The following is a 57,671-nucleotide window of genomic DNA, read 5'->3' as shown; positions in this document are numbered from 1 at the left end:
CGCAAGTAAGCAAAATGTTTGAAGAAAGTCAGAATCGCCTTTATTCTATGGCTCTGATTCACGAAAAACTGTACCGTTCGACTAACCTAGCGCAAATTAATTTTGGCGAATATCTCGAAGATTTGGTAAGTAACTTGTTTCACTCTTACAATATTAGCAACAACCAAATTCAGTTGCAGGTATTAGCTGAGCCAATTTCCCTAAATCTTGAAACTGCTACTCCCTGCGGTTTAATTGCCAATGAATTGGTTTCAAATACCCTGAAACACGCTTTTCCTGATGGCATAACTGGTACAGTTAGTGTAGAATGCTATCAAACGGGCGATCGAGAAATCAACCTCTTAGTTAAGGACAACGGCATTGGCTTTCCTCAAAATTTAGATTTTCGGAAAACTCACTCAATGGGGTTTCAAGTTGTCTGCACTTTAACCGAGCAGTTAGAAGGAACCATCGAAATCTCCAGAGAATTTGGTACATCCTTTCACTTAAAATTTAACGAGTTAAACTACTTTCAAAGATTGTAACAATATGAGCTTGGTCGTAAAACCAATTAATATTTTGATTGTCGAAGACGAACTGTTAATTGCTAAAAATTTATCCCCTAAATTAGAAAAGTTGGGATATCAAATCGCCGATATCGTTTCTTCAGGAGCGGATGCCATCCAGCGCGCCCGCGAACTAAAACCCGATTTAATTTTAATGGACATAGTTATCAAAGGCGACATTGACGGCATAGAAACAGCAGCAATAATTAATCAAGAATTAGATATACCAATTATCTATACAACTGCCTATGCTGACGACGAAACTTTGCAGCGAGCCGAAAATACTGGTTCTTACGGCTACCTGCTCAAACCTTTTAAAGAAAGAGAAATGCACGCCACTATCAAGATAGCACTTAGTAAACATCAAGAAGCAGTTAGTCTGAAAAAATTAATGGCATTAGCAGCAGAAAAAAGCGAAAACAGATCGCGCTTTATTTCAATGGCTTACCACGATTTAAACACTCCTTTAACTACTATACAGCTATCGGCTGAAATGCTAGAAGATAGCGACTTGCAGAGACACCCCGGAACTACCCATAAAAATGTTGACCGCATTAAAAAAGCCGTCAGTAATATGAGTGGGTTGCTGGAAGATATTTTAATGCTTAGCAAAGCTGAAGCCGGCAAAATCTCCTTAAATTTAAATCAGATTAATGCGACGGATTTATGCAATTCTATTTTAGAAGAACTGCAACCTATCGTCACCGACAAACACCTAGTACATTTCCGCAGTCACACAAATCCGCTGCACGCCAATCTTGATGCAAAACTACTGCACCACGTTCTGACTAATTTGCTTTCAAACGCCATTAAATATTCTCCAAACGGCGGCAAGGTAAGTTTAGACTTAAGCTGCGAAAACCAACAAATAATTTTGTGCGTTCGAGATGAGGGAATTGGGATGACACCGGAATATCAAGGAAAATTATTTCAGCAGTTTGAACGGGGTGCTAATGTAGGCAAAATTAAAGGATCGGGTTTGGGACTCTGCATTGTCAAACACATAGTTGACCTGCACGGCGGTACAATAAGTGTGGAAAGTGAACTAGGTAAAGGTACTACATTTATGGTCGCGCTGCCTTTTTTAGTTAGTAGTCATTAGTCCGTAGTCAGTCGTCAGTAGTCATTAGTCATGTCCGGTAAAATAAGCACAATACTTGTAGGGGCGGGTTTCACCAACAATCTATCATCCAGACTAACAATCTACATAAACCCGCCCCCACCACGCGACAGAATTTCATCGCGGACAATTCAACGGAGAGGAGATAAAAGTATCGGGGGGGCGGGTTTATGAGATTGTAGATTACAGGCAATTATTGTTAGTGAACCCGCCCCTACAAAATTCATACAAGTCTCAATCAGGCCGGACATGATATCATTTTTAAGCAAATCGATTGGGAGACAAAAGCTCGATCGCCCTATCTTCTTCTCCCGCCGCCGCCTTCGCAAATCGCTCAGCCAAAGCAGGTACAATAGTCAAAGGATTGCTGAGACCCGAAAAAACCTGCAATCCAGGGCGATCGGCAATCGGCCCCACTACAGGCAAATTATCAGCGCTAAATGCCACACTACACTCGTGCCAAGTTGCCGGTAAACCTGCCAAATCAGGCAAAACCTTGCCGATTCCTGCACGAATTGCCGTTTCGCTGGTTTCGCGATCGACTTTAGCATTCAAATCGCTCAAAGTGCGCGACAATTGCCCGATCCGCAAACTGCCATCATTAAATTGAATGGCACCCGAATCTAAAATCGGCGACAGCAACTCTTTACCAGGTTCATCCCAAAGAAAATCCACCTCATTTCTAGTCGATTCAGCTTCCAATTCAAAACGTTTTAATACCGCAGGCATCACCAAAGTCCTGAGTTTCAAATCCACAGGTGCAGTTTCCAAAATCTCGGTGCGAGTAAAATAAACTCCCACAGAAACACCAGCGGCTTTCAGTAAACTCCGACTCCAACCTCCAGCACAAATAACCGTATTTTCGCAGGCATAACTTTCCTGTACCGTCTTAACTCCCGAAATCCGATTTCCCTCTTCTATAAACCCAATTACTTCAGCAAATTCTATAGTTCCTCCCAACCGCAGAAACCCTTGACAATAAGCTTTATTTGTGGCAGTCGGCGAAATGTGACCGTGACGCACAGTCAGAGCTCCGGCGATCGCACTTTTATTCAGCAAAGGTTCCAACTCGCCAGCTTCTGCAACACTCAAAAGCTGGGGAACGATCGCAAAATGCGCGTAATTAGCCGCCGCTTTTTCCGCATCAGTGCCCGCATCAATTGTCAGCAACAAATCCAACTCGCGAAACTCAGTATCAGCAGCTAATTCCGCTGATAAATTGCGGTGGCGTTCGATACCTTCCCGACACAATTGCCGAGTTAAATCAGTCGTTCCCGACCAATAAGCCAAGCCGCCATAACTAAAACGAGTAGCATTTTGCATGGTAGCATCTCGTTCCAAAAGCAGCACAGCAAAACCTTTTTTTGCCAGTTCGTAACTCAGTGCCGCACCAGTAATGCCGCCGCCGACAACAATCCAATCGTAACTTTTCATGGGCAACTCAAAGGGAAGGAAAATATCATGCTTAGATTTTAGCTTAGGTTTTTTTCCGAACCAATCGAAAAACCTCTACCTACAGGAAGAGGCTGCCTGCGATAGCCCTAACTGAAACTTCCACCCGTCGGGAGATGTTTGCGTAGAGATATTTTTCGTTCAATAGTAGGAATTAGAGTCAGCAAAAAATTAGAAATACCAGAGAGGTTTTTATGAGTATCGACAAACCAGGCAAAGATATGGAGCGCACGGTCAATCCGGGCGATCGTATTTCCGACGAACCGCAAACCATCGAAGAAAAAGCCCAGCAACTAGCGGTAGACCACGTACCCGACATCACGGGAGATACAGTTACAGTTCCAACTTATGTGATCGTCGAAGAACCGGATGGGGAAAAGAAAGCTTTGCACCACGTCAAAGACGCCGACGAAATTTCCGACGTAATTCGGCAGGCCCGCGTTGACGAAAATGGCGAACGGATTTGGGATTAAGTTCAATCCAATAAAAACGGATTTGTTGTACAAAATTAATCGCTCGAAATCATGGAAACAAATCAAAGAAATAGTACCCCTTATCCCAATCTTCCGCCGATTTTAGAAAGTGACGACAGAGAGTATCGCGACGCCGGCATTACGAGTACGCTTTCAGTTGCAGGCCATCCCATCCACCCCATCATCGTCATCTTTCCGGTAGCCTTTTTAGTAGGAGCCGCCGGCACTGATGTCGGTTATTGGCTGACAAGCGATCCGTTTTGGGCGAGAGCTTCGGTTTGGCTGATGGGTGTCGGTTTTGCTGCGGGGATTTTGGCAGCAATCACGGGCTTTTTAGATTTTTTCAAAGTTAAAAGAGTGCGCGATCGCAGTGCCGGTTGGTTGCACATGGGCGGCAATGTGGCGGTTATGGTACTTACCCTGATTAACTTGCTGTTGCGACAAGGAAATCCGGCTGAGCCGATCGTATATACAGGTTTAGCAATATCGATCGTCGTGGCAACCTTGCTCGGCATTACAGGCTGGTTCGGCGGCGAACTAAGTTTTCGCCACAAAATCGGCGTCATTGGCCCTAGCAGTCATAATTCCTAGGTGTCTGACCATTTGTAGTAGGGACTTCACTCCCTCTTCATTGGATAATTTAGGACTAAAGTCTTGACTACTAACTTAAAGATTGTCCCAGCCAATTCAGATAAGCATCGCTGCCAGCGATAATAGGAATAGCAATAATTTCGGGAACTTCATAGGAATGGAGTTCCTGAACTTTTGTTTTTAAAGCCTCAAATTTAGCCATATCAGTTTTAATCAGCAACTGCCACTCTGACTCGCAATGAATCTCGCCTTGCCAACTATAAATCGAGCGAATGGGTGACAAACTCACACAAGCAGCCAGCTTGTGTTCAACTAGAGATTTAGCGAGATTCTCCGCCTCCGCCTCCGATGCTGCAGTTACCAGCACCACCCCAAAATTAATTGTCATAGCCATCAGTGAACAGTGAACAGTGAACAGTGAACAGTCAACAGTCATCAGTCAACAATCATCAGTCAACAATCAACCGTTAATCTCATTAACTTCCCAAGAATTGACTCTGCCCGCCCCAGCTAAAGAAAAATAGCGCCTAGTAGATTCCGGCAAAATAGCTCCAGCCAACAAAGCATTATCTAAATTAGCTCCTATTAACGTCGCCTCGCTCAAATCTGCCGCCATCAAATCTGCTTGACACAGCTTTGCCCAATTCAGATTTGCCCCTCTCAAACAACTTCCCCTCAACTTAGCCCCGGTTAAGTTTGCACCCGCCAACTTCACCCCCCGCAACTGAGCCGCGCTGAAATTCGCCCCCGCCAAATTCGAGCCTTCCAAATTAGCTCCCATTAGTTTAGCTTCGCTCACGTTAACGCCGCTTAAATCTGCACCGCAGAGATTCACCCCTGCCAACTGCGCTCGCCGCAAACTGACTCCTGTTAATTGAGCTCCAAAAAGTTTTGCACTATTGAGCCTTGCACCGTAAAGGTTTGCCCACTTAAAATTAGCAGCAGTCAGATTCGCGCCCAGCAAGTTAACTAATTGCAAGTCGGCGCTGCACAAATTCGCATTCCACAACACAGCACCCCGCAGGTTGGCGCCAGTTAAAGTTGCGCCGCTTAACTTTGCTCTCGGCATTTTTGCTTTTACCAAAAAAGCACCGCTGAGATTGGCTTTTGTCAAATCTGCACCTGAGAGTTGGGTTTCACCCATTTTGGCAAAACTCAGATTAGTTCTGTGCAGCAGTGCACCTTTGAGTGTTGCTTTGGTGAGAAACGCTCTACTGAGGTTGGCCCCGGAAAGATTAGCTCGCGAAAGGTTGACTCCGATTAAGATTGCTCCGCTGAGGTCTTTCCCGCTGAGGTCGGCTCCAGTAAAGTCTCTTTCTCCTTTTTCGTAATTGTTGAGCAGTTCGCTAACTTCCATAGGGCGTGATACCTTCTATGATTGGGGGGGTTTCGATCGAGAAATCTCTAATCTTAAGGTTGTTTCAGAAATTAGACTGTTTCAGAAATTAGACTGTTCCAGCGTTTGCCTCAAACGGTATAAATCCCAATAACATCACTTTCTGTTTAAAGGCAATCTCTTAATAAAGATTTTATATCTTCCACGGGGTAGCGATCCCGCTTTCGGTATTTTTGAATTAAAAATTAATGTTTCTTGACATAGATAGTCATTGCTTAACGATCGACCGTTATATCAAATCCGTTAGCATCGGAATAGTAAATTCCAGTTCACTGTTCACTGTTGACTGTTCACTGTCAACAGTGAACCGTCAACCGTCAACATCATTCCGGTGTAACCGGAAATGATATTATTCGCAACTTCAGGCGCAGCGTGCCCTTGAATCCTGCGGGAGGTTGCCAGGAACTCAAGGCCCTCTTGAGATCCTCTACGGCGTCTGTTGCTTGCAGCGTCGAGGTTTTAGTGTCGATAGCCAATCGGGCAACGCGGCCGTCTTGTACCAATAACTTCCATACCGTTTCACCGCTAACCCCCGCCGGGAGATTAACAGATTGCAGGTATTGAGTCAAATCCGCGATCGCCCCTGCATCCAACCCTTCGACGCTAACTACTTGCAGGCGAGAAGCCTTTGGCTGCGATGGTTGCAACTCACCGTAACCTCGCGGCGGCGCCATAGCAGGAGCTGGACTCACCGGTGCCGAGTTGCGATTCGAGGTAACGCTGCGAGTGCCGCCTCTAGTTGGCTCTGCCCCCTCCGACTGGAAAATACCCTCATAGTTGACACCCTGCGGCAATTCTACAGGCACTTGCACTCGACGACGAGTTCCATCTGCTTCGACTCGCACTTCTTCGCTCACAGCCACAAAAGCCGTGTATTCCGACAGCAAGCGATAAGTCAGAGCAGTATTAGTCACAGATTCCACTAGAGATTTAGTCTCGCCACCAAACATTTGATTCATTAAATCTTTAATGCGCGATCGCCCCCAAAGTTGAGCTACCGCAGGATTGCCAAAATCCGTAGCGGTTGCTGCGACTGAAGTAGACTCCCGCTGCCGCCCGCCGGATTGAGCAAAATTAACCGGTAAAACTTGCTCGTAAGCTTTGCCGCCCGCAAGAGTGCCGCGGATGCGAAGTTGGCCGGGGGCTCGATCGGTCTTTTTGCCAAACAAAACCAGTGGCCCACTCGCAAACAAGTCTGGGGGTGCGATCGGATAAATCTCCGGTTTTTCCCCCATTCCTTCCCAACTAATTTGAATATTAGTCAATACCGGACGATTAATTTGACTAAAAAACTTTTCTGCTGCTTCTGCTGACGGTTCATCTTGACGAATTACTTGAGACGTGCCTCTTCCCACTTCCGCCAAACGGTTGAGCAAAAACCGATTCACCGAACCGCCGACACCAAAACTATAAAGTCGATTTCCTGGTTTCAGACTCTGCTGAACCAGAGCCAGCACTTCATTTTCATTACCAATGTAACCATCCGTAATTAATACAATACTCCGCAGCCTTCCCGTAGCCGCCGCCGGAAAATTCATCACTGCTTGAATCCCGTTAAGCAGTTCACTTCCTCCGTTAGCCTGCAACTTTTCGATATAATTAATTGCGCTTTGTCGATTTTCTGCCGTATTCGCTAAAGGAGTAGTTGAAAGCGCTTGCGTAGTGTTGGCAAAATCAATAATAGTAAAAGTATCGTTGGGATTCAGTCCTTGGATGAAGCGGCGCATCAACTCCTTAGATTTTGCTAGTGGTTCGCCCTTTTGAGAACCGGAAGTATCCATCAGAAACACGACATCTTTAGGTACAATTTCATTAGTTTGGTAGTTTAATGCCGGAATCAAATAAGTAGCAAAATGACCGCCCCGCTGGTCGGATTGAGTCAAGACAGTTGAGCGCGTATTTTCGCCCGCCACTCGATAGCGCAAAATTAAATCTTTATTGGGAATTGTGTCAGAATTGGCTAATTGGACTTGCACAATATTTCCCCTGCGGTCAGTTGTAATTTGATGGGAAGTAGAGCGGACATCGCCGATCGCAACTCCGGCATCTATTTCTACCGAAACAGCAATATTGTGACCCGATCGCGTTCCCGGAGGCAAGACAGGCGGGTTAATGCGATCGGCATCGGTATTAACCCCCCCCTGCCCCCCCCTTGCTAAGGGGGGGGATTGAGCATCGCCCCCCCTTAGTAAGGGGGGGTTGGGGGGGGTCGAATTTCTCGAAATATAGCGCGGCCCTACCACCATTGGAAACACAAATTCGTAATCGCCGCCGACAAACTTGAGACTTTCGGTGTAGCGAATCGTAACTTCAATTTTTTCTCCCGGTTTGATATTAGCCAGAGACTGAGTAAAAATATTATCGCGTTCTTGTTCCAACAAACCAGCACTCCGGCCTTGCTTTCTGGCTTGTTCGTACATTTCCACAGCTTCCTCGCGGCGTTTGATATCAGCTTTAATAATTCGATCGCCTATTTTAATTTCCATATCATCCACCGCCGCTTCATCGGGCAAAGGAAATACATAAACAGCTTCTATAGATTCGGGAAAAGGATTTTCAAACTTCTGAACAACTTCGACGCGGGAGATATTGCCAGCTATTTTGGCTTTAACTTCCGTCTGCTTGAGAGGAAAGACTTGTTCTGGGGCCGTATTTGGAGTTTTGACGAACAAACCGCCGACAGGACACCGATTTTGTGGCGATCGTCCGCCATTGCAATTAACATCGTTACTAGCGAGGATTTTCGGCGACACAGACGAATAATTTTCCCCAGGATCTTTTGCCCGCGCTGCATGGGGAGCAAGCCACGCGCCACACTCTATCGCAGCGAGCAATGCGATACCAGCACAAAGCAACCGTTGAGGGGAGAGAACGCAGACAAACTTCATAGCTGTTTTTTTTAGCAGACTTGAGGTGCTTTGTTTACCATGACTTTACCCTTTGCAAAACGTTCCTGAGTTAGCTTTTTGGGAAAAATGAAGAAACGGGCTGCACAAACGAGCAGGTTTGGTCGATCCTCTTCGAGGGCTTCACCAACGGGCGATCGAGCCCAACCTGCAAGATTGTATAATTAAGTTAGACGACAGTTAAATAGCTCTAACCGAAACCCCTGAAACCCTAATAAATTGTAATTACCATGAATTTTATCAACCCCAAAACCGACTTTGCCTTTAAAAAAATATTCGGCTCGGATGACAGTAAAGACATTTTGATTAGTTTCTTAAATGCTCTCCTCTACGAAGCACAGCCCGTTATCGAAGATTTAGAAATTATCGACCCCTATTTAGCTCCAAACATTAAAGGCATCAAAGATACTTACTTGGATGTTAAAGCCAAGATTACTGGTGACAAAACTGTGATTATTGAAATGCAGGTTTTGAATGTAGAATACTTTCAGCAGCGGGTTTTGTATAATGCAACTAAAACTTATTCAATGCAGCTAAGCACAGGAAGTGGCTACAGCAATTTAAACCCTGTGATTGCTCTGACAATTACAGATTTTAAAATGTTTGAGAATATGGACACAGTGATTTCGCACTTCATCTTCAAAGAAAAGACATTTTTAGTAGATTATCTAGCGGATCAATTTGAGCTGGTATTTGTGGAGTTACCAAAATTCAACAAGGGACTAGATGAATTAGAAACCTTGACCGATAAGTGGATATACTTCATGAAAACAGCTCAAGCTTTACAGTCTGTTCCAGAAGAATTGGAAAATGTACAGGAACTGAAACAGGCTTTTAAAATTGCCAATAGAGCGAATCTAAATGCTCAGGAACTAGATGATTTAGAGAAGCGAGAAATCTTCATTCAAGACCAGCGTGGCTCCATTAGTCTAGCTACCAAAATAGCCCTTGCAGAAGGTATCGAGCAAGGTATCGAACAAGGTATCGAGCAAGGTATCAAACAAGGGAATTTGCGATTAATTACTCGCCAGTTGGAACGTAGTGTAGGCGCACTGTCGCCGGAGATCCAAGCCTGTATAAGTCAGTTATCCGTTGAGGAATTAGAGAGTTTAGGAGAGGCTGTATTAGACTTTGCCACCTTGTCAGATTTGACAACTTGGTTGCAAGCACATAACAATCGTCAATGATGGGTCAAATGGGTGTAGGGGCAATCCCCCGTGGTTGCCCTTATGGATTACCTATGTCACATTTGAGTCTGACCTGACATTGAAGCATCTAAAGTCGAAAATCCTATGAGCAAATTTGTGTTTGTGACTGGCGGCGTGGTTTCCAGCATCGGCAAGGGAATTGTCGGTGCTTCCTTGGGCCGCCTATTAAAGTCGCGGGACTATTCTGTCTCGATTTTGAAGCTAGACCCCTATATTAACGTTGACCCCGGCACTCTGAGCCCGTTTCAGCACGGAGAAGTCTTTGTCACGCAAGACGGTGCGGAAACTGACCTGGATTTGGGGCACTACGAGCGTTTTACCGATACTTCCATGTCTCGCCTCAATAGCGTCACCACGGGTTCCATTTATCAAGCGGTGATCAACAAAGAACGCCGCGGTGAGTATCAGGGGAGCACGGTGCAGGTGATTCCGCACATCACTAACGAGATTAAAGAGCGAATTCACCGGGTAGCAAAAAATACTAATCCCGATGTGGTGATTACGGAAATTGGCGGAACGGTGGGAGATATTGAATCTTTGCCGTTTTTGGAGGCAATTCGCCAGTTTCGCAAGGATGTCGGCCGGCAAAATGTTGTGTATATGCACGTCACGCTGATACCTTGGATTCCTTCGGCTGGGGAGATGAAAACTAAACCGACTCAGCATTCGGTGAAGGAATTGCGATCGATCGGCATTCAACCAGATATTTTAGTCTGTCGGTGCGATCGCCCGCTGTCTTTGGGCATGAAACAGAAATTGTCGGAATTCTGCAACGTCCCCGAAGAATGTGTCATCACCGCTCAAGATGCTAAAAGTATCTACGAAGTGCCGCTGATGATGGAACAGGAAGGTTTGGCCCAACAAACCCTCAATTTGCTGCAACTCGAACATCGCCAGCCAGATTTGCATCAGTGGCAAACTTTAGTCAACAGGCTTTACAGTCCCAATCACAAAATTGATATTGCTTTAGTTGGCAAATACGTGCGGTTGAACGATGCTTATCTTTCGGTGGTCGAAGCTTTGCGGCACGCGGCAATTGCGATCGGCTGCGACCTGAATTTACACTGGATTAACTCAGAAGATTTAGAATCGGGAAACCTCGATAATTATCTCAAAGGTATCAACGGCATTGTTGTACCGGGAGGTTTTGGGGTTCGGGGAGTTGACGGCAAAATAGCGGCGATCGAATATGCTAAACACCACAAAATTCCATTTTTGGGATTGTGTTTGGGGATGCAGTGTGCTGTGATTGAATGGGCGCGCAACATCGCCCAACTACAGGATGCCAACAGCGCTGAATTTAACCCAGATACAGCAAATCCGGTAATTAATTTATTGCCAGAACAGCAAGATGTAGTCGATTTGGGCGGTACAATGCGACTGGGTTTGTATCCGTGCCGTGTCAACCCAGACACGCTAGCTTTCAAACTTTATCAGAAAGAAGTGATTTACGAGCGGCACCGCCATCGGTACGAATTTAACAACGCCTACCGCAATCTTTTCTTAGAATCAGGTTATGCAGTCTCCGGTACATCTCCAGACGGCCGATTGGTAGAAATGATCGAATTTCCCAACCATCCCTTTTTCATAGCCTGCCAATTTCACCCCGAATTCCAATCTCGACCTAGCGCCCCCCACCCATTGTTTCAAGGGTTTATCCAGGCCGCTAGCATCCAGGGAAAGCAGGATGTTTTAGAAGATGAGGGTCGCGACTTGGTGGCTGGGAAAGTTGTCGCAAACTGATCTCATATCATGTGCGATCGATTAGTTCTGATATATTAGATGTCTGTAGGGGCGGTTCCGAGTAGACAATATTCAAATCGCCCCGACTATCGACATTACAAAACCCACCCAACAGACCAATAGGATTTGATAGGGGTCGCACTTACCGGACTAGATATCGGGCAGCATTCTCAACGAGTGAAAAACCTCCCCCCCAACCCTATGCTAGGGCTGGGGGGCTAGTACCACAAGGGAGAAGGCAGAAGACAGAAGGTAAAAATGCTGATATATTTTTACTTAACTTTTTACGGATTTCCAGGGTGATACCAGTTTCCCCAAAAAATGCAACTTTAGGCAACTTCCCAACCCAGATAGTCATCAGTCATGCCCAATCTAAAATCTACAATCTAAAATCTAAAATGGTATGAGTTGTCAAATTATCCTAAAATACCAGGAAACACCGGTTTGAGGAGGCTTTGTGGCTTATTGGAGCAAAATTACTTATGAGAAAAGTACATACATAATTGACCTTGACACTATAAGTGCTTTTTCTAGCGAACTGGATAACAAGCGTATCACCTTTTGGCTGCCTAATAGCAGTCAGCCGATTATCCTCAATCCCCAAGGCAATTCTGAGGCTTACAAGCAAGTTCTCGATTACCTAAAAAAAACCATCGATCGCAATTCTAGAGGTTCGTGGATTAAAATTAATTATGACCGCAAAGAATTTGCGATCGATATGAGTCGAATTAGCTCTTTTGCTTGCGAACAGAACGGTCGGCTAAGCTTTTGCCTGCCGGACAGCGCAACTAATATTATTATCCTGCGCCAAAACAACCCGGAAACTTATCAAGAAATTCAGGAATACATTAAAAATACGACTGGACAATCTCTGCCATGAAGCAGTCATTAGTCATTAGTTGTTAGTCATTAGTCATTAGTCGTTAGTTGTTAGTCATTAGTCATTAGTTAGAAGTATGAACAATGAAGGAGGAAGGAAGACTATTTTTAGTAAATCCTAACATTCATTTTAATTTTTTTTGGGGTAAGGTGCTTAGGTTGCACCCTAAGTTTAGATATGAAAAAAGCGCAATAAACTGCGCTGCTTTTTTAAATTTTAACTATTGAACAAGCTGCCAAGCTAATTTGGCCGCGCCTACCATGCCTGCTTGATTGCCCAATTCAGCAACCAATAACTGTAAATCTTCGCGAGAAGTTGGCAACACCCGCCGCTCAATTTCTTCTCTCACCTTCGGCAAGAAAAATTCTGCACCTGCACTAATTCCACCGCCGATAATAATAGCTTCCGGCGTCAAAATATAAATGAGACTTGCCAAACCGATACCCAGATAGCGCCCGTAATTTTGCCAAAATTCTAAAGCTTTGGCATCTCCCGACTTAGCTAGATTTGCTAATTCTAGCGGTTCCAAACCCGTTTCGCGGCGAATTGCTTGCACCGAAACGTACTGTTCTAAAGAACCGCGATTGCCGCTGTTGCACTCCGGGCCGTCGGGATTTATAGTAATCAATCCTAGTTCTCCGGCCGCGCCTTGATGACCTACAAATAGTTTGCCGTCTAGGATAACTGCACCGCCGACTCCTGTACCTAAAGTTATTAAAATTAGGTTTTTAAAGTTCCTTCCTGCGCCCAGCCAAGCTTCTCCCAATCCGGCACAGTTGGCATCATTTGCTAATATTGTCGGCAGTCCGGTTTTAGCTTCCAACCAGTCAGCTAGGGGGACGTTATGCCAGTTTTTGAGGTTAATGGCAACTCTGGCTATGCGGCCGGAGGCGTCTGCGGGGCCTGGAGTGCCGATGCCGATCGCACTTACAGCATTTTCGACCGGATTCAGTTGTAAAATAGCATCGGTCATTGTAGCTACAACGGCTTCTGGCGTTGCGGGTTGAGGGGTTGGGACAGTTAAGGATTGATGACAAATGCCGTCTTCGGTAAATCTGCCGAGTTTAATTGCGGTTCCGCCTAAGTCAATGCCGATTACTTGTGTCATTCGATGTGGGTTGTGGATGCAAGGATTTGGGATTAATCCTCATAGTATAAACATATTTTATGGTGCGGATTGTGCACCTTACCAATTAAGTTTGTAGTGAGGATTTAAATCCTCCACCTCCTCTTTTAGGGTATAATAATTAGCGACGGAAACTGCGCTTAATTCTTAATAGTATCATACCGCTCGCAATACCTAGCAAAAATTAGGGAGACAAGCGAGTTCGCCTATTTAATTTCGCCTAACTTACGTTGCGCTACCTCTCGGTTGTGCAAAGCATCGTGATAGTCTGGTTGGAGAGCAATTGCTTGGGTATAAGATGCGATCGCCTCTTCAAAGTTTCCTAAATTATACTGCTCATTCCCTCTCTCGCACCACGCCTCAGCATCTACATTAACTTCCGATTCTGCCTCCACACCCTCAGCGTCTCTGCGGTTCACTTCCCCAGAAAAACCCAAACCATCCCCAACAAACACCGCCTCAATCACCATCCCCTTTGTCTCCTCCTCCTCAACCTCCGGCAGCGGAAACCGTGTCAATATCTCCCGCCCAATTTGCCTCGCCACCTCTGACAATTCCCCGCTGCCAATTCTACCTAACAATACCAGCCGCTGCGCCAATTCCTGAAGCGATGCCACCGCATCCGTAGGGGCGGTGCCCCCGTGCCCGCCCTGCAGGTTTTCGCCATCTAACAATCGAGTCCCAAACCGTCGCAGCCAAGCAGCCAATTCACCATCTTTAAGGCGTTTTGCGATTAAGAATCCCGCTACATCCCCTCGACTCCAGCCGACATTCACCCCTTCCAGGATTTCCATGAATTTCGACTCGTATTCCGCGTCAGTTAGGGTGGGGCGGGGCGCAGGTGGTGGCGGTGGTGGGGGTGCGGTTCCTAATAGGCGCTGGATTAGTCGTTTCAGGAACTGCCAAATTTTGTTTAGCATTTGTGGGGATGGGTTGGCTTGTTTCTATTTTATACCAATGCGGACAGGTTTGTCGATATCTGCGATGGGAAAGGGGCGGGTGTTTGAGTATCTGGGATCGGTGGGTGCGGGTTGATGAATTATGCTATTTGATGATATAAATTTCGGCTAACCCGCCCTACCAATTTTGCTATTTTAGATGTATTATTTTATTATCAAATACCGTAGGGGCGGGTTCGCCCACAATCTATAATTCCCATCCCAAATATTGATAAACCCGCCCCCACCCAACCAACTAACCCATATTACCAAATACCGTAGATAGAGTGAAGATCGAAGAAACCGGGTTTTTTCCTAATCTGCGGATTATCGCGAATATTTTTCGTAAAAACCCGGTTTCTGGCCACTCGCTTTGTTCCTACTTTAAAAGCGGATAATACAGTTCTCCTGTTGAGTTGATATAACCGGCCCGATCGCCCGCTAAATCCCCCGTTCCCATAAATACGTCAACTCTCCCCGCGCCTTTGATTGCACCGCCCGTATCCTGATCCAAAACGTACCGATTCACGGCATTTTGTTCGAGTTGTCCTGCCGCATTCGGATAAGGGAGTTTTGTACTAATTAATGCTAGTGCACCGGGTGGCATTAAGGCTTTGTCGGTGGCGATCGACCTTTCGGCAGTTACTGGCACTCCAATGCTTCCTGTGGCTGGAACTCCATTACTATCCCGGAAGAATACAAAGCTTTCATTTTTCGGCAAATATTTGTTCATATCTGCGGGAAAGTTAGTGAAATATTCCCTTAGTTTCGGCAAATTTAACTCTTCTAAAGTAAACTTTCCGTCTTTAACTAATTCTCGTCCTACTCCTGTATAACTGTGACTGGTTTTGCCTGCAAAACCGACGGTCATCTCGCTACCATCTGTTAGTTGCAATCTCGCAGAACCTTGGACGTGCACGAGAAATGCTTGGAATCGATCGCGCAACCAAACTAATTCTAATCCTCGCAGCAATCCTTTACTTGCCTGCAAAGCATCTGCGCCTTCTAATTGCAATCTTGTCGGGTGAGGTTTCGGCCAAGATGCCATGTTTGGCGGCATCCGGTACAGGGGATAACGGTATTCGGAATTCGGCGTGCGAGATGCTGCGTAAGTCGGCTCGAAATAACCTGTAAATGCGACTGTTCCTTTGCCGTCTTTGCCCGTAGATTTGTAAAATACAAATTCGCGCTTGACAGATTCCTGAAGTTGTGCTGGGGTTGTGGAACTGACAACTAATTGGCGGAATCGATCGAGGGAACGGCGAACTCGATCGCGCGTAACTCCTGCTACTGGATAGCGGCTGTAAGCAGTGGCGGCGGCCGATGTATTGAGATAGCGGAGGCTGTGGTCGATCGACTTTAACAGCAATTCTTTATCGCCCGGTTTGCCATTTTCGCCCCAGATTTGAGCGTCAAAGGCTATCGACTCCAACTCACTCGCTTGCAATTGATTTATACTAATTGGTTGCAGCGACGGAACTGCAACGGCTGGCACCGAAAAAGCGATCGCCAAAACGCAACAGGCGATCGCTAATAGCTGATAGCGAAAAATCTTGCTCAATTTCCAATCTTCCCTACTCAATTGATTATTTTCCTTATTCATCGTATCGTTCGACGCTAGAAGTAAATATCGGTTCTACGCGAATTGCGAGAACGCTGGTAGGTCGAACTACCATGTATTCGCCTTGAATATTTTTAATCGGGACGTTAAGAAATTCTCTTGAATCTTGTTTCGGCACCAGCGTACTGCTGTACCACTTTTGAAAATCTTGCAGGGTTGCGAAACGCACTTCTTCGCGGTGGCCGCCATCAAGCAGCAGGTGTACGGAATATTCGCTTGGTGTTCTAGGCATAGCAGATGGGGAGAGTTGTTGGAGGACAATCAAAAATCAAAAATCAAAAATTGATGTGGTTGCCTTCAAGCAGCAGGTGCAAGGAATATTCGCACTTGAGTTGTAGGCATATCTGTATTTTAGATTTTTGATTTTAAGCTTTTGGAACGATTCCATATTTTACCCCTTCCTCGGCGCATTCCCTCATCTAGTGGGTTGGATTGAGGGAGAGGGAGAGGGGGGGAGAGGGAGAGGGGAGAGGGGGAGAGTGGGAGAGTGGGAGAAGGGGAGGGTGGGAGAGACCAGAGAGTTGTTGCAGGAAAATCTCAATCTTAAATCTTAAATCTAAAATCGATTGAGTTGCAGGAGGAAAACCCCAATCTAAAATCTAAAATCTAAAATCTAAAATCGATTGACGGCGGCCCCCCTCTGCGGCTACGCTGTGAAAATAAGGCTGCTTTCCTCAAAGAGGAAGCAGCCCACGTCGCTCAAAAATCTAGTTGCACTGCCCAAAGCTGCTACCAACAGCAATGGACAGCTAACCGCCAAACTGAGCTAACCAGTCTGGAGGCTAATGGAGAATTTTAACACTCTCTGTAGCCGCCCTGCTCTGTGTTAACGTGCGGGGCGGCTGGGTTTTTGGGTTTTCCTAGAAAACCAAAAACCAGGAGATCATATTATGTCACAGGAATTCGTGCCTGACGATAACTTGTCCGCGCGTCCAAATGACACCTCAGCATTATCCGAACAGGAAGTCGTGCGGATAACGGTTGTCGGTTCCCGCGCAGCCGTGTTAGAAACCATCCACACCTTGTACCGACTGGGATTTGCCGCCGTCGGGGATTGGAGTCCGCCGCAGCGAGGTGCAAAGCCGGGACAAGTGATAAGCGTACTCATTCGCCGATCGCGCAAAGCCCAAAAATTGGATTAAATACGGTAGGGACACTCCAAGAACCCATTGGTGTCAACAATCGCCTGAAACCATTGATAAATCTCGCTTTTAGCTAAGTCTAGATCCCCCTAAATCCCCCTTAAGAAGGGGGACGAAAGAGAAGACTCTTGTCCCACCCCCTACTCCCCTTCGTAGGGGCGGTGCGACCCCTACTCCCCGTGCCCGCCCTAGGCGCCAGGGGATCTAGATTTAATACTCAAACAACAGTCTGTGATTGGGTTAGACGTTAAGTTGACACGAAGAAGGGTTCTTGGAGTGTCCCTACAATGATTAATCTGGCGGAATACAGGGATTGTGTATTTTAGAACACGATTTGACCGCAACACTTAAAATAGTCTTGATTTACCGATCGACTGCACCCTTTTCTCATCAATATTTCTGGTTAGCTGGGGGTGTCTGTGGGCCGGAGTTGCGAGGTTCTGCTTCCAAAAGGCTGAGAATGGTGCACAATTTCAAATTAACAACAAAACTTGCACTATTTTGAGTAAGCTTTGGGGGGAACAGCTTAGAAAGCCTGTTTCTAAGACTGATGCAAAATATCAAATTAATCCTCCACCTTGTCCAATTACTAATTACGAACCTATGCCCCGTCGTCAAGACTTAAAAAAGATTCTTCTTATTGGTTCCGGCCCAATTGTTATCGGTCAAGCGTGCGAATTTGACTATTCAGGGACACAAGCTTGCAAAGCTTTGCGAGAAGAAGGTTTTGAAGTTGTGTTGGTGAATTCCAACCCGGCAACGATTATGACCGATCCCGAAACTGCCGATCGCATTTACATCGAACCTCTAACGCCAGCCATCCTCGAACAAATCATCGCTAAAGAAAGACCTCAAGCAATTTTACCGACAATGGGCGGTCAAACGGCGCTAAATTTAGCAGTGGCCGTCGCTAAAAATGGCGTTTTAGAAAAATACAACGTCGAGTTGATTGGTGCTAAGTTGCCAGCAATTGAAATGGCAGAAGATCGGCTATTATTTAAGGAAGCGATGGCGCGAATCGGTGTCGCTGTTTGCCCTTCGGGAATCGCCAACACTCTCGACGAAGCCAAAGCAATTGGTCACCAAATCGGCAGTTATCCGTTAATTATTCGTCCTGCTTTTACAATGGGCGGCACGGGAGGCGGCATTTCTTACAATCAAGAAGAGTTTGAAGAAATGGCACAAGGCGGGATAGACGCCAGTCCGGTATCGCAAATTTTGATCGAACAATCTTTGATTGGTTGGAAAGAGTACGAACTGGAAGTGATGCGGGATTTGGCAGATAATGTGGTGATTATTTGTTCGATCGAGAATCTCGACCCGATGGGCGTCCACACCGGCGATTCTATCACCGTTGCCCCGGCGCAAACTCTCACAGACAAAGAATATCAGCGCCTGCGGGATGCTTCGGTGAAAATTATTCGCGAAATTGGAGTTGAAACCGGCGGTTCCAATATTCAATTTGCCGTCAATCCTGTCAACGGAGATTTCATCGTTATTGAAATGAACCCTCGGGTTTCGCGTTCCTCCGCCTTGGCCTCGAAAGCAACTGGTTTCCCTATTGCCAAAATGGCGGCAAAATTAGCGGTAGGTTACAGCCTAGACGAAATTTCCAACGATATCACCAAGAAAACTCCGGCGTCTTTTGAGCCGACAATTGACTACGTGGTGACGAAGATTCCCCGATTTGCCTTTGAAAAGTTCCCCGGTTCCGAACCCACTCTGACAACGCAAATGAAGTCAGTTGGGGAGGTAATGGCGATCGGGCGCAGCTTCAACGAATCCTTCCAAAAAGCCCTGCGGGGATTGGAAACAGGCCGCGCAGGTTTCGGGTGCGACAAACCGGAAAAGTTGCCGAGTTTGGAACAAATTCGCGCCGGATTGCGGACGCCAAATCCCGATCGCATTTTTACAGTTCGCCACGCGATGATGATGGGAATGTCGGTGGAAGATATCTTCGAGTTCACAGCAATCGATCCTTGGTTTTTGGATAAAATGCAGGAATTGCTGGAAACTGAGAAGTTCTTGAAACGAACGCGGTTGGAACAGTTGACAAAAGAGACAATGTTTGAAGTAAAGCAGTTGGGATTTAGCGATCGCCAAATTGCTTACGCCACCAAAACATCGGAAGATCAAGTCCGCGCTTACCGCAAACAGTTAGGCGTAATTCCGATTTACAAAACAGTCGATACCTGTGCCGCTGAATTTGAAGCGTTTACACCGTATTATTATTCCACCTACGAAGCGGGAGCGGCAATTTGGGAATTGGGCGATGAAGAAAAGAAAATTTCGCCTGTAGGCCACAGTCTCGCGCCGGAGTCGGAAGTTTTGCCTTCTACCAAACGAAAAGTGATGATTTTAGGTGGCGGGCCGAACCGGATCGGACAGGGAATTGAGTTTGATTACTGCTGCTGTCACGCTTCCTATTCCCTAGGAGAAGATGGCTTTGAGACAATTATGGTCAACTCGAACCCGGAAACGGTTTCGACGGATTATGATACGAGCGATCGCCTGTATTTTGAACCGCTCACAAAAGAAGATGTTCTCAACATCATCGAAGCCGAAAATCCCGAGGGAATAATTATTCAGTTTGGCGGACAAACCCCGCTGAAATTAGCGCTTCCTTTACAAAAAGCTCTGGAAAATCACCCCGATGTACAAACAAAAATCTGGGGAACTTCGCCGGATTCCATTGATACTGCTGAAGACAGGGAGCGATTTGAAAAGATTCTGCGGGAATTGGATATTCAGCAAGCTGCTAACGGTTTGGCGCGCAGTTTTGAGGATGCTTTAATAGTAGCTCAACGCATCGGTTATCCGGTAGTGGTGCGGCCGAGTTACGTATTAGGCGGGCGAGCGATGGAAATTGTTTATTCCGATACGGAATTGGAACGTTACATGACCTATGCCGTCCTGGTAGAACCCGATCATCCGATTTTAATTGATAAGTTCTTGGAGAATGCGATCGAGGTTGATGTCGATGCGATCGCCGATGTTACTGGCAATGTGACGATCGGCGGTATTATGGAGCACATCGAGGAAGCGGGAATCCACTCCGGCGACTCTGCTTGTTCTATCCCTTACCAAACGCTTCCTGACGCAGCTTTGGTAACAATCCGCCGCTGGACTGTAGAATTAGCAAAATCCCTGAAAGTCATCGGGTTGATGAATATTCAATTTGCTGTTCAAGGGGAAGAAGTTTTCATTTTGGAAGCTAACCCGCGCGCTTCTCGAACAGTGCCTTTTGTCTCCAAGGCGATCGGAGTTCCCTTAGCAAAAATGGCATCGCGAGTCATGTCTGGCAAAACTCTAGAAGCTTTGGGTTTTACTGAAGAGATTATACCCACTCATGTTTCGGTAAAAGAAGCTGTATTGCCCTTTGCTAAGTTTCCGGGAACTGATACTTTGTTAGGGCCAGAAATGCGATCGACCGGCGAAGTCATGGGAATTGACACCGATTTTGGCAAAGCCTTTGCCAAAGCTCAATTAGGTGCTGGACAAATGATGCCGCTGTTGGGAACTGTCCTGGTTTCGATGCGCGATCGGGACAAACTAGCAGTTGTACCCGTTGTCAAGGAATTCTTAGAATTGGGTTTCCGAGTAGTCGCAACTCACGGGACACGCAAAGTTTTGCGAGAGCAAGGTTTAGAGGTAGATTTGGAATTGAAACTGCACGAAGGGCGGCCGAATTTGTTGGATTCGATCAAAAATGAGAAAATTCAACTAATTATCACCACGCCTTCCGGCGAAGAATCCCGCGCCGACGGCATCTTTATCCGCCGCACAGCTTTGACTTACAAAATCCCGATTATTACCACAATAGCCGGTGCCAAAGCGACAGCAGCGGGAATTCGATCGCTCAAATCTCACCCGATGGAAGTAAAAGCAATTCAAGACTATTACCCGCAAACCTAGACTGCGAAACACTCAAAGGTAGGGTGTGCAGCGCGCACTATTAGTGTCAACTGAAGCTTTTAGTCCGCAAGTCCTCCCGCTCACCCGGCAGCCCGCCAGGGAATGAATTCCCTGTCTTATAGCGAAAGTCCTCTCAAAGAGGACTGAAGAACTCATTAGTCCTCATAGCGAGGACTTTCGCTTGGAGGTTCTTGTTGAAACCCCTGCGGAACTGAGGGTTTAACGTTAAGTTGACACCAATGACCGCGCACCTTACCCTAAACATAAGGTGCGCGTCACCAAAACCTAATCTGCATCGGAATCTAAAACTCCGCTAGACAGCATCAACCTCGGCCAAACTAACAAGAAAAAACCCATCCATGCTAATAAAGGAATCGCGACTAAAACCGTTATCCAAATAGTTTTTAACAAAAACCAACTACCGCTAATCAGGCTAGTACCAGTTAAAAGAATCGACCAAGGCTGACACCACCAAGGTTTGTAACTCCAAGGACTCATAGCTTTTTGATTAGAAAGTTTTTTATCAGAAAGAGATTTCATATTTTCAGTAATTTTTTATGGAGAATAGTCTGGCTAGCAGGATGAACCGAAGTCAAACATTCATCACTTCTGCTGCTGTCAGCGTTAATTCGGGAAAAGTTCGCGACACAATTCGTTCACTGCCTTTAAACGCGCTTCTTTGATAGTTACCATCTGCATCCAAAAGGTGAACAAATACAGTTGGAACTTTGGGATTTCCCAGAAATTCCCTGCTGCCAATTGCTAAATAATCGACAATCCAATACTCAGGAATTCCGACGCGCCGATATTCGTCCAATTTGTCTATATAATCGTCCTCCCAATTTGTTGAGGTTACTTCCACTGCCAATTGAATTGGTTCCCGCATTGCAGCATAAGCAGAACGGTTCGATCGCCACAAATCGCGATCGATTACGCTGACATCCGGTCTCCGCCCTTGTTCGATGCCAGCTTTACTTACAGTTCTGATAACGGCTGTAGTGTTGACTACATAATTCAAATTTAGTCGCCGGATTTCATCATTGAAGCCAAATAACATGAAATTAGCAACATCATCATGATTTCTTGTGGCATTCATCTCTACAATTTCTCCATTTACCAGTTCATAACGTCCATCTTCTGGACATTCTACAAGGAATTGGTCAAAGGTTAATTTCTGTGTGACTGTTGCAATCATAAGATTTATCCTTATTTTGCAGTAATACTATTAGTCTATATTACCACAGGCAGGAAGAAATTTGTTTTTTTGACCGCAGACATCCAATTCTCAAATCTAAAATATACAATCAAAAATCAAAAATCGATTCACGTAAATGGTAAAATACGATCGCCAGCGGGCAGATAGAGTTAAATATGTCACCTACTTGCTAGGGTAGAAAGTAATAAACCTAGAAATCGAGCCACTCCCAGGTCAACCCCGAACCATGAGACTAGACGAAGCCGTAGAATTTGCCGAAAACCCAGAGCCGCGCTGTCCTTGCGTCCTCCTGCTGGACACCTCCGGCTCCATGCAAGGCGCACCCATAGATGCCTTGAATGAGGGGCTGGAAATCTTTAGGAATGACCTAATTAAAGACGAACTAGCTAAAAAGCGAGTTGAAGTGGCGATTATTTCATTTGACAATCATATCAAAGTCGTGCAAGACTTCGTGACCGCCGACCAGTTCGAGACGCCACTGCTGACAGCTCAAGGACAAACCCACATGGGCGCTGGCATTCAGCTAGCATTAGATACTATTGCGGCCCGCAAATCCGAATACCGCAACAACGGCATTACCTACTACCGCCCGTGGGTATTTATGATTACCGACGGCGAACCTCAAGGTGAATCCGACGATGTTGTGGAAATAGCAGCACAGCGGATTAAAGAGGAAGAAACTAATAAGCGCGTGGCATTTTTTGCAGTCGGAGTGGAAGGTGCTAATATCACCCGTCTGGCGCAAATTGTCGAGCGCACGCCTGTAAAATTGAGAGGACTAGACTTTAGAGAGATGTTCATCTGGCTGTCGGCTAGTATGCAGAGAGTTTCTCACTCAAAAATTGATGAACAAGTAGCACTGCCGCCACCCGGATGGGGAACTGTTTAGTCATTAGTCATTAGTCATTAGTCATTGGTCATTAGTCATTGGTCATTAGTCATTAGTAAGAGTGCCGTGTCCCTACGGCACTGCCGTGTCCCTACAAGGGCTAGTACCTACGAACCCATAAAAGTGCTGTAATTAGGGATAAATCAACCCGTCCAGACTTTGCATAGTTGTGAATTTACGAAGTTTTGAGTTAAAGAGTTATTAATGCACAATTCATCCTTTAATTGGCAAGTTGTAGCGGCATCGGTGATAGGTACGAGCCACGAAAAAAGATCGCAGCCTTGTCAAGATGCCCACTGCTGGCGTCTCTTGCCAAACGGTGTTTTAGCGGCAGCGGTTGCCGATGGTGCGGGCTCCGCAGCACTCGCAGAAGTTGGGGCAAAAATTGCTGTGGAAGCGGTTGTTGAAACGATTTGCCAGCAACAGGAAAGGCTGCCTCAAAATGACGACGAATGGCAGGTATTCTTGACAGCATCACTGCAAGTGGCGCGGGCCCAGGTGGAAGCAGAAGCGGCTGTGCGGGAAGTGCCTGCGAGAGATTTAGCCTGCACTTTAATTGCGGTTGTTGCTACGCCGGAATTAATCGCAGTTGCTCAAATCGGCGACGGTGCGGCGGTAGCAGGTGACAGTGCAGGAAATGCGATCGCCCTGACTGTACCTCCCTGCGGCGAATACATCAACGAAACTATCTTTTTGATTTCGCCGAATGCGATAGAAACAGCGCAATTTCAGGTACTCCGGGAAAAACTGCGGCACTTGGCGGTGTTTTCCGACGGCTTGCAAATGCTAGCTCTCAAAATCCCAGAAGGCACGCCACACGGGCCATTTTTTGCCCCTTTGTTTCGGTTTTCTGGCGAGTGGAAAGAAGAAGAAGATGCCAAACAGCAGTTAGAGTCATTTTTGCGATCGCCCCGTGTTTCCGAACGCACCGATGATGACTTAACATTATTGTTAGCAACTTTTTCGAGTAATGTCTAGTCTGTTCAACTTGAGATATTGCACCATTCTCAAGAACAGGCTTTCCGGCCTGTTCCACAAAAGATAAATTTTCTTGTGGAACAGGCCGGAAAGCCTGTTCAGAAAAGGCTGATTGAGAATGGTGCAAGATGTGATCTCAACTCCACTTACAAAAAGGGGATAAAAAATTATGACAAGTTCACGAATTAGTGCCACAAACTTGTTGCGAGAAACATTTGATACTATGGGGTCTCTATACGCTCCCCTGTTGACAATCAATTTTCCCAATTTGATATTGTCCGCTATCAATAGTTTGGACAATCTGGGTTCAGCCGGTGTTGCTTTCAATATTATCTACTGGTTCGTGGCAGTTCCTTTATTGTCGGGAGCCATGATTTTCTACACTTACCGAAGTTTGACTCGAAATCAAGTAACTGTGGGTCAATCTTTCAATCAAGCAAACAGAAGATTGCTGCCCCTTATTTTGGTTTATATTATGTCTTCGGGGCTGGCGTTGGCCGGCTTCATTGCACTAATAATTCCCGGTCTTTATGTATCATATCGCTTAATCTTTTCCTTGTACGCTACCGTCATTGATAACTCTTCGGCGCTGGACAGTCTTAGCAGCAGTTGGGAATTAACTAAAGGGCGCTGGTGGTTGGTATTTCGAGCGAGTTTTCTGATCATTTTTGTGGTTTCCGTGCCAATAGTGTTGATGATCCTATTAATCAGTTCGACCGCAAATTTGCTAGCATCTAAGCTTGCAGGTAATCTACTCGGATTTTTAGCCGGGCCGTTGATGAATGTTTATTTGGTTTTATTGTACCAGCGCCTGCGGGAATCGGCAGCAACTATTAAATAGACATCTCCTAAAAATCAAATCAAGGGCTGTCAGGATACCTACCCCATAACAATTGTTGGAAATGTCTAATGAGCGGTGAAAATTTGGCGCAGTTCTATAATAAAATCGAGGTGTCAACAATTCTGCTTTAGTTTGTACAGTAGGTCGTCATTTGCAAGCACAAGAGATTAAGGATAAGCTCAACTCCCTAATTAGCGACGCAGATCTAATAGATCCGAGTTTAGCGAGAAGATTGGATGAAATCAATCGCTGGGTGAAAGATGTTAAACCCGGTTCGCTAACGGCTAAGAAATTTGTGATGGCTTTTTTGCTGCAGCTTATCCGAGATTCTCAAGTTTGGCTGGCAGTTCAATCTCTACCTTCGGAAAGAGAACAGCAAGCCGCTTTTGAGTTAATGACTCCGGGGGAAAGGTATTGGTACAGCTATCTGTTTCCTAAATGGCTGAGCGAAAACGATCGCAAATTTTACATCTGGAAACAAAAACTCAAGGCCGGCAAATTCGATCCGGCTGACGATCTCGTCATTCGTGCGATCGCAGCCCGAATAGTCGATCGCCAAGGCACTGTTTTGTATCGATATGTTGCAGATCTTTCTATGGCAACCGATTCGATCGTTAGCAATCGCCAACAGCAGCCCCTCTGCATTCAAGTCACTACTCTTTCGGATGAATTCTCTGAACAAAAATATCATAATTGGCAACAAACTCTTCAAGATTGGGGGATTGACAGAGGATTATTTTTAAGTTATGATAAAAACGATGCAAATTTCCTGAATCAGTTAGTTAACATTGCATTATATAATAGTGATAATTTGCCCGCAGGTCGTTACCTCAAGTTCCCGTAAATCAAGCATATCTGCTGCTGAGAATAGTTCGACTGCTCCAAACTCGGTGAAAAAAAAATTTGACTAACTCACATATTGCACAATTTTCGACAATGCCAAAAAGCTAACCCCCAGCCTGCTTCTGGAAAAGGGAAAACAGACCAAGATTTTTCCTCCCCTTTTCTGTTTCCGGGAGGGGTTTGCCAGACGGTGGCAACAGGTGCTTGATACGAAGGCTAATTAACGGGAAGATTTACCGCAGCAATCCATAAGAGTGAAATAACTAGCAACTCGGCCTAAATTGAATTGAGATTTAATTTAATTGCGGTGGAATTGTTGGAAATAAAATCAAATTACATCAAAATCAAATACTATGACAGTACAAGGTACACAGACCGTTGAAAATAACTTGCAGAAAGTCTGGGAAGAACTGGAAGCAGCCAGAAAAATGCAGGATGAATGGATGAATTACGGGGTAGATTTTGTAGATTTGTATGTGGAAGATGCGGGCGGTGATTGGTTGGAAAAGTGGGGAAAATGTGAAGAAGAATTAGAGCGAATTAAACATAATGTAGATATTGAAGCAGTCAAAGCAGCGATCGACATTCCCAGCTTTCAGCAGACAAAACTGCTGGAAATTGCCTTAAATTGCCGTTATTCTACCAGCTATTACTCCGATCGCCCGGAGGAGTCTCCCGCTTGGCAAGAGGTTAAGTACAAACGGCTGTCACTCCTAGGGGGAGCGATTTTCGGTGCTGTTGTTAGCGATTACCTCTACCGCGAATATCCAGAACTCGATCCAGATGCTATCTCAACCTTAAAAGCTCGTTTAGCAGATCCGAAAAAACTTGGGGATTTTGCACAAAATTTGAAATTAAACGAAGTTAATGGGCGCGTCGGTAATGGAAAAGAAACAGACAAAAGCGAGTACACTAGAGTTTTTTCGGAGACTTTTGAAGCTTTGTTTGGGGCGATTTACTTGGAGTTGGATCGCGATTTTTGCCGTGGGGGAAACTGGCTGATTCAGCATTTGATTGAACCAAATGTTAGCCAGCATGGGGATCTAACTGGGCGGCGACAAGTTGCGCTAGAAAACGAGGTGAAACGGCGGGAAATCCTGGGTGCGGATATTCTAGATGCGATCGCGATCGACTATTTGTACAACCGCTTTCCCGAACGCAACGCCAGCCAGCTAACTCGCTGGAAAAATATGTTAGTGGCTAAAGAGATTTTCCCCAAAGACTTTAAGGCAAAACTAGGCAGTCATTACCTGGAATTGGAGAGCAATTTCTCGCGTACCCGCGACTGGTTGGTGGATAACTTTATCCAAACCGCAGTTGACGAACTGGAAGAGGAAACAGGCGATCGACTAAAATAAAATCAACTTGTCAAAAAAATTGGGGAAACAGCAATGGTTACACAACTGCAATCTCCCGAAAAATCACATATCATCTACCCCGACGATAACGGCGAACCGATGTCAAACAATACGGATCAGTTTCGATTAATTGTTTGGATTAAAGAAAACTTAGAATTGCTGTTTGCCGATGATCCAAATGTTTTTGTAGCAGGTGACTTGCTTTGGTATCCGGTGGAAGGCAATAACAAACTGTCTCAAGCACCAGATGTAATGGCAGTTTTTGGCATCCCCAAAGGATATCGAGGTTCCTATCAACAGTGGTATGAAAATGATATTGCGCCACAAGTCGCATTTGAAATTTGGTCGCGGGGAAATCGTCTGACTCCGATGATGCAAAAATTTCAATTTTACGAACGCTATGGTGTGGAAGAATATTATTTGTACGATCCAGAAAAATTGGAACTGATAGGATGGTTGCGGGCTGAGGGAAAATTAGAACAGATCGAACAAATGGACGGTTGGGTAAGTCCGAGAATGGGAGTGCGGTTTCAATTATCAGAAACTGGACTCGAAATGTTCGGGCCCTCTGGAGAACCGTTTAGGAGTTTTGTGGAACTTGATCGACTGATCCAGCAAGCCGAGGCGCGGGCCGAACAAGAACGGCTGCGGGCCGAACAGGCAGAAATGCTGCTGGAACAAGAACGATCGCGATCCCAAGCTTTGGAAGCAAGACTCCGAGAAATGGGCATCGATCCCAATCAATTGTAAGCACAACTGCAAAATTGAACTATTGTGGAACAGGCCCTCGTAGCCTGTTGCTGAATTTTCCAGGGCGGGCTCTCCTGCCCAATCCCTACTCCCCACAATAAAATTGAACTATTGTGGAACAGGCCCTCGTAGCCTGTTGCTGAGTTTTCCAGGGCGGGATCTCCTGCCCAACCCACAATAAAATAGAATTATCGTGGAACAGTCCCTCGTACCCTGTTGCTGAATTTTCCAGGGCGGGCTCTCCTGCCCAACCCCTACTCCCCACAATAAAATAGAATTACGGATTTATCAGTGGGGTAGCTTTCTTTAATCTAAAATCCAAAATCTCAAATCTAAAATCGATTGATGCCCCCATACCCTAAGCGAATTCTATGCAGTTGCAGCGCCAATTTAGCGGACAACTGATTGCGATCGACACCAAAAACGCGATCGCCAGTGGGGGTGAAGGTCGCATCTACCCGATCGCCCAAGACTCGTCCCTTGTAGCAAAAATCTACCACAAACCGACAGACGAAGACGGCGACAAACTCACAGTCATGTTCAGTATGCCGCCGGATGCGCCGATCGCCGAACCGGGACACGCTTCTATTGCTTGGCCGATCGATTTGCTGCATACTGTCGGCGGGCGAGAAAAAATCGTCGGTTTTGTGATGCCGCGCGTCAAAAAAGTGATGCCGGTACACACTTTCTATACTCCCAAAACCAGGCGCGAACAAAAACCGCTATTTAGCTATCTTTACCTCCACCGTACCGCCAGAAATCTCGCCTCGGCTGTAAACGCCCTCCACGTCAGGGGTTACGTCATCGGCGACGTAAACGAGTCGAACATTCTCGTGACGGATACGGCGTTGGTAACGCTGGTAGACACGGATTCGTTTCAAGTGCGCGATCCTTATACAGGTTACGTTTATCGGTGTCCCGTGGGGAAACCGGAGTTTACGCCGCCGGAGTTGCAGGGCCAGACTTTCCGCGATATCGATCGATCCCCAGAGCACGATTTGTTCGGTTTAGCGGTATTAATTTTTCAATTGCTGATGGAAGGTACGCATCCGTTTTCGGGAGTTTATCTCGGTAGCGATGAACCACCGTCTTTGGAAGCGAGAATTCGATCGGGCCATTTCCCCACAGGTACGAAGCGAATTCCCTACCGCCCGATGCCCGCTGCGCCTCCTTTCGAGATGCTGCATCCGCGGCTGCGGCAGATGTTTATCCGCTGTTTTGAGGAAGGGCACGGCAATCCTGCGGCGCGCCCGGATGCGAAAACTTGGGTGAATGCGATTCGGGAAGCGGAAGATGCTTTGGTAACTTGCAGCAAAAATAGTCAGCATAAATACGGAAATCATCTCAGTCGGTGCCCTTGGTGCGATCGGGCAAAACTCCTCAAAGGGCGCGATCCGTTTCCTTCGCGCCAAGCAGTCAGCCACGGATTGCACTTGCAGCCCGCGAAAATCAAGCGTAAAAAGCCCCAACCCCCGCCTGTCGTACCCCAGCCCGCAGTGCGTCGGCAACAGCCCTCCACGGGGCTGCCACGCCCCCTCGGTCAGTACGCAGTGCCGTTGCTACCGATGCCGATGTCTTCTCGGAGTCGGACTCCTGCGCCTCAGCTTCCCGTGGGCAAGTTTGAGCGCATTTTTCAGGATGCTGCTTGGGGTGGTGTTTGGGGTAGTTTGTGTTTGGCGGCGATCGGGGGGATTTATTCGGCAATAGCTGAGGGCGGCGGTGCTATTTTGGGGGCGATTTTTGTTGGTTCGATTTGGGGCTGTTTTTTTGGGGTGATGTGGGGAGTTTTTACTTTGCCGCCGAATCAGATTTGGCGGAAGTGGGGCGGAGTTTTGGTGGGGGCGGCTTGGGGGGCTTTTTTGTTGGCGGCGATCGGCGGTGCGGTGTTTGGGGCGATTAATAACAATGTGGCGATCGGGGAGAGGATTTTGGCTGGGGCGGGGGTTGGTGCAGTCTGGGGCTGTGTTTGGGCGAGTTTTCGGCCTCCTCTGGCGCTGCCGGCGGGGAGGGTGTGGGGCCGGCGGGGAGGGTCTTTGGGGGCTGTCTGGGGCTCGTTTGTGGGGACTCTGGCTGGTGTTTTTTTGGGGGTTGGGCTGGTGGTTTGGCAGCAATACGGTGTCCAGATGCGGCCGCTGAATGAGTTTGCGGGTTTGCTGCTGGGTGTGGCGATCGTGGCGGCTGGTGTCGGTTCTGTTGGGGGTGTGGTTTCTGGGGGTTTGTTGGGTTTTTGCGGGTTTGCGCCGAAGCTGCCGATTTCGTTTCAGCCTTCGGGGGTGAGGGGTGGGGCTTTGGGGGCGATTTGGGGCAGTTTTTTGGGGACTTTTGCGGGTGCTGTGTTGGGTGCGGGGGTGTCTGCGATGTTTCCGGCTGTTAGCGCTGGGGTGCCGGTGGAGTTGGGGCCTGTGGCGGGGGCGATCGTGGGGGCTGGTTTGGGGGCGATTTGGGGGGTGGTTTCGGGTACTGTTTGGGGGGCTTTGGGCAAGTGGTGATCGGTTGATGTCTGTTTTTGGGTGGAAAATCCGTGAATGGGTAGGTGTAAAAATCGAGGTGTTAAATTTTGAGGCTAGAATGTACGTGCTGCAAGAGTTTGAGGCTCTCTGTCTGAGAATACGATTCACGGAAAGTCTGAAAGTATTACAGGATAAGGCTTTGGAGTGAATATGAAATTTTGGGTATTGACAAGTCGAAGGCCGAAATGGTACTTTTGTTTTAGATTCACGGAACTGCACCTTGAAAACCAAATACAGCAATGCTTCTGGAACGGGCGGCCGCAATTAACCAAACTCCCTATCAGGGATTGAAACTTTCCAAGTGCGCCGAGTTACGGACTTTTGGGGGAGATGCCGCAATTAACCAAACTCCCTATCAGGGATTGAAACTCTCAATTCCTCAGACCAAACCGCCAAACCCTCAGCGCCGCAATTAACCAAACTCCCTATCAGGGATTGAAACGATCAGGATGAGGCTACTGGTCAAGGTGGGTGTGCCGCAATTAACCAAACTCCCTATCAGGGATTGAAACTTAATTATTCTATATCTATTATGTATTGAAAAATTGTGCCGCAATTAACCAAACTCCCTATCAGGGATTGAAACCCGGAATTTTTCATTAGCTTAAATATGTCCGACCTGCCGCAATTAACCAAACTCCCTATCAGGGATTGAAACGACGGTTGATGGTGCGATAACCTTACCATCTCTCAAGCCGCAATTAACCAAACTCCCTATCAGGGATTGAAACTTAGATATATTCGGAAGACCTTGGATGCCTGAACACACTCTGCCGCAATTAACCAAACTCCCTATCAGGGATTGAAACAACATAACCCTTGATAAGTAACCCTTATCACTGCCGCAATTAACCAAACTCCCTATCAGGGATTGAAACCGATCCAGAGTTGCGGCGCAAAAGGTTAGAATTTACCGCCGCAATTAACCAAACTCCCTATCAGGGATTGAAACATTCAGTTTCCGCACAATTTACCGTGAGTACAAGCCGCAATTAACCAAACTCCCTATCAGGGATTGAAACTTTCTACTTCATCAAGTACATCTCGCATCGAATGACGCCGCAATTAACCAAACTCCCTATCAGGGATTGAAACTAAAGTTGTTTATTCAATCCGTCGCAACCCCGGTGCCGCAATTAACCAAACTCCCTATCAGGGATTGAAACCTGCAAGCAAGAAAGAGTAACAATGTCGAGCTATCGCCGCAATTAACCAAACTCCCTATCAGGGATTGAAACCATTTCCTAACAGTAACCCTACCTATTTACTAACAGGCCGCAATTAACCAAACTCCCTATCAGGGATTGAAACGATCGTATGAAATCTCTACCACTGCTAATTATTGCCGCAATTAACCAAACTCCCTATCAGGGATTGAAACGCCACAGAAGCATAAGCTTTGCGATTTTCACGATCGGCCGCAATTAACCAAACTCCCTATCAGGGATTGAAACAAACGAAGCACCACCCAAACCACCGAGAGACAGCAGGCCGCAATTAACCAAACTCCCTATCAGGGATTGAAACTACCAATAAAATGCACGGGGCAACCGATTCCGCCACGCCGCAATTAACCAAACTCCCTATCAGGGATTGAAACAAATACAGGACAACTGAGAGCTACCGCGAAAGCTGCCGCAATTAACCAAACTCCCTATCAGGGATTGAAACCAATTTTTTCCAGACAGAAAGGAGCGCAAATTTTGCCGCAATTAACCAAACTCCCTATCAGGGATTGAAACTTGTTGTCAAAGGCATTACCGCACCCCCTTAAATTTAAAAAGCCGCAATTAACCAAACTCCCTATCAGGGATTGAAACATTAATAGGTATTTTCTACCAATAAGAAACCGCTAGGCCGCAATTAACCAAACTCCCTATCAGGGATTGAAACTATTAAAGAAAGCGGTGGTAAAGATGTTCGTTTTGCCGCAATTAACCAAACTCCCTATCAGGGATTGAAACGTTAAGTGCGATCGGATGAACCGCACCCCGCACCATCGCGCCGCAATTAACCAAACTCCCTATCAGGGATTGAAACAAAAATGAAGAGGACGGGCTTGACTTGACCGACCCGGCTGCATAGCCGCAATTAACCAAACTCCCTATCAGGGATTGAAACCTCAGAATTGGCTTCTGCGAACAATTCCGCCTGTTTTCGAGCCGCAATTAACCAAACTCCCTATCAGGGATTGAAACGAAAAATCGAACCTGATGAAGACGGGGGACGCTCGCCGCAATTAACCAAACTCCCTATCAGGGATTGAAACATGTCGGCAGGCTGATAGTAAGCTTTCCAAGATTGCCGCAATTAACCAAACTCCCTATCAGGGATTGAAACTCTCCGTTGTCTGCCGTAAGCCAAATTGTAATTTTCGCCGCAATTAACCAAACTCCCTATCAGGGATTGAAACTTAAGTGCATAGGCTGCGCCTTGAGCTTCTTCGGTCGCCGCAATTAACCAAACTCCCTATCAGGGATTGAAACTAGTTCTTGGATAAATATCAATTTAGCAGATATAAAGCCGCAATTAACCAAACTCCCTATCAGGGATTGAAACTTTGTATACTTCTGAGCCCGTTTCTAAACCGATTAAGGCCGCAATTAACCAAACTCCCTATCAGGGATTGAAACTTCTTGGTCTGAGTGCCAAAGCATTCCTTCTCATTGCGCCGCAATTAACCAAACTCCCTATCAGGGATTGAAACTTGAAATAGAAAAAAGTGCTGAATGGATTGATAAAGCCGCAATTAACCAAACTCCCTATCAGGGATTGAAACTTTGTGAGAGGACTGCTTAAGAACTGCTTTAAGGCCGCAATTAACCAAACTCCCTATCAGGGATTGAAACTAATAACATCGGTTGACAGCCCGGAAAGACGGGCATTTAGCCGCAATTAAGCCGCAATTAACCAAACTCCCTATCAGGGATTGAAACGGCTCCGTAGCATGGAAGTTACCATGCAACGTCAAGCCGCAATTAACCAAACTCCCTATCAGGGATTGAAACGAGCTTCGCGAGTTGCAGTTAATTCAGAATCTAGAGCCGCAATTAACCAAACTCCCTATCAGGGATTGAAACTAGCTAAAATCAGACTAGCGACGAACCGGGGCATTACCGCCGCAATTAACCAAACTCCCTATCAGGGATTGAAACATAGTTAATTACGATACAAACTAAAGTGCTATAGATAGGCCGCAATTAACCAAACTCCCTATCAGGGATTGAAACAATTTTACTAAACCACGTTCAAATTGATTTAAAGCGCCGCAATTAACCAAACTCCCTATCAGGGATTGAAACAAAGTAGTGTTGAGTGTGACGGCAAAACTTTTAGGGCCGCAATTAACCAAACTCCCTATCAGGGATTGAAACTCTACTACTGAAAACCCAGACGCTTTACCGTCAAGCCGCAATTAACCAAACTCCCTATCAGGGATTGAAACATAAGGGGTACTTATCAGACGTGTTATAAGGGGTACGCCGCAATTAACCAAACTCCCTATCAGGGATTGAAACCTTTAACTTTTTTGGAACAAACCTTAAATCAGATAGCCGCAATTAACCAAACTCCCTATCAGGGATTGAAACTTTGCACCGTGCAGCACTAAACCCTGCTTACAGTGCGATAGCGCCGCAATTAACCAAACTCCCTATCAGGGATTGAAACTCAAAGAAGGCCTGCTGTCCGGGAATTCCTACCAATGCCGCAATTAACCAAACTCCCTATCAGGGATTGAAACGATAGCGATACAGCTTCAGCAGCTAACTCTTGGGCGTCTGGCCGCAATTAACCAAACTCCCTATCAGGGATTGAAACATTTGGTGACAGTTGGAGCTGAAAGCCATGCTCCACAGCCGCAATTAACCAAACTCCCTATCAGGGATTGAAACAATTTTCACCGCCTCAAGTGCTGCACGACTCCCAGCCGCAATTAACCAAACTCCCTATCAGGGATTGAAACACATAGAATTAGTCGGAAATAAACCAGCGGCGAACCGGGGCGGCACCGGCCGCAATTAACCAAACTCCCTATCAGGGATTGAAACGCAGCTATTGGCAGTTTCAGCAGCATCGGCGGGGCTGGGCCGCAATTAACCAAACTCCCTATCAGGGATTGAAACTAGATATTTTTCAAGGGTCAAGCGCCGGCTGCTAATGCCGCAATTAACCAAACTCCCTATCAGGGATTGAAACCTGAACTATCCCAATCAGGAGGCATATCAGCATAAAACTGGAAAAAAGCCGCAATTAACCAAACTCCCTATCAGGGATTGAAACCTCTTTCAACGTTTGGAGCCAAATAAATATGACATGCCGCAATTAACCAAACTCCCTATCAGGGATTGAAACTCAATGCTCGATAAAAGGTGCTCCTAGGTATCCCGAAGCCGCAATTAACCAAACTCCCTATCAGGGATTGAAACGATCTAGGTCTATTGCAAACTGACGTAGAGGATATCAAAAGCCGCAATTAACCAAACTCCCTATCAGGGATTGAAACTGTGCCGTCGCCGATCGCGATCGGTGCTGAGGTGGTTGATTCCCCCAAGCCGCAATTAACCAAACTCCCTATCAGGGATTGAAACTTACAAAATAGAGAAAGCATTGATAGTATATGGGCCGCAATTAACCAAACTCCCTATCAGGGATTGAAACCACACAAACCACCATTGCTTGCTCCCATTTCCTTTAAAGCCGCAATTAACCAAACTCCCTATCAGGGATTGAAACTTTCTGCCAGACTCCAGATTGATGCAGGTGCTGGGCCGCAATTAACCAAACTCCCTATCAGGGATTGAAACGCTTCACCCATTGCCGAAGGGATTGGAACGTCAACCGCCGCAATTAACCAAACTCCCTATCAGGGATTGAAACAATACTGCTTCAGCACGTTTACTGATGAACTTTTCATTTCGAGCCGCAATTAACCAAACTCCCTATCAGGGATTGAAACAGGGATAGGCTCTAAAACAATTTTATCAAAATCGCCGCAATTAACCAAACTCCCTATCAGGGATTGAAACGCGAACTGCTACGAACTCCCGACTGAAATCAATTTCGGGCCGCAATTAACCAAACTCCCTATCAGGGATTGAAACCTAATTTCAGATTCAAAACTCACCAACTCAACCGCCGGCCGCAATTAACCAAACTCCCTATCAGGGATTGAAACTTGTGTCTAAATGAACCAAGCTATCAAGGACTGATGCCGCAATTAACCAAACTCCCTATCAGGGATTGAAACCCCGGCTCCAGCCGTCTAGAAATAATTGCCGGATGCCGCAATTAACCAAACTCCCTATCAGGGATTGAAACACAGAGTGAATACAGCAAGCTGCTAGCATCCAGCGCCGCAATTAACCAAACTCCCTATCAGGGATTGAAACACAGAGATCAATTTTTACCTCTTTCTGGTACGCAACGCCGCGCCGCAATTAACCAAACTCCCTATCAGGGATTGAAACTGTGCAATTTCTTAGCTAGACCAGCGTTACCGCGAACTGCCGCAATTAACCAAACTCCCTATCAGGGATTGAAACACCAAAATGCCATTTTGTGATGGATTGATGCAGGGCCGCAATTAACCAAACTCCCTATCAGGGATTGAAACAGACAAAACTTGTCAGACAGCTTGCTAGAAAAACGTATTGCCGCAATTAACCAAACTCCCTATCAGGGATTGAAACTTTCTGGGATTCGCGGGATTGATTTATATAACCCAAGCCGCAATTAACCAAACTCCCTATCAGGGATTGAAACAAACAGTGGTAATCGACTTTCTCTCTCTGCCTCCCGCCGCAATTAACCAAACTCCCTATCAGGGATTGAAACGCTATCAGTTACCCGCACCAATACCCCGGCTGGGCGAGCCGCAATTAACCAAACTCCCTATCAGGGATTGAAACACAAGTTTCTTGGCGCAGTGTTGCTTGCCTGCAATCCAGCCGCAATTAACCAAACTCCCTATCAGGGATTGAAACAACGGGGTTGCGATGTGTTCCGGTTCAACTACGGCCGCAATTAACCAAACTCCCTATCAGGGATTGAAACTTCAATTTCCTCAATACTTTCAATATGTTTTCCTAGCCGCAATTAACCAAACTCCCTATCAGGGATTGAAACCGGGTATCGGAGCGCCGGAATGCGCTCTAGCCGATCGGTAGCCGCAATTAACCAAACTCCCTATCAGGGATTGAAACGCTAAAAATAATGGGTGGTTAAGGTGCTGTCCCAGGCCGCAATTAACCAAACTCCCTATCAGGGATTGAAACCGATCGGGAATTGCTGCAACTTGCCTACAATTTCCGCCGCAATTAACCAAACTCCCTATCAGGGATTGAAACCCTTTCGTGGATTCAAAAGTGGTGGATTTTAGGGGGCCGCAATTAACCAAACTCCCTATCAGGGATTGAAACTCTCTCACACTTCGGTGTGGCATCACTCGAATAAGCCGCAATTAACCAAACTCCCTATCAGGGATTGAAACTGAAGATTGATGCGCGATAGCCTAGCGTTTGCACCGCCAGCCGCAATTAACCAAACTCCCTATCAGGGATTGAAACCAGCAGGTGCAGGTTTCTGCATAGGTTTCTGCATAGGCCGCAATTAACCAAACTCCCTATCAGGGATTGAAACGGAAAGCATTGATAAAGCACTCACGGCTCCCCTAGCCGCAATTAACCAAACTCCCTATCAGGGATTGAAACCTCGCGCTTCAAACTTCACTAGGAGATTGTAGAGCCACAATTAACCTAACTCCCTATCAGGGATTGAAACCTCCATTTGCATTGAGGACAAAAACTAATGAAAGCGATGTATCTGGCCACAATTAACCTAACTCCCTATCAGGGATTGAAACGAGATTGGTGAGTTGAAGTGCGACGTAGAAGACATGCCACAATTAACCTAACTCCCTATCAGGGATTGAAACCCGAAGAAGCAATTCTCGGCGGGCTTCTAATTGCCACAATTAACCTAACTCCCTATCAGGGATTGAAACGCGTTTAGCTTGCGTGTGGATTGTGAATTCAATGCCACAATTAACCTAACTCCCTATCAGGGATTGAAACACTTCGCGCAAGCAGTACCTAGAAGTCTTCGGAGCCACAATTAACCTAACTCCCTATCAGGGATTGAAACGTTTCAAAGTGTTTCAGTGATCAATGCCTAAAACGAGCCACAATTAACCTAACTCCCTATCAGGGATTGAAACGCACAGCCTTTTCATTTCCTACCACTAGGCGAACAGCGCCACAATTAACCTAACTCCCTATCAGGGATTGAAACTAATTTGTTGGGAGTGAGCTAATGCAAGAATTACCCGGCCACAATTAACCTAACTCCCTATCAGGGATTGAAACGGTGTCGGCAGAGACTCCAGCAAGGCTGGTACTCACGGGTGTGCCACAATTAACCTAACTCCCTATCAGGGATTGAAACCTGCAAACAAAACATGGTAGCCAGAATTATTGACAGCGAATAGCCACAATTAACCTAACTCCCTATCAGGGATTGAAACCCGGCGTATCCGCCTTCCATATTTTCTGCTCTTTGTCTAGAGCCACAATTAACCTAACTCCCTATCAGGGATTGAAACCTGGAGCCGGATTGCTTTGGCTGACCCGGATCGAGGTAGATGGTAAAGCCACAATTAACCTAACTCCCTATCAGGGATTGAAACCTATATCAAACAGGAACTTGGACGCAACGATTTTGCATCGGGCCACAATTAACCTAACTCCCTATCAGGGATTGAAACGCTCGTTTCCAATTGGGTATAAATTCAGGATAAGAAGCCGAGCCACAATTAACCTAACTCCCTATCAGGGATTGAAACCCCTCATCACACTTCAAACCATTGAGGGCTATAGAGCCACAATTAACCTAACTCCCTATCAGGGATTGAAACCCAGCGGAAAATCTGGTGAAAATACCGCTAGTGAGGGCCACAATTAACCTAACTCCCTATCAGGGATTGAAACACTGCCACTGCCGCCGGTGCCCGCGAATTCTTGCGCCACAATTAACCTAACTCCCTATCAGGGATTGAAACATTACCATTAGCCGCCAAATATCTTGCCAGCGTGCGCCGGAAAAGCCACAATTAACCTAACTCCCTATCAGGGATTGAAACTTACTTGAAAAGGGATTGATGTTTCTAACAAGTGCCACAATTAACCTAACTCCCTATCAGGGATTGAAACTCTGAAAGTGTAGATTTAGAATTTGATATAAGAGCCACAATTAACCTAACTCCCTATCAGGGATTGAAACCTCCGTTGCTCGCTTATTTGATTCCTCTATAGTACAATCTAAGCCACAATTAACCTAACTCCCTATCAGGGATTGAAACACCGCAGCAGACGGGGCGGCACTTACGAAGACTAGCCACAATTAACCTAACTCCCTATCAGGGATTGAAACAAATAATTGAGACATTCTCAACATTCCCGTAATCATGCCACAATTAACCTAACTCCCTATCAGGGATTGAAACCTTGGAACCCATCAACATTATGACACAGCCCGCTCGCCGACGCCACAATTAACCTAACTCCCTATCAGGGATTGAAACCTTCGAGGGGTTAAGGATTTACAAGCGAAGGGCAAAAAAGCCACAATTAACCTAACTCCCTATCAGGGATTGAAACCAAGAGTTTATGGGAGCTGAAAAATTTGATAAATTTGCCACAATTAACCTAACTCCCTATCAGGGATTGAAACGAATTTTCTAATCCCCTCGCACTATTGTGGATACGGCACGGGCCACAATTAACCTAACTCCCTATCAGGGATTGAAACATGGGCAAGGGGTTTGGGTAAATAATGCCAGCCGTTTTCAGCCACAATTAACCTAACTCCCTATCAGGGATTGAAACTTGCCTGGGAACTTGCGCGGCGCTTCTAACTCTGGCCACAATTAACCTAACTCCCTATCAGGGATTGAAACGCGGGCTCTCTAGCGCGTTTAATTCATCAGGGCCGCGCCACAATTAACCTAACTCCCTATCAGGGATTGAAACTGGTTTAACTACTTCGTAAACCTGACAAAGCAGCCAAACGCCACAATTAACCTAACTCCCTATCAGGGATTGAAACATGATTGAGCCAGCCACCTAAGTCAAGGCTGGCAAGCCACAATTAACCTAACTCCCTATCAGGGATTGAAACGCTTCAGATTTTCTGTGATTGCCAATACCGAGGATGCCACAATTAACCTAACTCCCTATCAGGGATTGAAACGAACACGGTAAATGTGCACCGATTTCTAGTCGAAGCTCGATCGCCACAATTAACCTAACTCGCAAGCAGCCGATGTCTCCAGAAGTTCAGGAAATGGCCACGATTTCTAGTCGAAGCTCGATCGCCACAATTAACCTAACTCCCTATCAGGGATTGAAACGCAGCCGTGATAAATAGAGCTGCTTTCTTCTTCAAGCCACAATTAACCTAACTCCCTATCAGGGATTGAAACGGGATTGACATTTGGGAACACTTCGTACAGCTCCCTGTAAAGCCACAATTAACCTAACTCCCTATCAGGGATTGAAACTACTTTAAATCATCAAGCCCTAAGACTAAATTCGCCACAATTAACCTAACTCCCTATCAGGGATTGAAACATGGTGGGCGATGACTTATTCCTACGGTATGATGTCGGAGCTGTGCGGCCCTGGCCACAATTAACCTAACTCCCTATCAGGGATTGAAACATGGTGGGCGATCGGCGCTGACAACACCACTGGTAATTACCGAGCCACAATTAACCTAACTCCCTATCAGGGATTGAAACCAAATTGATGAATTTCTCGTATTGGCATCACAAGATCGAGCCACAATTAACCTAACTCCCTATCAGGGATTGAAACAGGAGTGCTTGCTGCTGCCGCGGGTCTATGCCGGCCACAATTAACCTAACTCCCTATCAGGGATTGAAACCGACTCCTCAAAAGCCGCCAAAATAGTTTGCTGCCACAATTAACCTAACTCCCTATCAGGGATTGAAACAAGGCAGCCCAAGCTGCGGGAGTGATAGACAATCAGGCCACAATTAACCTAACTCCCTATCAGGGATTGAAACCCATCTCCCGGTAATTGGTGGATTAGCGTCAACACGAATGATGGGCCACAATTAACCTAACTCCCTATCAGGGATTGAAACTTGTGTTCGGGTATCGGAGCGCCCGAATATGCTCTTGCTGAGCCACAATTAACCTAACTCCCTATCAGGGATTGAAACTCAGGTTCAGAAAACTCTAAAGCTAGTTGACCGGGAAGCCGCAATTAACCAAACTCCCTATCAGGGATTGAAACAAAAATCAAATTCGTGGAAAATCACTAAAAACCTTTGCCGCAATTAACCAAACTCCCTATCAGGGATTGAAACTTTCGGAAGTATTCACCAGAGGAGGAGACAGGAGGAAAGAGAGTATTCTTCTCCTGACTCCTGACTCCTGACTCCTTCTTCGCCGCAACCAACCTAAATCCCATCTTCACTTCAAATGACAATGACAATTCGGCTTTTCAATCAAAGACTCAACCAAAGCATTCAAAGCAACCGCCGCCAACAATCCGCCGCCAAAAGTTCCCACAGTCGTAATATAAGCAACGCCCGATCGCACTAACCGCCGTTTCGCCACCGGAGAATGACTAAAACCGATCGGCATTCCAACTACCAAAGCCGGTTGCAATTGCCCACACTCGATCGCCTCGCAAACCGCCATCAGCACAGACGGCGCATATCCTATCACCAATATACATCCTTTTTCCAGTTTCAACAACTTATCAAACCACTCACGCTGCTGCCAGAATTCCTGTTCCGCTTCCGCCGCAGCATTGATGTGCGGGTCATCAATTAAAGTTGCAATACTTGTTCCCAAATGCGCCAATCTAGTTCGATCCAAAGCCGCAAAAACAGGCGGCACATCAGCCACAATTTGACACTGATTTTTCAAAGCTTCCCGCGCCGATTTAATCGCCGTTTCGCTCAACTTCACAAACGGCAGCAGCGAACAATCTCCGCAGGCTAACACCAGTTTTGAAAGCAAGTCTACCTCAATTTCCGAGCGATCGGCCAAATCCGGCAACAAATGCTGCAACGACTCCCCAAACTCCTCCGGGTGAGTGTGCGCCCCCGCATCCCAACCCTCCCAAAGTTGTTCCCACTCATCCAACCCCCCCTCAGTTTCCGCCTGCAACAGCCTTAATTGCGCCAATGCGTCCGCTTGCACCGCTTGACAGGAAATATCCCGCCCCAGCAATCCTTCCAGCGCCGATGCCGTTTCTCTGAGGCGAACAATTTGCTGAATAACCGACAGATATTGCCGTTGCAGAGTCGCCATCAGCGCGTCAGGAGAAGCATCCGCGTCAGTTTCTAACAGTTTGCGGATGTGAGACAGTTGAAAGCCTTGCTGCTTGAGTGCGACTATTCTTTGCAGTCTTTGCACATCGCTGCGGGTATACAATCTGTAGTTAGAAGTCGATCGTACCGCCGGAGATAGCAGCCCCAAAGCGTGATAATGTCGCACCATCCGAGGGGTAATTGTGCCTTTTACCGCTTCTGTAAGTTGTTTGATTGTCAGGTATTGTTGCATGGGATTTTGGGATTTTGATTGTATATTTGATTCTCGAATTCACCCTCCGTCCTAGGAGTGAATCAATTCCCCGTCTCATAGCAGAAGTCAGTTAAAACTGATATCTTGCATCATTGTCAATTACTTTTTTAGGAACAGGCTTTTCGGCCTGTTCCACAGGAAAACTCATTCTTTGTGGAACGGGCATCTTGCCCGTTCTTGACAATGGTGCAATATCTCAGTTATCTTGCATCATTGTCAATTACTTTTTTAGGAACAGGCTTTTCGGCCTGTTCCACAAGAAAATATACTCTTTGTGGAACGGGCATCTTGCCCGTTCTTGACAATGGTGCAATATCTCAGTTAAAACTTATATCTTGCACCATTCTCAATTACTTTTTTAGGAACAGGCTTTTCGGCCTGTTCCACAAGAAAATATAGTCTTTGTGGAACAGGCCGAAAAGCCTGTTAAGCGAGAATGGTGCAAGATGTGAGTTAAAACCGACTGAAACATTAAATTCAATTCTCAGCTATCTTCAGTCCTCTTTCAGAGGACTTGCGCTATGAGACAGGGAATTCATTCCCTGTCGGACTGTCTGACTCTGGTACTCAACGAGAGGCGAGTTGATGCTGGATTTATTTTAGTTTCACTCTTGACATTGACACTAATGTCAAGGTTTAGGCTAAAAGAGTCATTCTACCAAATCAAGCTTTACAAATGACTTCTAATTCTTTGTCAATTTCTCGCATCTCCCAGTTAGCAGAAGAACATCCAGACGCTGTGACTGCCGCCCTGTGCGGAATTCTAGTAATCTTGGGTTCCCTAGCCCTGCAACTCGGCTGGCTGGGTGTAGCCGTGTTAATCTTACCCGCAGCTTATGTTATCGGCGGCTATTCCAGTACCCGCGAAGGCTTAACTACGCTTTTTCAAGAACGCGAATTAGATGTAGATTTGTTAATGATTGTCGCTGCTTTGGGCGCGGCCGGTTTAGGGCTATGGCGGCAAGAATATCATTTAATTGTTGACGGTGCGGTGTTGATTTTAATCTTTGCAATTAGCGGCGCCCTTGAAGGTTATGCTATGCAGCGGACTGAACGCAGCATCCGCAGTTTGATGAGTTTGACTGCGGATACTGCTAGGGTGGTAATGTACGGGGGGGAACGGGAAGTTGCGATCGACAAATTGGAAATTGGCGATTACATTTTAGTCAAGCCCGGAGAAATCATCCCCACAGATGCGATAATTATTGAAGGCTACAGTGCGATCGATCAAGCCTCGATTACCGGCGAATCGATGCCCGTGGAGAAAACCAGCGGCGATGAAGTCTATGCAGGTACAATCAACGGTGTCGGCGCGCTGAAACTCGAAGTTCATAAAACTCCAGAAAGCAGCTTGATTCAGCGAGTGATTCGGCTGGTTCAAGAAGCGCAAACAGCAGCGCCGCCTTCTCAAATGTTTGTGGAAAAATTCGAGCGCGGTTATGCCAAATTAATTGTCGGTTTAGGCTTGCTGCTGGCAACTTTGCCGCCCTTTGTTTTGGGCTGGAATTGGGAAGAGACAATCTATCGGGCGCTGATTTTCCTAGTAGTCGCATCCCCCTGCGCGCTGATGGCTTCGATTATGCCGGCGCTGCTTTCGGGAATTGCTAACGGGGCGAGACAGGGGATTTTGTTTAAAAGTGGCGCGCAATTAGAGATGATTGGTAAAGTCAGGGCGATCGCCTTTGACAAAACCGGAACTCTCACCACGGGAAAACCTGAAGTTATCCAAATTGTACCAGCAGCCGGATATACTGAAACAGAAGTTCTGCAATTGGCAGCAGCCCTAGAAGCTCATTCCGAACACGCGATCGCCTCTGCAATTGTCAGCGCCGCCCAGCAGCAACAGTTACAATTGTCAACCGCTACCGACGTACAAGCAAAAATCGGTCAAGGAATTGTCGGCAAAGTCAACAATCAAATCATTGCCATTGGTAAAGCCGAATTTGTCGAAGCAACTTCCGAATTAGCTCAAATCAGCCAGCAGTTACAAGCCGAAGGTAAAACAGTTGTTTGGGTGGCAAAAGGCGATCAACTTTTAGGAATCATTGCAGTAGCAGATACCATCCGCCCCGAAGCAGCAGCAACATTAAAACACTTGCAAAAATTAGGCGTAGAACATATAATTATGCTAAGCGGCGACAACGAGAAAACAGCTCAACACATCGCCCGTCAATTAGGCATCAAAGAAGTGTACGCCGAACTTTTGCCCGAAGACAAAGTGCAGGCAATAAAACAACTGCAAACCCAGTATCAAACTGTAGCAATGGTAGGAGACGGCATCAACGACGCCCCCGCCCTCGCTCAAGCTTCCGTGGGCATTGCGATGGGAATTTCCGGCAGCGACGTTGCTTTAGAAACTGCTGATATCGTATTAATGGCAGATAAATTAGAGCAACTAGCTAAAGCAATTAGTTTAGGCCGCCGCGCTCAAAAAATTGTCAAACAAAACATTGTTTTTGCACTCAGTTGCATTGTGCTGTTATTGGCTGCCAATTTCTTCGGAAACATCACCATGCCTTTAGGCGTCATCGGTCATGAAGGCTCTACAGTAATAGTCACATTAAGCGGTTTGCGACTCCTGAGAAATTAGACACAAAAAACAGCTAAAATCGAGGCAGAGCCTCTAGAAATACGTTCCCAGGCAAAGCCTGGGAACCAGAAATTATTAGTCTCTCTCTTCTCTTCCTCTGCGTTCTCTGCGTTCTCTGCGGTTAAAAAATCCAAATATTAAGAAAAACTACAATTTGTGTTTTGGTCACTCAAAACACGCTACCGTCAAAAGTATAGAATCATACCAAAATCTGAAATTGCTCAAAACTGCAATAAAAATTAACCTAGAAAAAGTCTAGAAAATGGTATAGAACAGATTGCACTAAGAGCAATGGAAAACAAGTTTTCTGTTGGAGGGAATATGAACGAAAAAGTCCTTGGGGCCACGCGGAACGTTGCAATTGTTGGCCCTTATTTAAGCGGTAAAACCGCACTGCTCGAAAGTTTGCTGTCGGTGACAGGGACAATTACCCGCAAAGGAAATGTCAAAGATGGCAACACAATAGGTGATAGTTCGCCCGAAGCACGCGATCGCCAAATGAGCGTAGAAGTAAACGCCGCCACCGCTGAATATCAAGGCGTCCGCTTCACATTTCTCGACTGTCCGGGTTCGGTAGAATTTGCCCAAGAAACTTACAATGCACTCATCGGTGTGGATGCGGCGATAATTGTTTGCGAACCCGTTGCCGATCGCACTTTAACCCTCGCACCCCTGTTTAAATTCCTCGACGATTGGGAAATTCCCCACCTAGTTTTCATCAACAAGATCGATCGAGCTTACACAGACGAAACTACTTGCGGCAGCAACTTCACCGAGGTGATTGACGCGCTCAAATCCGTTTCCAGTAGACCGATCGTACCTCACCAATATCCGATCGGCAAAAACGAACAAATCATCGGTTTTATCGACCTAGTAACCGAACAAGCTTACCACTACCATCCGGGCGCCGCCGCAGATCCCGTCCCGCTTCCAGAACACCTCAAAGCAGAAGAAAGCGCAGCGCGGCAGCTTATGCTCGAAGAATTGGCGAATTTTGACGACCATTTACTCGAAGAATTGCTCGAAGAAATCAATCCCGACGTTGAAGAAATTACCCGCGATTTAAAGATGGAATTAGGCGCAGATTTAATTGTGCCAGTATTCATCGGCATCGCCGAACAAGATTTCGGCGTGCGGCCTCTGCTGGAAGCGTTGCTGAGGGAAGCGCCGACACCCGAAACTACAGCCGATCGCCGAGGCATTATACAAAGTGAAAACAAAGTTCTGGCTCAAATCCTCAAAACCTATTACACGCCGCAGGGAGGCAAACTATCGTTAGTGAGAATGTGGCGGGGGACGCTGACAGATGGAGCAAATTTGAACGGCGTTCGAGTTAACGGTTTGTACCGCTTGACCGGCCAGCAAACGCAAAGTTTGCAGTCTGTCAGCGCCGGGGAAATTGTGGCTGTGGGAAGGCTAGAAGGCGTGAAAACAGGCGATACGCTGGGTTCGGAGGAATTATTGCCAAAAGCCGAAATCATCCCGCCTGTCTACGCACTGGCGATCGTCCCAGAAAAGCGCAACGATGAAGTTAAGCTGAGCTCCGCTTTAGCTAAATTGCTAGAAGAAGACCCATCTTTAGTCTGGGAACAGCACGGCGACACTCACGAAATTATACTTTGGGGTCAAGGCGAAATCCACCTAAAAGTAGCCTTAGACAGGTTGCGCCGCAAGTATAATTTGCCGATGGTAACTCACTTACCGCAAGTGCCGTACAAAGAAACCATCCGTAAACCTGCATCTTCCATCCACGGGCGCTACAAACACCAAAGCGGGGGACACGGACAATTCGGCGACGTGTACCTCGACATTCAACCGCAGCCTCGCGGAGAAGGTTTCACCTTTACCGACAAAATAGTCGGCGGCGTCGTTCCAAAACAGTACATTCCCGGCGTGGAAGTCGGAGTGCGCGAGTATTTGGATCGGGGCCCGCTGGGTTTCCCGGTGGTAGACGTAGCGGTGACGCTGACGAACGGTTCCTATCATACCGTTGACAGTTCCGAACAAGCTTTCAAGCAAGCGGCGCGTTTGGCGATGCAGGAGGGAATGGCCAAGTGCGAACCGGCATTGCTGGAGCCGATCGCCAAAGTTGAAATTTGCGCTCCGAACGAGTGTACATCAAAGGTGTTGCAGTTGGTCAGCGGACACCGGGGCCAAATTCTCGGCTACGAAGGTAAAAAAGACTGGAAGGGATGGGATGCAGTTTCTGCTTATTTGCCGATCGCAGAAATGCAGAATTTGATCGTAGAATTGCGATCGCAGACGATGGGAGTTGGATTTTTTAATTGGGAGTTCGATCGGCTGCAAGAAGTGCCGGAACCTTTAGCTAAGCGGGTTTTGTTAACGACTGGCGGCAATGGAAACGGTAACGGTAAAAGTTAGTTAGCTGTCTTAAAAAACCCGGTTTCTTCAATAAACCGGGTTTTTGCAGGAGTTGCCATTTAAGTTTATTGCGATCGATTCCCATTTGCCTCACATCTTGCACGATTCTCAAGAACAGGCTTTCCGGCCTGTTCCACAAAGAGTGAATTTTCTTGTGGAACAGGCCGGAAAGCCTGTTCATAAAAAGCTTATTGAGAATGGTGCAACATCTCAGATTTGCCGGATTATTCAGTTAAGTTACTTAACGCTGAAATAATATTCTCAGCTAGCATTAACGCAGTTTTCGATTCTCTTGGTAAGTTAAACATAGTATCTTCATAATCAGCTTTATTCCTAAGTTCTCTCAATCTGCTTAAATTTTCACCTATTTTGACCATGTTTTTCTTTTTAGTTGGGTGGTATATAAATTCTTCTGCTACATATTGATGTTCGTTGATATCGCGATTCTTACGAAAAAGTCTTGGGTCTTTTTCAATGTCGCGCAAGTAATTTCGCGCTAGGCAAAATGTCGAATAGTATGCTCTACTTATCGCCGATCGCAACTTGGCTTCCCTGTTATCTGAACTGTCACTATTCGTGGCAGCTAAATCTTGAGCTAAATTCAAATATTCAGACCAATCAAATCTCATTTGACTCCCATTCAAGGCTAATATGTAAATCATTTTTTGGGGCAGCTATTTTAGCTTCGAGCCACCAACTATCATCAAGGATGTTTAACTTTGCAAAAGCTTCCTCGACTTCGAGCTTAGTGTAGATAGCAATCCACAGCGATCGCCAGTTGGCAATTTCTGGGTCGGTTTTCACTTCCAAGCCTAATATTTCCGTAGGAAATAGCGCTCGAATGCGATCGTAACCTTCCAGAATCAAAGGTGCGATCGCTTCTTGTTCGATGATGATTTGAAAACTTTCTAGCGGGTTTTCAACCGCGTACAGGCTTTTGATTTTATTAAAAGATGCAATTAAATTGTCAAAGGCTTTAGCTATTTCAGAGGGATTTTCCACTTCTCCTGGCGGCTGAGGAAAGGAAGGGCTTAAATTTGCAGCATCCGTGCTGTAAATGCTGTCACTTGTCGGCTGGTATCGTTTGTCTTTTGATTTTGCTTGGTACTGCTCTTTTAAGTCGAGGCGTTCTTTTGTGTAAATTTCGTTCAGAGTGTTGTTTTGTTCGGCTAATTTTTCAAAAGCCAATATCGCAGAACTTATGATACTATCTTCCAACTCGCCAAGTTGAATAGATGAATCTAGTTGAGCTAAAGTAGCCCCAATGGCTTGTAGCCGAATAATATCTGTTGCTTTCATAATAGTCGATGGTTGGGAAGTTAGGGATTAACTTTACCAGTAATCGTGAAACCTGCCCAGTGATAGAGAGCGGCATAAGGCGGTTCATCAGACTCCATTTTAGCATTATTTCTGCGGATTAGGTTAGCTTCGTCTCTCAAATCTTGACTGCAACTGGAATTGTACGTTATTTCAGACAATTCGAGATACCAGTCGGATAGTTCGCTGTAGGTAATAGTTCGGAGCCATTTTTGTGCTTCTTTGAGGGCTAGTGCCGGATGTAACTTATTTTGGCAACGCTGTTGGTTCAGAATTTCATAGAATCGAATCATCATTAATGCGGTAGAAATCTCATCAACTATCCAGAGAGTGCTGAGGGCGTAAACAGCACCCGCAGCTAAAAAGCTGCTGGCTAAACCGACAAATTCATCTATCAGTTCTTCTTTTCCTGTTATGCCAGTTTCGCAAGCGGAAAGGCAGACTAGATAATAGCTTTTCAAATCGAATTTGGCAATTTCTTCTGAAGTTAGGGGCTGTTTGTTTTTCAGGATGAGCGCTGACTGGGATGGCTGTTTTGTGTTGTGGTAGGCGTGACCTGTAAAATGGAATATGTCAGCAGCTTGTTGCAGAGCTTCTTTAAGATTGTCTGTGGTAGCTTGTGAACTGGAGATGGTATTGCAATTAAGGTGAAAATTCGCGATCGCGGGCGCTTCTATTTCCGCAAAAAGTAATGGATCGGGGCTTTCTACCAACAGCATAGACATTGAATGTGAGGGTTTTCTGTCTAGTCTGTCTATCCCAACTTGGATGCTGGGCAGATAAGTGATAGTGAAAAGATTATCGGAGAATAAAAAGTGCAGTGGCAGCAGGTGCAAGTCGCGGTGGGGAATTAAGATTAAGTGTTGGATATTGGTGAGGTGCGTACAAATTTCGGGAATTTTGAGGATGTCAGCGAGTTGTGGCAATTGCGCTGTCATTGACTCGCGCCAGGGATGGGATTCTTTGCTTTGCTGTTTGCTGGTAGTTTTGCCGTAATTTTGATAGCTGGTTTTCCAGTTTTTAAGCCATTTTTCTAAACTCTGACTGTTCTCCTTTGGGAATAAGTCGCACAGAGGTGTGGAAATAACTTCAAACTTTTCTAGGGTAATGATAAAAGCAGTCACGGAAACTGGGCTGAGATGCCAGTAAATTATTGCCGTTTCGGTGTTGTTTGTGAGTATGTCTCGGATTTGGGGATAAGTCGGGCTGGCGGTGGGGTTTGCCGAAGTTGCGCGCATCCATTGCAGGCAAAAGTTTTTCCGGGATTCGGCTTTTTCCAGTGCATTTACCTGGTCGCCAGACTCGACGAGGCTATCGACTTCTAACTGGTAAAGTCCGGCAAATTTGCGCTGGAGTCGCTGTTTGATTTCGGGGTAAGTTTCATTGTCTAAAATTAGATTTTCTAAGACGGTAGTAGCTTCGGTAAGGTACTCGCTGGTTTTGGCATCTCCCAAGCTGCGGCAGACGGTAATTAAGCCTTGCATTACTTCTAAATAAGTTTCTGGGATGAGGGGTGATTTCAAGAAGTCGCGGGCTTGTTCGTAGCTGGCTTTGGCTTTGTGGAAAGATTCCCAATAAGTTGCTGTTTGTTTACCGTGTTTGTAGTGTGCCAGGCTTTTTGCCTGGTGCAAATTGCCACAAGCGAGGCGATAGTTGTGGTTGCTTGGGAGATATTTCTGCAAGCCTTCATCCCAGTTTTGAATTGCTTCAATGTAGCGCCCGGAGTGGAAAAATGCGAAACCTCGATTGCCCCAAGCCATCCAGTCTTGATAGCCTGTAAATTCTAGGGCTTTATCGAAGGCTGCGATCGCCTCACTGTAGCGGCCCAAATCTTTTAGGGTAAAGCCCAGCCCGTTCCAGGCATTGCAGTATTTGGGGTCAATTTCTAAGGCTTGCTTGTAGGCTGCGATCGCCTCACTGTTGCGGCTCAAATCACTTAGGGCATTGCCCAGTCCGTTCCATGCCAAGTGGTATTGGGGGTCAATTTCTAAAGCTTGCTTATAGGCTGTGATCGCCTCACTGTTGCGGCTCAAATCACTTAGGGCATTGCCCAGTCCGTTCCAGGCAGAGTGGTATTGGGGGTCAATTTCTAAAGCTTGCTTGTAGGCTGCGATCGCCTCACTGTTGCGGCTCAAATCGCTTAGGGCATTGCCCAGCCCGTTCCAGGCATCCTCGAATTTGGGGTCAATTTCTAAGGCTTTCTCGAAGGCTGCGATCGCCTCATTGTAGCGACCCACATCTCTTAGCGTATTGCCCAGCGCGTTCCATGCAAAGTGGTATTTGAGGTCAATTTCTAAGGCTTTCTCCAACGCTGCGATCGCCTCACTGCTGCGGCCCAACTCTCTTAGGGTACTGCCCAGTCCGTTCCAGGAAATGTGGAATTCGGGGTCAATTTCTAAGGCTTTCTCGAAGGCTGCGATCGCCTGACTGTAGCGGCCCAAATCTTTTAGGGCATTGCCCAGCCCGTTCCAGGCATACTGGAATTTCGGGTCAATTTCTAAGGCTTTCTTGAAGGCTGCGATCGCCCCTCCTAAATCTCCTGCATTATAGCGATCGACTCCTTTGTTATATAATTCTATAGCCTCTTTACTGATTTCTCTTTCTATTGATTCTGACTCCGAAGTTAAATCAGATTGGTTAGCATCCGATGAATTATCTGTATAAGAAACACTCACACCCTCCCTTCCCAACAATCGAGAAACTATATTTTCACTTATCTCCGCTCGCACCTCCGCAGAATTACGATTCAAACTCTCCCCAGCCAACAATTCCCTGCCAATATTCCCAGCCACCTCACTAATTCTCCCGCAATTCATCTCACCCAGCCGCACCATTCGCCCACCCAATTCTAAATTAGTTTCCGGGGATACCAGCAACCTTTCTCCAAATTCTTGCAGCCAGTTTTCCCACTCAGCATCTTTGATTTTGCAGCCGATTAAAAAGCCTTTAATATCGCCCCGACTCCAGCCTTGTTCAACTCCTTCTAACAGTTGCAAAAATTTCTGTTCGTATTCCCCAAAAGTGCGAATCGGAGTTGGCTTTGGCGCTGGGGGTACTGGTTTGCGGAATCGCCGCTGAATTTGCTGCCACAGGTTGAGGATGCGTTGCCAAATTTGTCGGAACATTGGCTGGGTGGATGATGTGTTGTTGGAGATTGTAGCAGATTTTGGGGGTGAATGTACATTTTGCGCGTTGATGTCGATTTAATTACCAAATGTCGTAGGGGCGGGTTCACCAACAATATATAACGACGATCGACAATTCATATAAACCCGCCCCCACCCACCATAAATCTGAATGTACATTAATATTATTCGTTGGGTTGGGGCGGGTTTTTGAGATTGTTTTTTTCAGGCGATTATGGTTGGTAAAACCCGCCCCTACGATCGCAGAAATTACACAACAACGAATCTACGACACATGATATTAGAGAACTCGATAATTCATCCGTGTATCCGTGTCAAAATCCGTGTCGTGCCTTCTTCCTTACCCTAAAAAGAAATAATCAAGTAACCATTCAGGAACTTAGCACCAGTAACAGATTTACCAGTTAGCGCCGGAGGCAGCAAAATATTGCGCCGCTGATCGCCCGCTTCGATCGTCACTTCCGGCCCCGATTGAATCAATTTAATTTCTTTCTTGTCAAACCCAGGCAAAAACAAACTAACTTGACGCTGTGCAATGTTTATGTTAATCGGTTTAGGAGCTTTTGCGGCCTCCGAAAAATCTGGCAAAGCATCAATTAGCGGCTGCCAATTATTGTCAGTGTGCGCCGGAACCGAAACAGCCGTCAAAGGCTCAAAATCGGCAGTAATAGCTTCTGTAACCGGTGCTTGATTAACAATGACACCGCCCACAGTCAAACTAACTTGTTGAGAACTTCCCCAAAGATAGCGGGCAGTTGCGATCGCACTTGCATCCCCAGTCGTCACCAAAAAAGCCGCCGTGCGGTTCGGATCTGCCAGCGTTTCCTTACCCTTATCCAAAAGATTATCGACTTGCTTAGTAGATTGAAAAGCATTGTCTCCCGACAAATCCACCGTCAACACGGTACTGACAAGCGGTTGAATAAAAGGCGACGACGACAAAGCTTTACCCAAATCCGAATCTACCAAAGCTTGGCGGAAGCGGCGGATGTACCAACTCAGAATTTCCGGCATTCCCAGCATCCGCAGCGTATCCATGCCGCCATTGCCGTCATAAACAATTACATCGTATTGTTTGCTGTCGTCGTATTCCCGAAGTTCGTTCAACGCCAGCGCGCTGTCCATTCCCGGCAACACCCCTAATTCTTGACCGTAAATCTGCTTGAAAAACGGAGTACGGACATATTGAGCTTCTAGTTGTTTAACTTCGTCCCACCTGCGTTCTAGCAGTGGCCCGCTTTGCACCTGAACTGCTTTGAGGTTAGGGGCGATTTCCTGGGGGTTGAGAGTCAGGGGAACCCCTAGCAGAATACCCAATGCAGGGCCCGGATCTTGGCCGAGCAGCAGAACTCGCTTGCCTTGAGCCGCGTATTTTTTAGCTGTTGCGATCGCGATCGTACTGCGGCCAGTGCCGCCTTTGCCCAAAAATGTCAAAATCAAAGCCATTTTCTGTTCTCACTGCCAAAGCTTACTCTTTAACATTTAAGCGCAACCTTCAGCCAGAGTGGGGGAGGGGGGACAGTGGAGGAAGAGGAGAGTCGGTGAGTGGGAGAGTGGGAGAGTGGGAGAGTGGGAGAGGGGGAGAGGGGAAGAGGGGGAGAGGGGGAGAGTGGGAGAGGGGGAGAGTAGGAGACGAAAGGAAACACAGTTAAATTCAATCCGTGTATCCGTGTCCGAATCCGTGTCGTGCCCCTCTTCCTTCTACATCTGTTAAACGGGTTCTAGCTCATCTTCAAAGAACCAAGTCGCAAAACCGTCGAACTTGACAACCACGCCTACTCCGCTACCGTCAACCATTCTGAATCCGTCAACAGTGCCTACTGGATTCTCCTTTATCTTGCCCACCATATTTGCAGGTATCCGATCTCTGAGACGGCGCACCTTCACTCTCTGACCTACTTCTATTGCCACTGAAATTGTTCTCCTGCTCTATACAACCGTTTATTTTACAGTTTGGCGTCTACTTCGGAACAGCCACACCCTCCGTCGATCGCTCCCTATGATTTTCCATCGAAATTTCCACCAACTTTCCCTAAAAGACGGTATTCTAGTCGGAGTTTGTCGATCGTCTACCCTGATTCGCTTGGGTTTGCTTCATAAGGTTTCACAGTGGCAAGCTCCACTGGCAGAGGCTGTTCACCACTTAGATAATTATTTTTTATTGCTTCGCAAAAAGAAGTTTTTTATTAATTGCCACAACTACAGAATTTATCCCTAATTAGTCATCCTTCAGGCAGAAGCCAAAAGGCCTTCAAAAGCAGTAATTAATTTTATGTTGGCTATATATAAATCGGCCCTCTCTGATGTTGACAGCGGCGAAACTTCATGCTGCAAAGGACTTTGAGTCGGGTTGGCAAAATTTCCAGAAGCTCAGATTTTAGTAAAATGCCATGTTGTAACAGTTTACTAAAATCTGACCAAAAAAAGAATTTTTAATGCTAAACTTTCAGGCTGATAAAGTTTATTTTTGCTGCTGTGTTACGGCATAAAAAATGGAACGATTGCCGGATTTAGGGAGTCTAATAGAGGAAAGGAAGTCAAGGAACTTCAAGATCACAAAATTGAAATAATGAATAAAATTTTTACGTGCTGGCGATCGACCAAAATTCCGCTCCTAAGTTTGTCCTTGGCTGTGCTGGCCAGTCTGCAGCCCTTTCGTGGGACGATCGCCAGTCCGCTCTCTCCATCCCCCAAACAGCAGTTGAACGCTACTAAAATTATCTCAGTCGATCGACAGCCAGCACTGCCAACCGCCTCAAACTCTCCAACAAATCCGACAACAGTGGCGGCGAATTCATCCCCAGCAGAGACGATAAACGCTCAGGGAACAGCGGGCGGACGATCGCTCGAAATAGAAGAAATTCGCGGTACAGTCAGCTTTAAAGGGCGGCCGGCGGTTGTGGGCGATCGGCTACTCGCGCCCGGAGACGAAATCATCACCGGCCCCAATTCCACAGCCCGTTTAGGCATCGACAACAACATCGGCACCGTGGAAGTTGCGGAAAAAACCACAGTCAGAATATCCGATTTGTCAAGCAGTGCAGGTGGCGAAAAAAGCACAGCCATTTTTGTCAGCAGGGGGCGAGTCAGATTGTCGATCGGCAAAACTGCTGCGGCAACTCCCGCAGCCAACACCTCAACAATTATCCCCCCAAACCAAATAGTCGCCCTCAATACCTTCAGCGGACTCGGCAAATCCAGTCAAATTGCCCAAAAAACCCGTTCTGCCAAAAGGGCCCCAGTCAGGGTTGAAACCCCAGAAGGCGTTGCCGGAGTCCGCGGCACCTCCTTTGGCGTCAGCGTCAGTGGTGGCAAAACCGCAGTCCAAACTATTGAAGGTGCAGTCGTAGTATCCGGCAACACCGACTCAGAAGTAGTTCTCAACAGCGGCAACTCCACGACTATTTTCCCTCAAACCTCCCCCGTGGCGCCCTCAGCCAGCCCTCGCCTAGCTCAACTCAAAGTCCGCAGTTTGTTGAGACTCAGCGGCAATATCTATAGCCTCAGCGGTCAAATTAACCCGATCGACACAGTTTATGTCTACAACGAAGAAATTAAGATCGATCGAAATGGCAACTTCAAAATCCAAGGAATTTTACCCCCAAGTCGCCGCCTCAAAATCGTAGTGCGAGGCCCGTCAGTCACACAAAGGCATTACAGCCTCGCAGTTCGCTAAACAACCTATCGTCGCGAGTAATTTACGCGGGCAGTCTCTGAGGACGTGAGTTAGATCTGAGATGTTGCATCATTCTCAATAAGCTTTTTAGGAACAGGCTTTCCGGCCTGTTCCACAAGAAAATTCACTCTTTGTGGAACAGGCATCTTGCCTGTTCTTGACAATGGTGCAAGATGTGAGTTAGATCCTAACTCCTATCAGGGTTGATTATTTTGTGTAGGTGCGAAGCATTTCGCGGTGAATCTCGGTAGTCAAAATAAATAAATTTTGCCTCACCCTTCGCCCTTGCGGTATTGTAAAACTTCATGACTCTCACTCCTCTCGAAGTTCGGACTCGAATGTCAATGATTGCGTCAAATTAATTGCATGAAGTTAAAAGAATGGATTGATCATCTCAAACAAAATAAACTGCTCGGACTCCGGCAATATATAACCACAAATCCTCCCTGGATGACAGGGGCATTAGTAGGTATAATGTCTGTCGCCATGCTGCAATTTGGAATATGGAAACCCCTTGAATATTTGGGATACAAAATGCTATTTCAAATTCGAGAATCTGGAATTTTGCCAAATCCTGGATGGGATTCGAGAATTGCGGTAATTGCGATCGAACCGCATTCCTTGCAAGAATACGGTCAATTTCCTTGGCCCCGCAACCGCTACGCCCAACTGCTAGAAGCGCTGAAAAAATCTCCCCCTACAGCAGTTGGTTTTGACATTCTTTTCCTCGATCCAAGTCCGAAAGATGATATTTTAGCCGCTGCGATCGCCGCCAACGGCAAAGTTGTACTCCCTAGAACCCCCAAAGAAGAACCCGTAGCATCTTTAAAAGCAGTCGCCGCAGGTGTCGGCCACATCAGCCAAGAAGCCGATAGCGACGGTATTACCCGCGAGTCAAAAATCTTTCTCAACGGGATTCCTAATTTTGGTTTAGCAATGACTCACAGGTACAATGCTGCTAATCCCCAAGATCCAGTATTGCTCCCACAGTCCAAAAATAAGCAGGAAAAAAAAGTCTGGGTTAACTGGCCGGGGAAAACAGAAAATCTACCTACCTATGCTTTTGTTGATGTCGTAGAAGGTAGAATTCCTGCAGATGATCTGACTAATAAGTTAGTTTTAGTGGGCATAGTTGCTACCGGTTTCGATCCGATATCTTCACCTCTCAACAAGACTACGGCTGGGGTTTATTTATATGCAGCGTTGATTGACAATTTGCTCAATCAACGCTTGCTGCAGCGACTGCCGGTACTCGTAGAAATTTTGTTATTGTTGGGGATTGGCCCGCTTACCGCTTTGGTTCTGGGCAACCGAGGTGTTAAAGAGAGAATTGTGATCGCTCTCGGTTTGCCTATAATTTGGATTGGGGCTGGTGCATTGTTATTTGGCTTCTTTTTTTGGTGGGTTCCGATTGCCGCACCTATCGGCACCCTCATTTTATCGGGCACTGCTTTGCAACTGCGGGAACAGTACGAAAAGCAGCAGTTGATGAGGTTATTTGAAAAGCACGTCGCTCCGGAGACAGCTCAGCTTATTTGGGAACGCAAAGCGGAGATATTTGAACAGGGAGAACTCGAACCTCAAGAACTTACAGCAACGGTGCTGTTTATGGATATTCGTAGTTTTACTTCCATTTCAGAAAAAATGCGACCGCGAGATTTACTCACCTGGTTGAACAATTATTTGGAAGCGATGACTAACTGTATTATGGATCACGGCGGCGTTGTAGATAAATACATCGGTGATGCAATTATGGCAGTTTTTGGAGTGCCTTTTTGCCATACCGAATATCGAGAAATTCAACAAGATGCTTTGAATGCAGTTGCGGCTTGTATTGCGATGCACGAACGGCTGCACCAACTTAATCAGCAGCTTAGAAGTGAACACAAACCTTTAATTAAGTTTGGCATCGGTTTGCATACCGGACAGTTAGTTGCTGGTAGCGTGGGCGGTTCCCGGCGTTTGAATTATTCTGTGATTGGCGATGCTGTCAACGTTGCTGCTAGATTGGAGGCGATGAATAAGGAAATTGTTTCTGACAGTCCTTTTAATTTGTTGGTGACGGCGAGGACTTTTGCTTATGTGCGCGATCGCTACGAAGGCCAAAAAGTAGGCTCAATTCTATTGCGCGGCAAAAAAGAAGAGACTGTGGTTTATGCTATTTTGGGTGAAAAGCATTAGTTATTGGGCATGGGGCATTGGTCATTAGTCATTAGTTGTGATATTATGTCCTGTTAATTAGGCCCAATTACTTCATACTGGGGAATTAAAATATTGGTTGTAGGGGCGGGTTTTTCGACAATCTACGCCTCAAACAAATAATCTCAAAAACCCGCCCCCGCCCCACGGTAAATCGAAATATACATTTTTTTCAGGCGATCGCCCGTGTTGGTTGATGTACATTATTAGCGGTGTGGGGGCGGGTTTATAACCCACATTCCGCACCCCCAACTGGCACATACGCGGATTGAGGGGGTAAAAGTGAATCATCCGAGACAAAG

39 protein-coding genes and 2 CRISPR repeat arrays (1 of these 41 running past the window's edge) are annotated in these 57,671 nt (G+C 46.3%); of the genes, 22 read left to right on the top strand and 17 right to left on the bottom strand.

What is annotated here, in order from left to right:
- Both QUB10_RS10050 and QUB10_RS10045 read left to right on the top strand, forming a co-directional pair.
- Window positions 1-524: the 3' portion of a PAS domain S-box protein gene (locus tag QUB10_RS10050; protein ID WP_333201701.1), read on the top strand. Its footprint begins 3,184 nt before the window's first position; only the last 524 of its 3,708 coding nucleotides appear in the window; its start codon lies off the left edge, out of view; its stop codon occupies window positions 522-524.
- Window positions 525-528: 4 nt separating this feature from the next.
- On the top strand, window positions 529-1,647 hold the full coding sequence (locus QUB10_RS10045; RefSeq protein WP_333201699.1) for an ATP-binding protein: 1,119 nt from the start codon (window positions 529-531) through the stop codon (window positions 1,645-1,647).
- Between the two features lie 279 nt (window positions 1,648-1,926).
- Here QUB10_RS10045 and QUB10_RS10040 read toward each other — a convergent pair whose 3' ends face one another.
- On the bottom strand, window positions 1,927-3,099 hold the full coding sequence (locus QUB10_RS10040; RefSeq protein WP_333201697.1) for an FAD-binding oxidoreductase: 1,173 nt from the start codon (window positions 3,097-3,099) through the stop codon (window positions 1,927-1,929).
- Window positions 3,100-3,311: 212 nt separating this feature from the next.
- On the opposite strand from QUB10_RS10040, the gene QUB10_RS10035 reads away from it, so the two are divergent.
- Both QUB10_RS10035 and QUB10_RS10030 read left to right on the top strand, forming a co-directional pair.
- Window positions 3,312-3,590 carry a hypothetical protein gene (locus tag QUB10_RS10035; RefSeq protein ID WP_333201695.1) on the top strand — a complete coding sequence of 93 codons (279 nt, stop codon included), beginning with the start codon at window positions 3,312-3,314 and terminating at the stop codon, window positions 3,588-3,590.
- A 51-nt stretch (window positions 3,591-3,641) separates the two neighbouring features.
- Window positions 3,642-4,181 carry a DUF2231 domain-containing protein gene (locus QUB10_RS10030; RefSeq protein WP_333201693.1) on the top strand — a complete coding sequence of 180 codons (540 nt, stop codon included), beginning with the start codon at window positions 3,642-3,644 and terminating at the stop codon, window positions 4,179-4,181.
- A gap of 70 nt (window positions 4,182-4,251) precedes the next feature.
- Here the strand turns inward: QUB10_RS10030 and cutA are convergent, their stop codons facing one another.
- From cutA to QUB10_RS10015, 3 genes are all read right to left on the bottom strand, one after another.
- On the bottom strand, window positions 4,252-4,569 hold the full coding sequence (gene cutA, locus QUB10_RS10025; RefSeq protein WP_333143216.1) for a divalent-cation tolerance protein CutA: 318 nt from the start codon (window positions 4,567-4,569) through the stop codon (window positions 4,252-4,254).
- A 72-nt stretch (window positions 4,570-4,641) separates the two neighbouring features.
- Window positions 4,642-5,538, bottom strand: a complete 897-nt coding sequence (locus QUB10_RS10020) for a pentapeptide repeat-containing protein (protein ID WP_333143215.1) — start codon at window positions 5,536-5,538, stop codon at window positions 4,642-4,644.
- Window positions 5,539-5,900: 362 nt separating this feature from the next.
- Window positions 5,901-8,465 (bottom strand): VIT domain-containing protein, encoded by a 2,565-nt coding sequence (locus tag QUB10_RS10015; protein ID WP_333143214.1) that lies wholly within the window; start codon window positions 8,463-8,465, stop codon window positions 5,901-5,903.
- Window positions 8,466-8,713: 248 nt separating this feature from the next.
- Between QUB10_RS10015 and QUB10_RS10010 the strand changes: the two genes are divergently transcribed.
- From QUB10_RS10010 to QUB10_RS10000, 3 genes are all read left to right on the top strand, one after another.
- Window positions 8,714-9,670, top strand: coding sequence for an Rpn family recombination-promoting nuclease/putative transposase (locus QUB10_RS10010; RefSeq protein WP_333143213.1), 957 nt, complete (start codon window positions 8,714-8,716; stop codon window positions 9,668-9,670).
- 105 nt (window positions 9,671-9,775) lie between these two features.
- Window positions 9,776-11,434 carry a CTP synthase gene (locus QUB10_RS10005; RefSeq protein WP_333143212.1) on the top strand — a complete coding sequence of 553 codons (1,659 nt, stop codon included), beginning with the start codon at window positions 9,776-9,778 and terminating at the stop codon, window positions 11,432-11,434.
- A gap of 457 nt (window positions 11,435-11,891) precedes the next feature.
- Window positions 11,892-12,314 carry a hypothetical protein gene (locus tag QUB10_RS10000; protein ID WP_333201691.1) on the top strand — a complete coding sequence of 141 codons (423 nt, stop codon included), beginning with the start codon at window positions 11,892-11,894 and terminating at the stop codon, window positions 12,312-12,314.
- A 220-nt stretch (window positions 12,315-12,534) separates the two neighbouring features.
- On the opposite strand, the gene QUB10_RS09995 is transcribed toward QUB10_RS10000, so the two are convergent.
- The 4 genes from QUB10_RS09995 to QUB10_RS09980 form a co-directional block, all read right to left on the bottom strand.
- Window positions 12,535-13,422 carry an ROK family protein gene (locus QUB10_RS09995; RefSeq protein WP_333201689.1) on the bottom strand — a complete coding sequence of 296 codons (888 nt, stop codon included), beginning with the start codon at window positions 13,420-13,422 and terminating at the stop codon, window positions 12,535-12,537.
- Between the two features lie 224 nt (window positions 13,423-13,646).
- Entirely contained in the window at window positions 13,647-14,360 is a 714-nt protein-coding gene (locus QUB10_RS09990) for a tetratricopeptide repeat protein (protein ID WP_333201687.1), read from the bottom strand.
- A 397-nt stretch (window positions 14,361-14,757) separates the two neighbouring features.
- A complete protein-coding gene (mltA, locus tag QUB10_RS09985; RefSeq protein ID WP_445300825.1) occupies window positions 14,758-15,960 on the bottom strand; it encodes a murein transglycosylase A in 1,203 nt (400 codons plus the stop codon).
- 13 nt (window positions 15,961-15,973) lie between these two features.
- Complete coding sequence (locus tag QUB10_RS09980) at window positions 15,974-16,231, bottom strand: hypothetical protein (RefSeq protein WP_333070949.1); 258 nt, start codon at window positions 16,229-16,231, stop codon at window positions 15,974-15,976.
- A 391-nt stretch (window positions 16,232-16,622) separates the two neighbouring features.
- On the opposite strand from QUB10_RS09980, the gene QUB10_RS09975 reads away from it, so the two are divergent.
- The 3 genes from QUB10_RS09975 to carB all read left to right on the top strand — a co-directional run bounded on the left by QUB10_RS09975 (window position 16,623) and on the right by carB (window position 21,056).
- Window positions 16,623-16,769: a hypothetical protein gene (locus QUB10_RS09975; RefSeq protein ID WP_333201683.1), complete on the top strand. Its 147-nt coding sequence runs from the start codon at window positions 16,623-16,625 to the stop codon at window positions 16,767-16,769.
- A gap of 120 nt (window positions 16,770-16,889) precedes the next feature.
- Window positions 16,890-17,141 carry a hypothetical protein gene (locus QUB10_RS09970; protein WP_333201681.1) on the top strand — a complete coding sequence of 84 codons (252 nt, stop codon included), beginning with the start codon at window positions 16,890-16,892 and terminating at the stop codon, window positions 17,139-17,141.
- 603 nt (window positions 17,142-17,744) lie between these two features.
- Window positions 17,745-21,056 carry a carbamoyl-phosphate synthase large subunit gene (gene carB, locus QUB10_RS09965; protein WP_333201763.1) on the top strand — a complete coding sequence of 1,104 codons (3,312 nt, stop codon included), beginning with the start codon at window positions 17,745-17,747 and terminating at the stop codon, window positions 21,054-21,056.
- A 285-nt stretch (window positions 21,057-21,341) separates the two neighbouring features.
- On the opposite strand, the gene QUB10_RS09960 is transcribed toward carB, so the two are convergent.
- Window positions 21,342-21,596 carry a DUF6737 family protein gene (locus QUB10_RS09960; RefSeq protein ID WP_333201680.1) on the bottom strand — a complete coding sequence of 85 codons (255 nt, stop codon included), beginning with the start codon at window positions 21,594-21,596 and terminating at the stop codon, window positions 21,342-21,344.
- 52 nt (window positions 21,597-21,648) lie between these two features.
- A complete protein-coding gene (locus QUB10_RS09955; protein ID WP_333201678.1) occupies window positions 21,649-22,251 on the bottom strand; it encodes a Uma2 family endonuclease in 603 nt (200 codons plus the stop codon).
- Window positions 22,252-22,498: 247 nt separating this feature from the next.
- Between QUB10_RS09955 and QUB10_RS09950 the strand changes: the two genes are divergently transcribed.
- The 8 genes from QUB10_RS09950 to QUB10_RS09915 all read left to right on the top strand — a co-directional run bounded on the left by QUB10_RS09950 (window position 22,499) and on the right by QUB10_RS09915 (window position 30,589).
- The gene (locus tag QUB10_RS09950; RefSeq protein ID WP_332953856.1) at window positions 22,499-23,161 is read left to right on the top strand and encodes a VWA domain-containing protein; all 663 of its coding nucleotides are present in this window, start codon (window positions 22,499-22,501) and stop codon (window positions 23,159-23,161) included.
- Window positions 23,162-23,365: 204 nt separating this feature from the next.
- On the top strand, window positions 23,366-24,139 hold the full coding sequence (locus tag QUB10_RS09945) for a PP2C family serine/threonine-protein phosphatase (RefSeq protein WP_333201676.1): 774 nt from the start codon (window positions 23,366-23,368) through the stop codon (window positions 24,137-24,139).
- 169 nt (window positions 24,140-24,308) lie between these two features.
- Window positions 24,309-24,980, top strand: coding sequence for a hypothetical protein (locus QUB10_RS09940; protein ID WP_333201674.1), 672 nt, complete (start codon window positions 24,309-24,311; stop codon window positions 24,978-24,980).
- Between the two features lie 151 nt (window positions 24,981-25,131).
- Window positions 25,132-25,824 (top strand): hypothetical protein, encoded by a 693-nt coding sequence (locus tag QUB10_RS09935; protein ID WP_333201672.1) that lies wholly within the window; start codon window positions 25,132-25,134, stop codon window positions 25,822-25,824.
- A 352-nt stretch (window positions 25,825-26,176) separates the two neighbouring features.
- Complete coding sequence (locus QUB10_RS09930) at window positions 26,177-27,181, top strand: ribonuclease III domain-containing protein (protein WP_333201670.1); 1,005 nt, start codon at window positions 26,177-26,179, stop codon at window positions 27,179-27,181.
- A 33-nt stretch (window positions 27,182-27,214) separates the two neighbouring features.
- Complete coding sequence (locus tag QUB10_RS09925; RefSeq protein WP_333201668.1) at window positions 27,215-27,931, top strand: Uma2 family endonuclease; 717 nt, start codon at window positions 27,215-27,217, stop codon at window positions 27,929-27,931.
- A 371-nt stretch (window positions 27,932-28,302) separates the two neighbouring features.
- Window positions 28,303-30,420 carry a DNA-binding protein gene (locus tag QUB10_RS09920; protein WP_333201666.1) on the top strand — a complete coding sequence of 706 codons (2,118 nt, stop codon included), beginning with the start codon at window positions 28,303-28,305 and terminating at the stop codon, window positions 30,418-30,420.
- A gap of 7 nt (window positions 30,421-30,427) precedes the next feature.
- Window positions 30,428-30,589: a hypothetical protein gene (locus tag QUB10_RS09915; RefSeq protein ID WP_333201665.1), complete on the top strand. Its 162-nt coding sequence runs from the start codon at window positions 30,428-30,430 to the stop codon at window positions 30,587-30,589.
- A gap of 109 nt (window positions 30,590-30,698) precedes the next feature.
- Window positions 30,699-39,687: direct repeats of the CRISPR family, unit length 37 nt; unit sequence GCCGCAATTAACCAAACTCCCTATCAGGGATTGAAAC.
- A 122-nt stretch (window positions 39,688-39,809) separates the two neighbouring features.
- Window positions 39,810-40,831: direct repeats of the CRISPR family, unit length 37 nt; unit sequence GCCGCAATTAACCAAACTCCCTATCAGGGATTGAAAC.
- Between the two features lie 106 nt (window positions 40,832-40,937).
- On the opposite strand, the gene QUB10_RS09910 is transcribed toward QUB10_RS09915, so the two are convergent.
- Window positions 40,938-42,038 (bottom strand): precorrin-8X methylmutase, encoded by a 1,101-nt coding sequence (locus QUB10_RS09910; RefSeq protein ID WP_333201664.1) that lies wholly within the window; start codon window positions 42,036-42,038, stop codon window positions 40,938-40,940.
- 697 nt (window positions 42,039-42,735) lie between these two features.
- Here QUB10_RS09910 and QUB10_RS09905 point away from each other — a divergent pair.
- Both QUB10_RS09905 and QUB10_RS09900 read left to right on the top strand, forming a co-directional pair.
- The gene (locus tag QUB10_RS09905; protein ID WP_333201662.1) at window positions 42,736-44,649 is read left to right on the top strand and encodes a heavy metal translocating P-type ATPase; all 1,914 of its coding nucleotides are present in this window, start codon (window positions 42,736-42,738) and stop codon (window positions 44,647-44,649) included.
- Between the two features lie 321 nt (window positions 44,650-44,970).
- Window positions 44,971-47,031, top strand: coding sequence for an elongation factor G (locus QUB10_RS09900; protein ID WP_333201660.1), 2,061 nt, complete (start codon window positions 44,971-44,973; stop codon window positions 47,029-47,031).
- A gap of 224 nt (window positions 47,032-47,255) precedes the next feature.
- Here QUB10_RS09900 and QUB10_RS09895 read toward each other — a convergent pair whose 3' ends face one another.
- The 5 genes from QUB10_RS09895 to petP all read right to left on the bottom strand — a co-directional run bounded on the left by QUB10_RS09895 (window position 47,256) and on the right by petP (window position 53,405).
- The gene (locus QUB10_RS09895) at window positions 47,256-47,660 is read right to left on the bottom strand and encodes a HEPN domain-containing protein (protein WP_333201658.1); all 405 of its coding nucleotides are present in this window, start codon (window positions 47,658-47,660) and stop codon (window positions 47,256-47,258) included.
- Window positions 47,650-48,330 carry a hypothetical protein gene (locus QUB10_RS09890; RefSeq protein ID WP_333201656.1) on the bottom strand — a complete coding sequence of 227 codons (681 nt, stop codon included), beginning with the start codon at window positions 48,328-48,330 and terminating at the stop codon, window positions 47,650-47,652. Before QUB10_RS09890 ends, QUB10_RS09895 begins: the two co-directional genes overlap by 11 nt.
- Window positions 48,331-48,350: 20 nt before the next feature.
- Window positions 48,351-51,473, bottom strand: coding sequence for a tetratricopeptide repeat protein (locus QUB10_RS09885; protein WP_333201654.1), 3,123 nt, complete (start codon window positions 51,471-51,473; stop codon window positions 48,351-48,353).
- A gap of 366 nt (window positions 51,474-51,839) precedes the next feature.
- Window positions 51,840-52,940 (bottom strand): Get3/ArsA fold putative tail anchor-mediating ATPase NosAFP, encoded by a 1,101-nt coding sequence (locus QUB10_RS09880; protein WP_333201652.1) that lies wholly within the window; start codon window positions 52,938-52,940, stop codon window positions 51,840-51,842.
- A gap of 264 nt (window positions 52,941-53,204) precedes the next feature.
- Window positions 53,205-53,405 carry a cytochrome b6f subunit PetP gene (petP, locus tag QUB10_RS09875; protein WP_333054278.1) on the bottom strand — a complete coding sequence of 67 codons (201 nt, stop codon included), beginning with the start codon at window positions 53,403-53,405 and terminating at the stop codon, window positions 53,205-53,207.
- Between the two features lie 658 nt (window positions 53,406-54,063).
- Between petP and QUB10_RS09870 the strand changes: the two genes are divergently transcribed.
- Together QUB10_RS09870 and QUB10_RS09865 are read left to right on the top strand one after the other, a co-directional pair.
- Window positions 54,064-55,170 carry a FecR family protein gene (locus QUB10_RS09870; protein WP_333201650.1) on the top strand — a complete coding sequence of 369 codons (1,107 nt, stop codon included), beginning with the start codon at window positions 54,064-54,066 and terminating at the stop codon, window positions 55,168-55,170.
- A 366-nt stretch (window positions 55,171-55,536) separates the two neighbouring features.
- Window positions 55,537-57,351 carry an adenylate/guanylate cyclase domain-containing protein gene (locus QUB10_RS09865; protein ID WP_333201648.1) on the top strand — a complete coding sequence of 605 codons (1,815 nt, stop codon included), beginning with the start codon at window positions 55,537-55,539 and terminating at the stop codon, window positions 57,349-57,351.
- A 129-nt stretch (window positions 57,352-57,480) separates the two neighbouring features.
- Here the strand turns inward: QUB10_RS09865 and QUB10_RS09860 are convergent.
- Window positions 57,481-57,671 (bottom strand): hypothetical protein (locus QUB10_RS09860; RefSeq protein WP_333201646.1); only part of this gene is annotated, 191 nt, incomplete at its 5' end.

The sequence above is a fragment of the Microcoleus sp. B5-D4 genome (assembly GCF_036705145.1).
GTDB lineage: Bacteria > Cyanobacteriota > Cyanobacteriia > Cyanobacteriales > Microcoleaceae > Microcoleus.
The sequence above is the reverse complement of the archived record's forward strand: the minus strand, read 5'-3'. Positions and strand labels throughout refer to the sequence as shown.

Bases quoted from the DNA above. Each gene is read 5' to 3' on its own strand.
- QUB10_RS10045 (WP_333201699.1), top strand. From the start codon at position 529: ATGAGCTTGGTCGTAAAACCAATTAATATTTTGATTGTCGAAGACGAA.
- QUB10_RS10040 (WP_333201697.1), bottom strand. From the start codon at position 3,099: ATGAAAAGTTACGATTGGATTGTTGTCGGCGGCGGCATTACTGGTGCG.
- QUB10_RS10035 (WP_333201695.1), top strand. From the start codon at position 3,312: ATGAGTATCGACAAACCAGGCAAAGATATGGAGCGCACGGTCAATCCG.
- QUB10_RS10030 (WP_333201693.1), top strand. From the start codon at position 3,642: ATGGAAACAAATCAAAGAAATAGTACCCCTTATCCCAATCTTCCGCCG.
- cutA (WP_333143216.1), bottom strand. From the start codon at position 4,569: ATGACAATTAATTTTGGGGTGGTGCTGGTAACTGCAGCATCGGAGGCG.
- QUB10_RS10020 (WP_333143215.1), bottom strand. From the start codon at position 5,538: ATGGAAGTTAGCGAACTGCTCAACAATTACGAAAAAGGAGAAAGAGAC.
- QUB10_RS10015 (WP_333143214.1), bottom strand. From the start codon at position 8,465: ATGAAGTTTGTCTGCGTTCTCTCCCCTCAACGGTTGCTTTGTGCTGGT.
- QUB10_RS10010 (WP_333143213.1), top strand. From the start codon at position 8,714: ATGAATTTTATCAACCCCAAAACCGACTTTGCCTTTAAAAAAATATTC.
- QUB10_RS10005 (WP_333143212.1), top strand. From the start codon at position 9,776: ATGAGCAAATTTGTGTTTGTGACTGGCGGCGTGGTTTCCAGCATCGGC.
- QUB10_RS09995 (WP_333201689.1), bottom strand. From the start codon at position 13,422: ATGACACAAGTAATCGGCATTGACTTAGGCGGAACCGCAATTAAACTC.
- QUB10_RS09990 (WP_333201687.1), bottom strand. From the start codon at position 14,360: ATGCTAAACAAAATTTGGCAGTTCCTGAAACGACTAATCCAGCGCCTA.
- QUB10_RS09980 (WP_333070949.1), bottom strand. From the start codon at position 16,231: ATGCCTAGAACACCAAGCGAATATTCCGTACACCTGCTGCTTGATGGC.
- QUB10_RS09970 (WP_333201681.1), top strand. From the start codon at position 16,890: ATGTCACAGGAATTCGTGCCTGACGATAACTTGTCCGCGCGTCCAAAT.
- carB (WP_333201763.1), top strand. From the start codon at position 17,745: ATGCCCCGTCGTCAAGACTTAAAAAAGATTCTTCTTATTGGTTCCGGC.
- QUB10_RS09960 (WP_333201680.1), bottom strand. From the start codon at position 21,596: ATGAAATCTCTTTCTGATAAAAAACTTTCTAATCAAAAAGCTATGAGT.
- QUB10_RS09955 (WP_333201678.1), bottom strand. From the start codon at position 22,251: ATGATTGCAACAGTCACACAGAAATTAACCTTTGACCAATTCCTTGTA.
- QUB10_RS09950 (WP_332953856.1), top strand. From the start codon at position 22,499: ATGAGACTAGACGAAGCCGTAGAATTTGCCGAAAACCCAGAGCCGCGC.
- QUB10_RS09945 (WP_333201676.1), top strand. From the start codon at position 23,366: ATGCACAATTCATCCTTTAATTGGCAAGTTGTAGCGGCATCGGTGATA.
- QUB10_RS09940 (WP_333201674.1), top strand. From the start codon at position 24,309: ATGACAAGTTCACGAATTAGTGCCACAAACTTGTTGCGAGAAACATTT.
- QUB10_RS09930 (WP_333201670.1), top strand. From the start codon at position 26,177: ATGACAGTACAAGGTACACAGACCGTTGAAAATAACTTGCAGAAAGTC.
- QUB10_RS09925 (WP_333201668.1), top strand. From the start codon at position 27,215: ATGGTTACACAACTGCAATCTCCCGAAAAATCACATATCATCTACCCC.
- QUB10_RS09920 (WP_333201666.1), top strand. From the start codon at position 28,303: ATGCAGTTGCAGCGCCAATTTAGCGGACAACTGATTGCGATCGACACC.
- QUB10_RS09915 (WP_333201665.1), top strand. From the start codon at position 30,428: ATGTCTGTTTTTGGGTGGAAAATCCGTGAATGGGTAGGTGTAAAAATC.
- QUB10_RS09910 (WP_333201664.1), bottom strand. From the start codon at position 42,038: ATGCAACAATACCTGACAATCAAACAACTTACAGAAGCGGTAAAAGGC.
- QUB10_RS09905 (WP_333201662.1), top strand. From the start codon at position 42,736: ATGACTTCTAATTCTTTGTCAATTTCTCGCATCTCCCAGTTAGCAGAA.
- QUB10_RS09900 (WP_333201660.1), top strand. From the start codon at position 44,971: ATGAACGAAAAAGTCCTTGGGGCCACGCGGAACGTTGCAATTGTTGGC.
- QUB10_RS09895 (WP_333201658.1), bottom strand. From the start codon at position 47,660: ATGAGATTTGATTGGTCTGAATATTTGAATTTAGCTCAAGATTTAGCT.
- QUB10_RS09890 (WP_333201656.1), bottom strand. From the start codon at position 48,330: ATGAAAGCAACAGATATTATTCGGCTACAAGCCATTGGGGCTACTTTA.
- QUB10_RS09885 (WP_333201654.1), bottom strand. From the start codon at position 51,473: ATGTTCCGACAAATTTGGCAACGCATCCTCAACCTGTGGCAGCAAATT.
- QUB10_RS09880 (WP_333201652.1), bottom strand. From the start codon at position 52,940: ATGGCTTTGATTTTGACATTTTTGGGCAAAGGCGGCACTGGCCGCAGT.
- QUB10_RS09870 (WP_333201650.1), top strand. From the start codon at position 54,064: ATGAATAAAATTTTTACGTGCTGGCGATCGACCAAAATTCCGCTCCTA.
- QUB10_RS09865 (WP_333201648.1), top strand. From the start codon at position 55,537: ATGAAGTTAAAAGAATGGATTGATCATCTCAAACAAAATAAACTGCTC.